The sequence below is a fragment of the Longimicrobiales bacterium genome, from assembly GCA_035764935.1.
Classification (GTDB): Bacteria; Gemmatimonadota; Gemmatimonadetes; order Longimicrobiales; family RSA9; genus DASTYK01.
Genome location: DASTYK010000051.1, coordinates 1 through 56,026, shown reverse-complemented (window position 1 = coordinate 56,026; position 56,026 = coordinate 1). Strand labels below are relative to the sequence as shown.

Annotated in this window: 50 protein-coding genes; 16 read left to right on the top strand and 34 right to left on the bottom strand. The window is 68.9% G+C overall.

The window, feature by feature from the left end; genetic code table 11:
- From VFU06_04035 to VFU06_04025, 3 genes are all read left to right on the top strand, one after another.
- Positions 1 to 1,005: hypothetical protein (locus VFU06_04035; GenBank protein ID HEU5208561.1), on the top strand; the 1,005-nt coding region annotated here is incomplete at its 5' end.
- Positions 1,002 to 1,166 (top strand): hypothetical protein, encoded by a 165-nt coding sequence (locus VFU06_04030; GenBank protein HEU5208560.1) that lies wholly within the window; start codon positions 1,002 to 1,004, stop codon positions 1,164 to 1,166. The genes VFU06_04035 and VFU06_04030, both read left to right, overlap by 4 nt.
- A complete protein-coding gene (locus VFU06_04025; protein ID HEU5208559.1) occupies positions 1,163 to 2,716 on the top strand; it encodes an amino acid permease in 1,554 nt (517 codons plus the stop codon). The genes VFU06_04030 and VFU06_04025 overlap by 4 nt, the downstream gene beginning before the upstream one ends.
- A gap of 31 nt (positions 2,717 to 2,747) precedes the next feature.
- Here VFU06_04025 and VFU06_04020 read toward each other — a convergent pair whose 3' ends face one another.
- From VFU06_04020 to VFU06_03970, 11 genes are all read right to left on the bottom strand, one after another.
- Positions 2,748 to 3,407 carry a hypothetical protein gene (locus tag VFU06_04020; GenBank protein ID HEU5208558.1) on the bottom strand — a complete coding sequence of 220 codons (660 nt, stop codon included), beginning with the start codon at positions 3,405 to 3,407 and terminating at the stop codon, positions 2,748 to 2,750.
- 241 nt (positions 3,408 to 3,648) lie between these two features.
- Entirely contained in the window at positions 3,649 to 5,766 is a 2,118-nt protein-coding gene (locus VFU06_04015; protein ID HEU5208557.1) for an ATP-binding protein, read from the bottom strand.
- Entirely contained in the window at positions 5,766 to 6,086 is a 321-nt protein-coding gene (gvpA, locus tag VFU06_04010; GenBank protein ID HEU5208556.1) for a gas vesicle structural protein GvpA, read from the bottom strand. The genes VFU06_04015 and gvpA overlap by 1 nt, the downstream gene beginning before the upstream one ends.
- Before the next feature lie 31 nt (positions 6,087 to 6,117).
- On the bottom strand, positions 6,118 to 6,432 hold the full coding sequence (locus VFU06_04005) for a gas vesicle protein (GenBank protein ID HEU5208555.1): 315 nt from the start codon (positions 6,430 to 6,432) through the stop codon (positions 6,118 to 6,120).
- 10 nt (positions 6,433 to 6,442) lie between these two features.
- Complete coding sequence (locus VFU06_04000; GenBank protein HEU5208554.1) at positions 6,443 to 6,781, bottom strand: gas vesicle protein K; 339 nt, start codon at positions 6,779 to 6,781, stop codon at positions 6,443 to 6,445.
- Positions 6,778 to 7,455, bottom strand: coding sequence for a GvpL/GvpF family gas vesicle protein (locus VFU06_03995; GenBank protein ID HEU5208553.1), 678 nt, complete (start codon positions 7,453 to 7,455; stop codon positions 6,778 to 6,780). The genes VFU06_04000 and VFU06_03995 overlap by 4 nt, the downstream gene beginning before the upstream one ends.
- Positions 7,456 to 7,668 carry a gas vesicle protein gene (locus tag VFU06_03990; protein HEU5208552.1) on the bottom strand — a complete coding sequence of 71 codons (213 nt, stop codon included), beginning with the start codon at positions 7,666 to 7,668 and terminating at the stop codon, positions 7,456 to 7,458.
- Positions 7,661 to 8,491: a GvpL/GvpF family gas vesicle protein gene (locus VFU06_03985; GenBank protein ID HEU5208551.1), complete on the bottom strand. Its 831-nt coding sequence runs from the start codon at positions 8,489 to 8,491 to the stop codon at positions 7,661 to 7,663. The genes VFU06_03990 and VFU06_03985 overlap by 8 nt, the downstream gene beginning before the upstream one ends.
- A complete protein-coding gene (locus tag VFU06_03980; GenBank protein HEU5208550.1) occupies positions 8,488 to 10,380 on the bottom strand; it encodes an ArsA-related P-loop ATPase in 1,893 nt (630 codons plus the stop codon). Before VFU06_03980 ends, VFU06_03985 begins: the two co-directional genes overlap by 4 nt.
- Before the next feature lie 3 nt (positions 10,381 to 10,383).
- Positions 10,384 to 10,818: a gas vesicle protein GvpG gene (locus tag VFU06_03975; GenBank protein ID HEU5208549.1), complete on the bottom strand. Its 435-nt coding sequence runs from the start codon at positions 10,816 to 10,818 to the stop codon at positions 10,384 to 10,386.
- Between the two features lie 9 nt (positions 10,819 to 10,827).
- Positions 10,828 to 11,637 (bottom strand): GvpL/GvpF family gas vesicle protein, encoded by an 810-nt coding sequence (locus VFU06_03970; GenBank protein ID HEU5208548.1) that lies wholly within the window; start codon positions 11,635 to 11,637, stop codon positions 10,828 to 10,830.
- A gap of 226 nt (positions 11,638 to 11,863) precedes the next feature.
- Here VFU06_03970 and VFU06_03965 point away from each other — a divergent pair, with 226 nt between their 5' ends.
- From VFU06_03965 to VFU06_03950, 4 genes are read left to right on the top strand one after another with little or no spacing between them, the layout of a single operon-like run.
- Positions 11,864 to 12,451, top strand: a complete 588-nt coding sequence (locus VFU06_03965) for a hypothetical protein (protein ID HEU5208547.1) — start codon at positions 11,864 to 11,866, stop codon at positions 12,449 to 12,451.
- A gap of 4 nt (positions 12,452 to 12,455) precedes the next feature.
- Positions 12,456 to 13,946 carry a HAMP domain-containing sensor histidine kinase gene (locus VFU06_03960; protein HEU5208546.1) on the top strand — a complete coding sequence of 497 codons (1,491 nt, stop codon included), beginning with the start codon at positions 12,456 to 12,458 and terminating at the stop codon, positions 13,944 to 13,946.
- The gene (locus VFU06_03955) at positions 13,939 to 14,853 is read left to right on the top strand and encodes an NAD(P)/FAD-dependent oxidoreductase (GenBank protein HEU5208545.1); all 915 of its coding nucleotides are present in this window, start codon (positions 13,939 to 13,941) and stop codon (positions 14,851 to 14,853) included. The genes VFU06_03960 and VFU06_03955 overlap by 8 nt, the downstream gene beginning before the upstream one ends.
- 8 nt (positions 14,854 to 14,861) lie before the next feature.
- Positions 14,862 to 16,466, top strand: a complete 1,605-nt coding sequence (locus tag VFU06_03950) for a capsule assembly Wzi family protein (GenBank protein ID HEU5208544.1) — start codon at positions 14,862 to 14,864, stop codon at positions 16,464 to 16,466.
- A 12-nt stretch (positions 16,467 to 16,478) separates the two neighbouring features.
- On the opposite strand, the gene VFU06_03945 is transcribed toward VFU06_03950, so the two are convergent.
- The 10 genes from VFU06_03945 to VFU06_03900 form a co-directional block, all read right to left on the bottom strand.
- The gene (locus tag VFU06_03945) at positions 16,479 to 17,183 is read right to left on the bottom strand and encodes a lytic transglycosylase domain-containing protein (protein ID HEU5208543.1); all 705 of its coding nucleotides are present in this window, start codon (positions 17,181 to 17,183) and stop codon (positions 16,479 to 16,481) included.
- Positions 17,184 to 17,483: 300 nt separating this feature from the next.
- Positions 17,484 to 18,869, bottom strand: coding sequence for an acyl-CoA reductase (locus VFU06_03940; GenBank protein ID HEU5208542.1), 1,386 nt, complete (start codon positions 18,867 to 18,869; stop codon positions 17,484 to 17,486).
- On the bottom strand, positions 18,866 to 19,987 hold the full coding sequence (locus VFU06_03935; GenBank protein ID HEU5208541.1) for a hypothetical protein: 1,122 nt from the start codon (positions 19,985 to 19,987) through the stop codon (positions 18,866 to 18,868). The genes VFU06_03940 and VFU06_03935 overlap by 4 nt, the downstream gene beginning before the upstream one ends.
- A 3-nt stretch (positions 19,988 to 19,990) precedes the next feature.
- Entirely contained in the window at positions 19,991 to 21,523 is a 1,533-nt protein-coding gene (locus tag VFU06_03930; GenBank protein HEU5208540.1) for a DUF255 domain-containing protein, read from the bottom strand.
- 102 nt (positions 21,524 to 21,625) lie between these two features.
- Entirely contained in the window at positions 21,626 to 23,056 is a 1,431-nt protein-coding gene (locus tag VFU06_03925; protein ID HEU5208539.1) for a HAMP domain-containing sensor histidine kinase, read from the bottom strand.
- Positions 23,057 to 23,125: 69 nt separating this feature from the next.
- Positions 23,126 to 23,746 carry a DUF4390 domain-containing protein gene (locus VFU06_03920; protein HEU5208538.1) on the bottom strand — a complete coding sequence of 207 codons (621 nt, stop codon included), beginning with the start codon at positions 23,744 to 23,746 and terminating at the stop codon, positions 23,126 to 23,128.
- A gap of 2 nt (positions 23,747 to 23,748) precedes the next feature.
- Positions 23,749 to 25,416 (bottom strand): BamA/TamA family outer membrane protein, encoded by a 1,668-nt coding sequence (locus VFU06_03915; protein ID HEU5208537.1) that lies wholly within the window; start codon positions 25,414 to 25,416, stop codon positions 23,749 to 23,751.
- Positions 25,413 to 26,756 (bottom strand): sigma-54 dependent transcriptional regulator, encoded by a 1,344-nt coding sequence (locus tag VFU06_03910; GenBank protein ID HEU5208536.1) that lies wholly within the window; start codon positions 26,754 to 26,756, stop codon positions 25,413 to 25,415. Before VFU06_03910 ends, VFU06_03915 begins: the two co-directional genes overlap by 4 nt.
- A gap of 6 nt (positions 26,757 to 26,762) precedes the next feature.
- Positions 26,763 to 27,473, bottom strand: a complete 711-nt coding sequence (locus VFU06_03905; GenBank protein ID HEU5208535.1) for a hypothetical protein — start codon at positions 27,471 to 27,473, stop codon at positions 26,763 to 26,765.
- 80 nt (positions 27,474 to 27,553) lie between these two features.
- Positions 27,554 to 28,783 carry a HAMP domain-containing sensor histidine kinase gene (locus VFU06_03900; protein HEU5208534.1) on the bottom strand — a complete coding sequence of 410 codons (1,230 nt, stop codon included), beginning with the start codon at positions 28,781 to 28,783 and terminating at the stop codon, positions 27,554 to 27,556.
- Positions 28,784 to 28,956: 173 nt separating this feature from the next.
- Here VFU06_03900 and VFU06_03895 point away from each other — a divergent pair, with 173 nt between their 5' ends.
- From VFU06_03895 to VFU06_03885, 3 genes are all read left to right on the top strand, one after another.
- On the top strand, positions 28,957 to 29,694 hold the full coding sequence (locus VFU06_03895) for a hypothetical protein (protein HEU5208533.1): 738 nt from the start codon (positions 28,957 to 28,959) through the stop codon (positions 29,692 to 29,694).
- A 139-nt stretch (positions 29,695 to 29,833) separates the two neighbouring features.
- Positions 29,834 to 30,052 carry a hypothetical protein gene (locus tag VFU06_03890; GenBank protein HEU5208532.1) on the top strand — a complete coding sequence of 73 codons (219 nt, stop codon included), beginning with the start codon at positions 29,834 to 29,836 and terminating at the stop codon, positions 30,050 to 30,052.
- Positions 30,053 to 30,136: 84 nt separating this feature from the next.
- Complete coding sequence (locus VFU06_03885; protein ID HEU5208531.1) at positions 30,137 to 31,474, top strand: DUF3667 domain-containing protein; 1,338 nt, start codon at positions 30,137 to 30,139, stop codon at positions 31,472 to 31,474.
- Between the two features lie 54 nt (positions 31,475 to 31,528).
- Here VFU06_03885 and VFU06_03880 read toward each other — a convergent pair whose 3' ends face one another.
- A complete protein-coding gene (locus tag VFU06_03880) occupies positions 31,529 to 33,181 on the bottom strand; it encodes an ATPase, T2SS/T4P/T4SS family (GenBank protein ID HEU5208530.1) in 1,653 nt (550 codons plus the stop codon).
- A 164-nt stretch (positions 33,182 to 33,345) separates the two neighbouring features.
- Here VFU06_03880 and VFU06_03875 point away from each other — a divergent pair, with 164 nt between their 5' ends.
- Both VFU06_03875 and VFU06_03870 read left to right on the top strand, forming a co-directional pair.
- Positions 33,346 to 34,236, top strand: coding sequence for an ABC transporter ATP-binding protein (locus tag VFU06_03875; GenBank protein HEU5208529.1), 891 nt, complete (start codon positions 33,346 to 33,348; stop codon positions 34,234 to 34,236).
- Complete coding sequence (locus VFU06_03870) at positions 34,233 to 34,994, top strand: hypothetical protein (GenBank protein ID HEU5208528.1); 762 nt, start codon at positions 34,233 to 34,235, stop codon at positions 34,992 to 34,994. Before VFU06_03875 ends, VFU06_03870 begins: the two co-directional genes overlap by 4 nt.
- A gap of 34 nt (positions 34,995 to 35,028) precedes the next feature.
- Here VFU06_03870 and VFU06_03865 read toward each other — a convergent pair whose 3' ends face one another.
- Complete coding sequence (locus VFU06_03865) at positions 35,029 to 35,949, bottom strand: alkaline phosphatase family protein (GenBank protein ID HEU5208527.1); 921 nt, start codon at positions 35,947 to 35,949, stop codon at positions 35,029 to 35,031.
- Complete coding sequence (locus VFU06_03860) at positions 35,949 to 37,982, bottom strand: TonB-dependent receptor (GenBank protein ID HEU5208526.1); 2,034 nt, start codon at positions 37,980 to 37,982, stop codon at positions 35,949 to 35,951. The genes VFU06_03865 and VFU06_03860 overlap by 1 nt, the downstream gene beginning before the upstream one ends.
- A gap of 171 nt (positions 37,983 to 38,153) precedes the next feature.
- Here VFU06_03860 and VFU06_03855 point away from each other — a divergent pair, with 171 nt between their 5' ends.
- Positions 38,154 to 40,001 (top strand): hypothetical protein, encoded by a 1,848-nt coding sequence (locus VFU06_03855; GenBank protein HEU5208525.1) that lies wholly within the window; start codon positions 38,154 to 38,156, stop codon positions 39,999 to 40,001.
- 3 nt (positions 40,002 to 40,004) lie between these two features.
- Here the strand turns inward: VFU06_03855 and VFU06_03850 are convergent, their stop codons facing one another.
- Entirely contained in the window at positions 40,005 to 41,021 is a 1,017-nt protein-coding gene (locus VFU06_03850) for a lytic transglycosylase domain-containing protein (protein ID HEU5208524.1), read from the bottom strand.
- Between the two features lie 225 nt (positions 41,022 to 41,246).
- Entirely contained in the window at positions 41,247 to 41,645 is a 399-nt protein-coding gene (locus VFU06_03845; GenBank protein HEU5208523.1) for a hypothetical protein, read from the bottom strand.
- Positions 41,646 to 41,776: 131 nt separating this feature from the next.
- On the opposite strand from VFU06_03845, the gene VFU06_03840 reads away from it, so the two are divergent.
- Positions 41,777 to 44,638, top strand: a complete 2,862-nt coding sequence (locus VFU06_03840; protein ID HEU5208522.1) for a M14 family zinc carboxypeptidase — start codon at positions 41,777 to 41,779, stop codon at positions 44,636 to 44,638.
- Positions 44,639 to 44,733: 95 nt separating this feature from the next.
- Here the strand turns inward: VFU06_03840 and VFU06_03835 are convergent, their stop codons facing one another.
- The gene (locus VFU06_03835; protein HEU5208521.1) at positions 44,734 to 45,654 is read right to left on the bottom strand and encodes an undecaprenyl-diphosphate phosphatase; all 921 of its coding nucleotides are present in this window, start codon (positions 45,652 to 45,654) and stop codon (positions 44,734 to 44,736) included.
- A gap of 103 nt (positions 45,655 to 45,757) precedes the next feature.
- Positions 45,758 to 47,041 (bottom strand): VWA domain-containing protein, encoded by a 1,284-nt coding sequence (locus VFU06_03830; protein HEU5208520.1) that lies wholly within the window; start codon positions 47,039 to 47,041, stop codon positions 45,758 to 45,760.
- A 124-nt stretch (positions 47,042 to 47,165) separates the two neighbouring features.
- On the opposite strand from VFU06_03830, the gene mutY reads away from it, so the two are divergent.
- Positions 47,166 to 48,212: an A/G-specific adenine glycosylase gene (mutY, locus tag VFU06_03825; protein ID HEU5208519.1), complete on the top strand. Its 1,047-nt coding sequence runs from the start codon at positions 47,166 to 47,168 to the stop codon at positions 48,210 to 48,212.
- Between the two features lie 124 nt (positions 48,213 to 48,336).
- Here the strand turns inward: mutY and VFU06_03820 are convergent, their stop codons facing one another.
- From VFU06_03820 to hutU, 6 genes are read right to left on the bottom strand one after another with little or no spacing between them, the layout of a single operon-like run.
- On the bottom strand, positions 48,337 to 49,797 hold the full coding sequence (locus VFU06_03820; GenBank protein HEU5208518.1) for a hypothetical protein: 1,461 nt from the start codon (positions 49,795 to 49,797) through the stop codon (positions 48,337 to 48,339).
- A complete protein-coding gene (locus VFU06_03815; protein ID HEU5208517.1) occupies positions 49,794 to 50,612 on the bottom strand; it encodes an NUDIX domain-containing protein in 819 nt (272 codons plus the stop codon). The genes VFU06_03820 and VFU06_03815 overlap by 4 nt, the downstream gene beginning before the upstream one ends.
- Positions 50,605 to 51,741, bottom strand: a complete 1,137-nt coding sequence (locus VFU06_03810) for a site-2 protease family protein (protein HEU5208516.1) — start codon at positions 51,739 to 51,741, stop codon at positions 50,605 to 50,607. Before VFU06_03810 ends, VFU06_03815 begins: the two co-directional genes overlap by 8 nt.
- A 43-nt stretch (positions 51,742 to 51,784) precedes the next feature.
- Positions 51,785 to 53,164 (bottom strand): formimidoylglutamate deiminase, encoded by a 1,380-nt coding sequence (locus tag VFU06_03805; GenBank protein ID HEU5208515.1) that lies wholly within the window; start codon positions 53,162 to 53,164, stop codon positions 51,785 to 51,787.
- Between the two features lie 58 nt (positions 53,165 to 53,222).
- Positions 53,223 to 53,870, bottom strand: coding sequence for an ATP-dependent Clp protease proteolytic subunit (locus VFU06_03800; GenBank protein HEU5208514.1), 648 nt, complete (start codon positions 53,868 to 53,870; stop codon positions 53,223 to 53,225).
- 26 nt (positions 53,871 to 53,896) lie between these two features.
- Positions 53,897 to 55,564 carry a urocanate hydratase gene (gene hutU, locus VFU06_03795; GenBank protein HEU5208513.1) on the bottom strand — a complete coding sequence of 556 codons (1,668 nt, stop codon included), beginning with the start codon at positions 55,562 to 55,564 and terminating at the stop codon, positions 53,897 to 53,899.
- Positions 55,565 to 55,739: 175 nt separating this feature from the next.
- Between hutU and VFU06_03790 the strand changes: the two genes are divergently transcribed.
- On the top strand, positions 55,740 to 56,026 hold a 287-nt coding region (locus tag VFU06_03790; GenBank protein ID HEU5208512.1), incomplete at its 3' end, for a S26 family signal peptidase.

The following is a 56,026-nucleotide window of genomic DNA, read 5'->3' as shown; positions in this document are numbered from 1 at the left end:
GTCGTCGTACTGACGCTGCCGCCGGGGCCCGACGGCGCCAGCGTCTCCGACGGCCTGCAGTTCATCTACAACCCGGACCTGTCACGCATCGGTGATCCGAGCGTGTGGCTCGCATCCGCCGGCCAGATCTTCTTCACGCTGTCCGTCGGCATGGGCAGCCTGCAGGCGTATGCGTCGTACCTCTCCACGAAAGACGACATCGCACTGAACGGCATCGCGACAGCGGCCACGAACGAGACCGCCGAGGTCGTGCTGGGGGGCAGCATCGCCATTCCAGCGGCGGTGGTGTTCTTCGGGGTCACCGGTGCCATGGCGATCGCGCAATCCGGATCGTTCAACCTGGGCTTCGCGACGATGCCGGTCGTTTTTCAGCAGCTGCCTGCCGGCAATGTCCTGGGCGCGATGTGGTTCGGCCTGCTGTTCTTCGCGGGCATCACCTCATCCGTCGCGATGCTGACGCCTGTGCTGGCGTTCTTCCGCGAGGAGTTCGGCCTCAGGCGTGAGCCCGTTGCCTACACCCTGGGCGCGATCGCCTTTCTGTTCGGGCTGATGCATATCGGCTGGCTCGAGCACGGTGTACTCGACGAGTGGGACTACTGGGCGGGCACGTTCGGCCTCGTCGTCCTGGCCATGCTGGAGACCATCGTTTTCGTCTGGATCTTCAAGCCGGAGAATGCCTGGCGCTCCATCCACCAGGGCGCGGACATCCGCATCCCGCGCGTGTTCAAGTTCATCATGACGTTCATCACACCGCTCTACCTGCTCTTCATCCTGAGCTGGTGGGGCTGGCAGGACGCGCTGCCGATCCTGCGAATGGAGCGCGTTGCGCCCGGCAGCGAGCTGTACGTGCTGATCTCCCGGCTCGCCATCGTGCTGTTCGCGGTGGTGTTCGTCGTGCTGGTCCGCGTCGCCTGGAAGCGCAACGGTTACGATGATCGCAAGGGTTTCGTGGAGGTCGAGGCACGGGACGACCAGGTCACGCCGGCTCCGGAGGTGAGCGCATGACGACCGGCGCAATCATCTTCATGGCAATGAGCTGGGTGCTGGTGCTGGGGCTGACTGCCTGGTCGTTCGGCAAGATCCTGCGACACCGGCGACATCACGATCCCGACGGCATCGGGCCGGAACGGCCACCGGAGCCGCCGCTCCGGGACGGCGCGAGGTGAGCAGCGCGCTCTTCCGCCGCAAGCCGATCAGTGAGCAGCAGGACGGGGTCGATCTCACCGGCGGCCCCGTCCTGCGGCGTACGCTCGGAGTCTGGCAGCTCACGGCGCTCGGCATTGGCGCCATCATCGGCGCTGGCATCTTCTCCGGCGCAGGCACCGCCGTGGCCGGTGGGCCACACCATCCGGGCGCGGGCCCCGCACTGGTCCTGTCGTACGTGCTGGTCGCGATTGCGTGCGGCTTTGCCGCGCTCTGCTACGCCGAGTTCGCGGCGCTCATCCCGCGCGCGGGCAGCGCGTATACCTACGCGTACGCCACGCTTGGCGAGCTCGTCGCCTGGATCATCGGCTGGGACCTGATCATCGAGTATGCGGTCGGTAACATTGCGGTCGCCGTGTCCTGGTCCGCGTACTTCCAGACGCTGCTGCGCGGATTCGGACTGGCGCTGCCGGAATGGCTCGCCACCGATGCGCGTACCGCGCTCCAGGCCCACACTGCCCTGGTTGCCGATCCAACGATCACGGCCGCATCCCTGCTCGACGCTGCCCGTGCGTACACGGAGGCGCCGCAGCTCCTGGGCATTCACGTGATCTTCAACCTGCCCGCTGTGCTCATCACGGCGCTGATCACATGGGTGCTGGTGATCGGCATCCGCGAAAGTGCACGCGCAAACACGGTCATGGTTGTGCTCAAGCTCGCGATCCTGGCCTTCTTCGTCGCGGTCGGCGCGTTCTGGGTGCAGCCTGAGTACTGGACCCCGTTCGCCCCCAACGGCTGGCAGGGCATTGCCGCCGGCGCTGCACTGATCTTCTTCGCCTACATCGGGTTCGATGCGGTGTCGACCGCTGCCGAGGAAGCGACCGACCCGCAGCGCGACATGCCACGTGCAATGATCGCGTCGCTGCTGGTCACGTCGGTGATCTACGTGGTGGTCACGCTCGTCATGACGGGACTGGTCCCGTGGGAGCTGCACGGGACCGCGGATCCCCTGGCAAGTGCGTTCGTGAATCGGGGCTTCGAATGGGCAGGCGCGATCATTTCGCTCGGCGCCGTGATCTCCATGGCTTCCGTGCTGCTCGTGTTCCAGCTCGGACAGCCCCGCATCTTCTTCTCGATGGCACGCGACGGGCTGCTGCCGCAGTGGGCGGCGCGACTGCATCCCCGCTACCGCACGCCACACGTGACCACGATCCTGACAGGGGTCTTCGTGGCCGTATTCGCCGCATTCGCCAACATCAACGAAGTCATCGAGCTGACGAACATCGGCACGCTCTTCGCCTTCGTGCTCGTCGCGATCGGCGTGATGGTGCTGCGCCTGCGGGAGCCGGAGCGCCACCGCCCGTTCCGCACACCGTTCGTCTGGGTGGTCGCGCCGGGTGCCGTGATCGCCTGCGGCTATCTCATGATTCAGCTGCCCGCGATCACCTGGATCCGGTTCGGCCTCTGGCTGGGGCTGGGGCTGGTCGTCTACTGGTTGTACGGGTATCGCAACAGCAGACTGCGCGGGAGAAGCGAAGCGGTCGACGCTGTCGGCGTCCGACACGGAATATGACTGCACGCGCCGAGCGCGCGCCAGGACGGCGCTAGTCCATCACGTCTGGCGGATGCTGGTCGTCGCGCCCGTGCGCGTCCAGCTCGCGCGGGCCCATGAGCGCCGCCTGCAGCACCTGCGCCCACACCTGCTCCTGCTCCGCCGCGCTCGGCATGCGCCGCAGGCTCGTTTCCGACATGTCGGAGATGACCCGCTCCGCTTCCTTCACGGCACCCAGCCGGCCGAGCAGCTCTGCGATGATGCGACGCAGGTCCGGGTCCAGCGTCGCCTGCGCCATCAGCGACAATTGCCGCGCCGCGCGCTGCTCCTCCCCGGCACGCAGTGCGGCACGCACGTACTCCTCGATCTCGCGGCGCGCGTTCGCATGCACGCCGCGTCCGAGCGCGATCCACGCGAGCGTCGCACGCGTACGCACCGCACGCGGCGCAATGCGCAGCACACGCCGACACACTGCGGCAGCCGCGTCGTAACGGCTTCCCGACAGGTACGTGTCGATCGCCCGGCCGTAGTACTCGAGCGCACGCTGGCGCTGACCACCGCTCAGGGCGAGATCGCCAGCCTGTGCGAACGGCGCACCGTCGCCCGGCCCGGCAGCAGCAGCCGCGTCGTCCAGCGCCTGCAGCTGCTGCTCCATGGCCTGGCCGCTGTCACCGCCACGGCTATCCTGCTCTTCCAGAGATTTTCCGCTCAACCGTCGCGTTCCGGATACCGGTCCGATCGTGTGCAGCAGCGCTGCACCAGCGGCCTGCGAAGATCCAGCAGCGCCAGAGCCCCTGCCGCGGCCACATCATAGCCCTGTCGGCGTTGACCGGCCATGCGGGTGTGGGGCCAGATCGCGGCAATTTGCCTGTTACGGATTGCCATGCATGGAGAGCACTGTCGAAATCCGGCGCTGCGGAGCTACCGGACTGTCTGCAGACGCGATGCGCGTGTCAGGCCGGCTCCTGCGACGCCTCGACGTCATCGGGCCTGGGCGCGGTGCACGGCAGCTCGATGACGAACTTCGTGCCGCTGCCGTAGGTGCTTTCGACGGCGATGGAGCCGCCCAGGAGCGTGAGCAGCTTGCGCGTGATCGAGAGACCCAAGCCGGTGCCGCCGTACTCGCGCGTGTGCGACTGGTCGATCTGGCGGAAATCCTCGAAGATCGCCTCCAGGTCCTCCGGCTTGATGCCGACGCCGGTGTCTTCCACCGTGATCCGCACGATGCCGCCTACGTGTGCGACCGTCAGTGCCACGTGTCCCTCGTGCGTGAACTTGATCGCATTCGAGATCAGGTTCAGCAGCACCTGCTTGAGCTTGGTGCGATCGGTGTCCAGCACGGGGAGGTCCGGTGCGACGCTGGTGCGGAACTCCAGCTCCTTGGCACGAACCATGGGCTCGATCGTTTCCCCGAGCTCGTCGATCACTTCGGGCAGCAGCACCTGCTCCAGGTGCAGCGGCATCTTGCCCGCCTCGATCTTGGACAGGTCAAGGATGTCGTTGATCAGCTCGAGCAGGTGCTGGCTCGTGTTGTAGACCTTTGCGAGCGCCTCGTCCTGCTGGTCGGTCAGCACACCGTAGATGCGCTCACGCATGAGCGACGTGTAGCCGAGAATCACGTTGATCGGCGTGCGCAGCTCGTGACTCATGTTCGCGAGGAACTCGCTCTTGAGCCGCGACGCCTTCTCCAGCTCACGACTCTGCCATTCGAGCCGTCGGTTGCGCTCCTCGAGCTCTGCGGTCGCCTGGCGGATGCGGTCCTCGAGTCCCTCGTTGAGCTGCCCCAGCTCGTTCGCGAGCCGCTCGTTCTCCTCCGCGTACGTCAGGTCATGGATCACGCTGACGATCGCTGTCGGCTCACCGCGCGCGTTGATGATCTTGTTGGACGCGATCTCGGCCGGGAACTCGCGCTCCCGGTCCGGATCCACGAGCGTGATCCGCTCGACCTGCCGCACTTCCGGACTGAGCAGGAAGTTGCTGATCATCGTGGTCACGCGCGTGTCGTTCGACTGGATCAGCTGTCGCTTGGAGCCGAAGGTCAGCGGGTCCGCGACGAAGAGGCGGTCCGCCTCCGCGTTCATGAGCACGATGTTGGAGTGCTCGTCGGTGACCAGGATCGGATCGCTGACGTTCTCGAGAATGGCGTTCAGCCGGTCACGCTCCAGCCGTGACCTGTGCTCGGCGACGCGGGAGCGGCGGTACTGCACCTCCAGCTCATTGACGGCCCGCTTCAGGTCCGTGATGTCCCGCAGCACGCTCATCAGGGCGCCTTCGCCCAGCACGCCGATCGGCATGGTCAGCACCTCGAAGAGCAGGTCGCTGCCCTCGTGGGTGTCCACCAGGTTCAGCTCGCGGCCACCGGGCGCGGACATGCCACCGGCCATCGCCGTCTGCGTCAGAAACGACGAGAACAGCAGGTTGTTGACCTCGACCGCGCGGCGGCGACCGTCGCTGTCGTCCGCGGACGACGTGAGCAACGCTTCTGCCCGGGCGTTGGTCAACACCACGGCCCCGTTCCCGTTCGTCATCACGACGGGATCGGAGATCGCGTTCAGCATGTCTGTCAGGATGTCGATCTGTCGGCTCAGCCGGCCCGCTCGTCCGGCGGACGACGCAGACTCGATGATGCGATCGACGAGCGGCCCGCAGCGCCGCAGCAGATCGGCCGTGGCGTGGATGCGCGGGGTGAGCTCCGTGGCCTCGAGGAAGACGACGCCGCGCAGGCTGTCGAGCCCCCGGAGCGGGAGTGCGACGGCAGGAAAATCGAGAACGCCGACCCCCGGCGCGTGAACCGGGCGAGCATCCTGGAGGGACTCGAACAGGTCGAGCACCGCCGAGCCCGGCTCCAGCGCCTGCTCCACCGTGTCGGCGGCCTGTGCCGGGCTGACCCCGGGGCCGAGCAGCTCGAGACCTTCATGGGTCCGGTACAACAGCAGGGCGTGCCCGATGCCGGACTCTGCGGATGCACGAGCCAGCAGCAGCGAGCACGCCTCATCGGCAGACGCTACTCGTGCAAGCTGCTCGAGCAGTCCGGCGACGAGTGCATCCGAAGCGCGCACTGCATCTGTCACTAGCTCAGCTCATCGAGCCTGCGCTTCAGTTCAGCGTTCTCGGCCATGACACGGTCCATCTCCCGCTGCGGTGCATAGCCGCCGGCGGTGTAGCCGGTGCCCGAGAGCATCGGACGGGATGCCGAGCTGGTCGCCGCGATGGCATCGGCGAAGCGCAGGTATGTTTCGACCGACGCGACCACGATGCGCGCTTCCACGCTGACCAGGTCGATGCCGACCAGCGAGACGCGAACATAGGCGTCGATGACGATGCCCTTGTCGAGGACCCGGTCCAGAACATCGATCAGACTCGAGCCTGCCGGGGCTCTTTCAACGGCCATTTCGTTTCTCCGGAGACAGGTACGGTCGCGTTTACTTCTCGGTCTTCGATTCGATCCGGTCCAGCTTCGCCTGCAGTGCATCGAGGCGTTCGGCCAGCAGCTGCACCTGGCCGGCGCCGACTTCCCGTTCGGCGTAGTGTGGATCCGTGCGCCACCAGTTCATGCCGATCTCCTCCGCCTTGTCGATGGAACAGACCAGCAGTCGGATCTGGATCGTCAGGAGCTCGACATTCGCCAGGTTGATCTTGATGTCCCCCGCGACGACGAGACCCTTGTCCAGGATCCGGTCGAGAATATCGACCAGCCCCTGTGAACGATGCGGACCCAGCTCGTACGAACTCGCCACGTGACCCCTTTCAGAGAAGTCTGCCCAGCGGCCCGAGATCGATGTTCAGCTCCTCGCCCTCGAGGCCGAACGCAATTTTGATCTCTTCGAGGCGCTCCTGCAACCGCAGCAGCGCGAGCCCGAGCCGCTCGATCTCCTCGTCGCTCAGCCCGCCGCCCTCCATGCGGCGCACCGCCTGGTGCTCCAGCACCTGGCGCACGACCTCGATCAGCGTGAGCACCAGCTTCGCAAGCCCCGCTTCCACGTCCTCGGGGTTCGCATCGATCCGCTCCGGCAATGCGGGTGCAAGCTCCCGCAGGTCGGCGGCGATCAGCTCCAGCTCTTCAGCAGCGTCGCGGTGTCCACTCATGTCGCGAAGGACCACGGAGGCCAGGGCCCGCTCGTCAGGAAATGCAGACCGGGGTGCGCTGCTGTTGCCCGGTCCAGGGCGCTCCGGTATCGGCCGGCGCTGTCGCGGTCAACCAGGAATGCGACAGTCGCGAGTCCGTGTGTCGTGTCGAGTGCGTCCACGCGTGTGCGTACCACGTATCCTGCAAGTGCCGCTTCGATCTCCGCCGCCACTGCACGCCCGCGCGCGAACCGCTGCTCGCGTGCCGCGCGGCGCGCGGCGACCGCCTCGAGGTACGCGCGCCCGCTCCCGGCGGGCTCTGCACGCACATCCCGGGCCGGGCCGTCGACGGCCGGATCGAGGATGCGCACGGTGAACTCGGCCCTGCCGGCCAGAGCCAGCAGCTGTTCCCTCCATTCTGCCGCCCGCGCCGCTGCTCGCGTGCGCACCGCATCCTCGTCGGGGAGCCACTGCCCGAACCGGAGCGGTACCGGGGTCACGCTCTGCATCGCGGCTTCCACCACCGCGTGATGCCGCTGTGCCGACTCGATGGACGCGCGCGCGGGCGCGTCCATGTCGGACACCCAGACGGCCAGCCCATCGACGAGCACTGCCGCTACCGGAACGTCGTCCAGGCCCGTCACCTCGTGCGGCAGGTGCTCGGCGGGCGTCACGCAGTACAGGTGCAGGCCCACCTACTCGTAGGGATCCGCCGTGAGCCGGCGGCCCTTCTCCCGCGCCGTCTCCACGGACGTCAGCACCACCTGCAGTCCCAGGTAGACCAGGTCGATGCCCGCCACGCTGATCATCACGTCGCCACTGATCACCGCGCCTCGGTCGAGCACGTGGCTCACGATCTCCGTGAGACTCAACTGCTCGTGAACCGGGACGTTGCTCCGCTCACTCATCCGCACCATCCACGACGTGCGCCGGGGCGTCGCCGGCATCGGGTGGCGCCCCCATGAACCGGTATGCCGCCCAGGGCCCCGAGAACGACAGCTCGAAGCCGAGCGGCCGCAGCTCGTCACGCTCGGTATCCAGCGTCGCGATGATCTGCGCCTCATCCGGGCGCGGCACCAGCAGCGCCGCGCTCAGCACCACCGGCAGCTCCGCGCCGGTCCTCGGCAGCTCGAGCCGAACCGCCGCGTGTGCCTGCGCCTGCAGCCGCTCGAAGAGCTGTGACGCGACGCGGTGTGCCGCACCCGCGACTTCCGTCTTCAGCAGCTCGCTGCGCTTGCGCGCGAGCAGGAAGCGGCGTCCCGGTGCTGCAGCGGCGATCTCCTGGTCGAGATCGCGCACGGCGTCCGAAACAGCTGCCGCGTTCTGCGCCAGCACGTCCGCCCGATAGGCGAGCTTGACGTCCCACTCGCGCAGCCCGCGAAAGCGCTCCAGCGTCGCCGCAATCTCCGCGGCGCGCTGCTCGGCATCGCTGCGCAGTGCGTCGACCGAGCTGAACAGCGTGAAGAGTGGGGCCGGCACGATCTCGCCATGGTCGACGGCCCATGCAACCACGCGCTCGTGCGCGAGCCCGCGCGCCGCGACCCAGTCGAGATCCTCCAGCCTGCTCTCGAGCAGGTTTGCCGAGTATGTCTCGGCCGGCAGGTGACTCACCAGCGCGAGCACGCCCGCCGCGGCGATGCCCTGGACCGGCCGCTCATCCACACCGGCCGGCAGATCGGCAGTGCCGGTATCGCCAGGCACGAAACCGTACAGGTAGACGATGTCGCTCACACCAGGACCCAGGAGTCGAAGAATCTGCGCAGCGCATCCACACCGGCGGGCGGCGTCCGCCATTCGGGAGCAAGCAGCGTCCGGCCGCTCACCGCCGGAGACCGACTCCGCGCCCGGTTCACGATCACGCCCGCCTCCCGGATCCCTGCCGACTGCAGCGCAGCACGCAGCCGCCCTGTTTCCGCCTGCACCATCGGCTCGTCCAGCGTGACGACGAAAACGGCCGCGTCCTTCGGATCGGTCAGCACGCCGCGCAGTGTTTTCAGGCGTTTCGCGAAGGCTAGCACGCGTGCGGAAAGAGCGTCAAGCGATCCCGCGACACCCGCGCGCAGCAGAATGCGCATCAGTGTGTGCGTCCAGTCCAGCGCAAGCTCCGGCATCTCGAGCAGCCGCAGGAAATGCCCGGTCGGCGCAGTGTCGAGCACGAGCGTTTCCTCGCGCTCCATGGATTCGAGAATGTGCTCCAGCGATACGATCTCGTCGATGCCCGGCGGCGCGAAGTCGAGCAGCGAATCGAGCACCCTGCGGTCGATCGCTGCCGCGCTGTCCAGTCCGAGGCTCTCGAACACGCGCTCCACTTCACCACGGTACTCCGCTGCCCACTCCGCGAACACCGATTCCGCCGCCACCTGCTGAACGCGCAGCGTGGGCCCCAGCGTCACAGCATCCGCGCCGAGAGACCGCTCGAACAGATCGCCGAGCGACCCGGCCGGATCCGTGCTGAAGAGGGACACGGCCCGGTCGTCCGCCAGTCCCACCGCGACGGCCGCGGCGCACGTCGACTTGCCGACACCTCCCTTGCCCGCGAGCCAGATCACACGCCAGCGCGTGGCGCGGATCCAGCCCGCGCCGCTCCCTGCGGCGTGCATTCGATCAGGGCCGGCAGTGTCATGTCCTGTGGCGGCCACCCCCGGGCCCGGCGCTCCGGAGCGCGCGGGCGGCGCAGGCGCGTCTGGCTCTGCTGCGCGCGCGGGCGACGGTGGCGACGCCTGACCGGCCGCTCCACCGTCACCATGCTGGACCATTGCGGCCGCGAACCCGCGCAGCCCCGCACAGCCGGTCGCATCCCGGAGCGGAGGCACGTACCGCTCCAGCCCCGCTTCACCCAGCGGGTGCACGTCGGCGCCGACCCCGACGAACGCCGTCACCTGACAGCCACGCTGGCGCAGCCGCAGCGCCAGCCGTCTCGTTTCCGCGCGCACCACGTCGCCGGCCCGGTGCACGACCACGAACGCCGCCGACATCAGGACTCCCTCCAGGACGAGCAGCTCGTTCTCGATCTCGTCGAGTGCGCGCTCCTCCCGCAGCCGGACGGGGGTGTGCAGCAGGGCCGATGCGACGATGTCCGCCCTGTCCGCCATCGCACGCAGTGCAGCGACCCAGGCCCCGAGCGATCTGCCCGCGTCGAGCAGGCGGAGCGTGTGCCCTGTCGGCGCCGTGTCCACGACGATGCGCTCCACCACGCCGCGCTCCCGGGCCTTTGCAAGCTGCGCGATCCGGAGCGCCCCCATTGTCTCGTCGATGCCCGGCACGCTGCGGGCAAGCAACCCGTCGACGTCCGCCTCGTCCAGGTACGTGCCTCGCTCCATGATCTCGGCGATCGACCGCCGCCTCGGCGCCAGCCACGCCTCACCCCAGCCGCGGGCATCGAACGCTTCCAGCGTCAGCCGATCGGAACAGGGGGATGGCGCCGGGCGCCCCGGCTCGAGGGGCGCGTGGAACAGGTCGCCCAGGGACTCGGCAGGGTCGGTCGTGATGAGGTGGGTCAGCTGCCCCGCGTCGGCAGCGGCGAGGGCGATGGCGCCCGCAGTGGTGGTCTTGCCGACGCCGCCCTTGCCCACGACGAAGATGCACGGGTGTGCAGCCGTCGCCGACAGCAGCGACTCCAAGGTCTACTCCCAGTCCAGATTCAGATCGATGTCGACGCCGCCGCGCGGGTCCGCCACCTGGGGGCCGTCTTCGCCCGGCTCTCCGCCGGCCGCGGTCGCGCCGGTGCCGGGGTCCGTCCGGACGTCGCCCGCCGCGCCCTCTTCCGCGGGGTCGCGCTGGACACGGACGGGGCCGCCGGACACGCCCATCCCCAGCCGTTCGCGCCAGTCCCGGATCTCGCGCAGCCGCTGCATCAGGACGGCCTCGCGGGCGACGTACTCGTCGTCGTCGATGTCGCCCAACTCGAGCTGGAGCTGGAGCTCGAGCAGCTCCGCCTTGACGGCGGAGTCGTCGGTCAGCTCCTCGCGTACCACCCCCTCGACCTGGTTGAGCGCGAACTCCGTCAGGAACCTGGGTCCCGTGTAGGGCCAGAACAGGAGGTGCTTGAGGAGCCCCATGGGCGCCGATCAGGCATCCGCGCGTTCGAGGCGCAGCTTGATGTTGACGAAGTTGTACGGCGGCCAGGGGCCCGTGTACTTGAAGGAGAGCTGGTCCTCGTACTTGCTGCTGAGCGCCTTCACGGCCTCATCGAACTCCTGCTCGCGCGAGCGCTCGACCAGGTAGGCCGCGTTCATGATCATCCGGTCGCCGATCGGCTTGTTGGACCGGCTCGCGACCGCCACCGGCTTCAGCGACTCGTGGATGTCCACCACGTAGCCGTTCGCGCTGTTCTCCAGTGCGCCCTCGATCAGGCGACCGAGCTGCATCCTGGCGAAGTAGGTGGAGCTCTGGGCGTTTCCGGTGATCTCGTCCTTGAGCCGGCGGATCTCCTCGTCGCTCTCCTCCAGCCGGGAGATTACCTTGTCCCGGTCCCAGAGCACCTTCAGGCCGAACTCGATCTTGTCGTTCATCTTCTCGAGCACGTCGTCGAACGCACGGTACGTCGACTTCAGCAGCTCGATGATGTCGTCGCGCGTGCGGAAGATCGTGCCGAACGACATCGGGATGACCGTATGCTCGCGCATGACCGTCTCATTGACGAGCTCGTGCGCGAGGACGTTCTCCCGGGTCGGATCGTAGATGCGGATCGGTGTGTCGCTGACGATCGCGGCCAGGTCGCGGTGGTGCACGGTATAGACGCGATTCCCGCCTTCACCGATCCCGATCGGGCCGAAATCGCGCTCTTCCGCGGACTTGATGATACAATAGACGTACTTGCCCTCGTCATTGGAGGAAGGGGCAGCGTAGTCCTGGCTCTGTTCAGCCTGGTTTTCCATGGCTCACGGCGCGCGCGGCGCGACAAGGGCCCGCGCGTGGGTAGCTCGATGTGACGAACGTTGACCGATTGCGGTCTGGCGGATTGACAGCCGCAAGCTATTTGTACCTGTCGGTTATGCAAGTTGCGGGCACAGCATGCGCATCGATGCTGGTGCCCGGCCCGCGGATTGCATCCGCGCGAACCAAACGCTGGAGGCGGCTGCGGCTGTCGGTGGAGGAGCTAACATGAAGCCATCGCGATGGATTGCGGCGGCTGTACTCATCGGATCCGGCGCGTGTGCTTCCATGCGCTCCGCCCTGCCGGGCAGAACTCCCGAGGATGAGGTACGGTCAGCGCTTGCACTGGCGGAGGCGGGCGATTACGCCCCCGCCATGGCCGTGCTGGACTCGGTCTATACCGCACACTGGAACACCGACGCCGGCGTGCACGCGCTGCTCGGCCTGGCCGCGCTCACGCTCGACCCGCGCAATCCGGATCGGTCGCTGTGGCAGAGCTCGGACTACTCGGCCCGCCTGATCGGGCTGCCGAATGCGCCCGGGTACCTGCTGCCGGCCGCGCGCACGATGTATCTCGTCTCCATCGAGCTGGGGGCACTCGAGGAGCAGCGCCAGGCCGCGGAAGCGGCGCGTGACACGGCGGAAGCCATCGTCGCGCGGACCCTGCCGCGCTACTCGGGGCAGACAGTGCCCGCCCAGCTGTCCGCGCTCGCGCGCGAGCGCGATCAGCTCATGCAGCGCATCGCCGGGCTGGAACAGGCGCTTGCCGACACCACGGCGGAGCTGGAACGCGTTCGTCGCACACTGAAGCCATAGGCGAATGAGCCTCCGAACACGGCTGCTGCTGACCCTCGCCGGCATTGCCGTGCTGCTGACGTTGCCCGCTGTCTACGGCATCACGCAGCACCGGCGGCTCGAAGAGATCGTGGTGATCACGCGCGATCGGCACGCGAGCGCGAGCCTCGCGCTCGGTCAGCTGCAGGCCAGCCTGGCCGAGCTCGACCGCGCCGAGCGCTCCTACATCGCGACCTTCGATCCCGACGCGCGCGCACAGATCGACAGCGCGTCCGCCGCTGCCGCCACGCTTCTCGACAGCCTCGCGGTGTCGGGCTATGCCGAGGCGACCGAGCAGGTGCCGCTCGATTCCATCCGGAGCGAGACCGCCCGCATCCTCGCCCTGATCGACGCCGACAGCGCGCAGATGGCGACCGCCCGCTTCGAGCGGGTGAAGCCGCTCTTCGTCACTGCCGCCGCGGCGCTGGACGGCATCTCGGGGGAGATCTATGCCCGCAGTGCCGCGGACCTCGACCGGGCCCGCGACATCAGCGAGGCGGCCTCGGCCACCACGCTGCTGGCGCTGCTGGTCGCGCTGGTGTTCACGATCCTGCTTGGCGGCTGGCTGACCCGGACGGTGTTCACGCCGATGCACCGCCTGGGTGAGGCGCTGACCAGGGTGGCCGATGGGGCCCACCCGGCGCCGCCGGACCTCCCCTACAATCGACCGGACGAGATCGGCGACCTCGCCCGCTCCTTCCTCTGGATGAGCCAGCGGCTGCAGGAGCTCGACCGCATGAAGGCCGAGTTCATGAGCATCGCGACGCACGAGCTGAAGACCCCGATCAACGTGATCTCCGGGTATGCGGAGCTGCTCGACGAACGGCTGCTCGGCGAGATCACCGACAAGCAGGAAGTGGCCGTGGCGTCGATTCGCGAGCAGACGCGGGCACTGGCCCAGCTGGTCAACGAGCTGCTCGACGTCAGCCGACTGGAGGCGGGCGGGCTGCGCCTGGAGATCCAGTCGGTGCCGCTCCGCGAGATGATCGAGAGCGTGCAGCGGGCCTTCGACGTCCTGTGCCGTCAGAAGGGCATCGAGTTCGACGTGGACGTCGGGATCAACGTCCCGGAATCCATCCCGGCGGATGCGACCCGGTTGCGTGACCAGGTGCTCGGCAACCTGATGTCGAACGCGATCAAGTTCACGCCTGAAGGCGGCAGCATCCAGCTCAGCGTGCGTCGCGCGCCGGACAACTTCGTCGTCATCGAGGTGTCGGACACCGGCAGCGGCATTCCCGACGACCAGCGGCCACACATCTTCGACAAGTATTACCAGGTCGGAGAAGCCGCGCGAAGCACCGGCGCCGGCCTCGGACTCGCGATTGCCAACGACGTCGTCGAGGCGCACGGCGGGCGCATCGAGGTGGAGAGCGAGGTCGGCAAGGGCGCACTGTTCCGGGTCTGGCTGCCCGCGCGCGCCGAGCAGATCCCCGCGACGGCCACGGCGGGCCACGGCGCATCCGGAGTGAATGGCTGACGCCGCCACGTGGGACGCCGTCGTCGTGGGCGGCGGCATGGCAGGCCTGTCCGCCGCCCTCTGGCTCGCCCGCTACCGCCGCCGCGTCCTTGTCTACGACAGTGCCGAGCCGCGCAACGAGGAGGCGTGGGCCGTGCACGGCTACCCGGGGCTCGTCGACCCCACGCCCACCGAGCTCCGGCGCCGACTCTACGAGCAGGCGATCGGTGCCGGCGCGACCCGGGTCTCGCAGAAGGTTACGCGCGTCAGCGGCGCGCGCGACGCCTTTCACGTCCAGACGGAGAACGGCGACCGCTGCGAGGCGCGCCGGATCGTTCTCGCCTACGGGCTCATCGATGAGCTGCCCGCCGTGCCCGGGCTGGACGCCTATTACGGCACCTCCGTCTTTCACTGCCCTGACTGCGATGGCCCCTCCGTGAGCGGCTGCCGCGTGGGCGTGATCGGCGCGCAGCGCGCGGCCGCAAACCTCGCACTCTACCTGCAGACCTGGGCGGACGAGGTGATGCTGCTGACGAACGGCACACGGCCGGACCTGACCGACAGTGCGCTCAGCGTGCTGACAACCGAGCACGTGCAACTGCGCACGGAACGCCTGACCATGGTGCACGGCACGGGCCCCCGGGTCTCGCACGTCGACACGGACGGCGGCGAACCGATCATGCTCGACGCGATCTTCTTCGATGTCGGGACCCGCCCCCGCAGCGACATCGCCGACCAGCTCGCATGCGCATACGACGACCACGGCTACCTCCAGGTCGACCGCGGCCAGGAAACGACCGTTCGGGGCGTGCACGCTGCCGGTGACATCACGGGGCATCCTCACCTCGCGGTCACGGCCGCCGCCGACGGCGTGCGCGCCGCGCTCAGCATTCATCGCAGTCTCCTGCCCGACTCCAGGCGCGTGTGACGGCAGCCATGGGCAGTCTTCCGTCGAGTGCCGCCGCATCCGCACGGATCGCCGCCGCGGTCGTCATCACCGCGCTCATGGCCGTGCCCGCCGCCGCACAGGAGAGCGCACCGGCTCAGCCCGAGCTCCAGCAGCCCGAGCTCCAGCAGCCCGCGCTCCAGCAGCCCGCGCCGTACCTGCCCCACTCCCACTGGGCCGTCGGCGCACTGCGGAGACTCACGGCCGCCGGCCTCGGACTGCCGGGCCACGACGTCGGTCGGCGGACACCCCGGCTCGTCGAGGTCGCCGAGGTCTTCCAGCGCGCCGCTGACCATGCCGAGGACCCGGCGCTGCGCGAGCTCGCATCCAGCTGGCTGCGGCTGCTGCAGGACGAGTACGGCACGACACCGCTCACCTTGGCCGGCGAACGTGCCGGCACGGGGCAGTCACCATTCATCGTTCCTGGCGCAACGGCCGCCGCCGCCCACGCGGAGGGGCTCGTCGGCACCGGCATCGGCTACGACGAGCCGCCGATCGCATGGAGCGGCACCAGCCCACTGGATGACGACACCTGGGCGGGTGCGGGCGTGCGCGCCCACGGCGCGCTGGCGCGCTTCGGCTTCGAGGCACAGGTGGTGACGCGCTCCGACGACGTCGAAGTACCGGCCGCCTACGCCGTCGTCGCGGCCGGACCGGTCACCCTGTGGGGCGGGCGGCGCACACTCGGCTTCGGCGCACCCGAGAGCGGGGCGATCACCCTGGCGGATGGGCACACCTTCGATGGCGGCGGTATTCACCTGTCCCGGCCCATCACTCTGCCCTGGATCTTCCGCCATCTCGGCCCATTCGACGCCGAACTGTTCCTGAGCCGCGCCGAGAACGGCGACTCCACCGGCGTCAGCGATCCGTGGCTCGGCGCGATGCGCATCTCCATTGCACCGCACGAGCGGCTCAGCATGGGCGCCACGCGCGCCGTCATGTTCGGTGGCGACAACGCCGCTCCCGTGACGGCATCTCGACTCTGGCAGATGGTGCTCGGCGACCCGTCCGTCGATGGTGAAGGCGAGTGGAGCAACGAGGTGTTCGGCTGGAACGTGAGCTGGCGTCCGCCCCTCGGCGCGCTGCCGCTCGCGCTCTACTTCGAGCACGGCTTCGACGACGCATCCGGCGCGTACTGGCGCGCACCCGCGATCATCGCCGGCGTGCGACTGCCGTTCGTGCCGGGGCTGCCGGCGCTCGGCATCGGAGCGGAGTACGTCTACTTCTCCGGGGCGAGCGACAAGAACCCCATCTGGTACCGCAACTACGCCCTGAGCGGCGGCTGGACGCACCGGCGTCGCGCCCTCGGGCATCCCATCGGGGGACACGGCCAGGGTGCCTACGGCCACGCATCCCTGGACCTCCTCGATGCCCGACTGCGCCTGCGCGCTGCGACCTGGCTTTTCGACCGGGGTCCGGAAAACCTCTACGCGCCCGAGCACGAGGGCCTCGCCGCGGGCTCAGCGCTGGACGTCGCATGGCGGCTCGCCGACCGGCTGGAAATGAGCGCCGGCGCCGCCCATGAGGACGGCGCCGGCTGGCAGGAAACCACGGCCCGGCTTCAGCTCCGCTATACCTTCGGCGTGCTGCGCTGAGCTTGCGCTGAGCTACGGAGCCGCCGCTCGACCTGCACCGCGCCACGCCATGATGCTCGCCCGACCCGCACGCGCAAATACGTGGTTCGGGTACGTGTGGCAGTTCGGCGTGTTCGTGCCGCGCACACACCCGTTGTAGCGCAGCAGGGCCCGCTCCACGTTGCCCTTTTCCGAGCTCAGGTACGAGGCAAAGATCTTCGCGCCGTGACAGATGTTCGACTCCACGTCCTCCAGTGAGTCGCCACACCCCCACTGACCACGATGCAGCGGCATCACCTGCATCAGGCCACGCGCACCGACGAAGCTTTCCGCCGTCGGGTTCAGCCACGGGTTCTCGACCAGCAGCACCGCAAGCAGCAGACGCGGCTCGATACCCGTCCTGCGACCCTCTCGCACCAGCGAAACGGCAATGCGCCGCACCAGCTCGGGCTCGTTCCGGTACTGCAGCAGCACCCGCTCGATCGGGGCAACGTCCCGCTCGTACGAACGCTCCACTCGGTCGTAGGCCGCACCGACATCCGCGACCCGCTCCTTCAGAATCGTCACGGCCGGCACGTCGGCCCTGATCGTGTCGGCGCCCAGCCAGCCGGCGAACACCAGCACGATCGCGCCCAGCAGCAGCATGCCGAACACCGGTCGGACTCGCCGCGGCCCACGCGCCTGCTCCGGCCGGTGCGGCCTCAGAACATCCAGCACCAGCTTCGCCAGGTATCGCATCTCACTCCACATCCGGGACCTCCTTCAGCTCCGGACCCGCCGCCGCCCGGGGAACGCACGACGCGGATCGCCGGGTGACTCGGGATGGCAAGCGCTGTACCTGCACGGGCCAGAAACTGTGGATAACCCCGCAACTGGTGTTGAAAGTGCAGCTTGGGAGGAGCGAAAAATTTGTCAAGTCCGAAAAGTTTTTGCGCCCTCGACGCAACACTGCCGGCCAGGGCCGCAACATGCCCTGCTCGTGTGACAGTCCTGTCCTCACGGCAGGCCAAAGACGATAAATTACGGTCCGACAGTTGGTTACGGAGCTTCGACGGCGACCAGCCGCACGAGCTCGCAGAGCGGGCCGCGGCCATCATGGTGGCCGGCAGGATCGGGCCATGCCATGTGCGCAAAAGACGTGATCCGGGTGAAGCCGGATTGTGCAATACGGCACAGCAGCGCGTCGTCACCGCCGGCAACGGCAGCCGACTGCAGCAGCGCGCGGTGGGGGGCGAGCACTGCCAGTGCGTCGTCAATGGCGGGGACGGCGTACAGGTGAATCGTACGCTGCAGGCAGGACGGCTCGAAGCCGGTGGCCTGGTGGAGGACCAGGGTGAACGGGGCGTCGGGTGGCGACAGCAGCTCGGTCGTTCCGCCTGCAAAGGCTGCGAACTCCGCGCGTGTGCGTGTCTCACGAACTGCTGCGGCCTCATCGGCCGTGAGAGCGCCGCGGGGCAGGTCTGCTTCCAGCTCGGCCAGGGCCTCGACGACCAGCCTGCCGAACCGCACGGCGTCGGCAATCGACGACTCGACGTACACGGCGTGCGGGGAGACGCAGCCCTGCTGATCGAAGGTTGCCACGGCTCGTGCGACATCGCGGGCGACGCGGTCGGCGGGGATGCCGTCGGCGAACGCGTCTCGCGCGATGAAGCCGACGGAGAGGCGTGGGCCGTGGTCGAGGATGGGCACGTGCGCCGGGGCGCGCCGGCGGATGTCCCCGAGAGCCTGGGCACCGCCGTACACGACGATCGCGTCCGCCTCCCGGAACGCGACGTCCTCGATCGCCTGGTCACCACCGCTCCAGTACGTGACTGCCAGCGCGTCCCCGATGGTGCTGTCCTGCTGGGCGAGCGCCTGCGCGAACAGGGCGGGCAGCAGCGGCTCGCCCTCCGCTGTTTTGCCGAGGCTGGCGGCTCGCACGAGCAGGGCACGCACGAGCGAGGTCACCGCGACGCCGGGGATGTTTCCTGCGAAGACGTGCAGCAGCAACGGATGCGGCATGGCGATCACCCGCCGGCCGCGCCGCTCGACCGGCCGGTCGAGGATGTCGATTCCGTCCAGCTCGGCCTCCAGGAGCCGCTCCAGGGCCGGGCGCCTCCAGTCCGCGGCCATGCCGTCCAGGATGTGCTCGATCATGGCGGGGGAGTAGCCGGTCAGCGGAGGCAGTGCGGCGTCGGCAGCAGTGCGAAGCGGATCGCCGCGATCGAGCAGCCGGTGGGCGACCCGGTCGATTGCATCGACGATGGAGTCGACGCTGCGCTCTCGCAGGCGGGCCTGTGCCTCGCGCAGTCGCGCTGCGACTTGCTGCACGTCCCCGGGTTGGAGATGCGGGATCAGCAGGCGCGCGCCGCCTGCCGGCCGCTCATCCCACTTCGCGACATCCGCGTCGGCGAATCCCGGCAGGTGATACGCCCGGATGATCATCTGTCGTGCCGGTTCGCGCTGAGCAGGTCGTCCAGTGCGATCGAGCAGCCGCGCGGCATTGCACCCTGTGCACGGCCCAGCACGACGACCCCGTCCTCCACCTCGCGCCCGAGGTCCTCTGTCAGGATTGCGAGGACGCTGTCGACGTTTGCCAGGTCGTAGTGCGCGAGAATCCCGACATCGCCGGGCGGCAGCGGTTCGAGCGTGTCGGGATCGAGCACGCGCGCACGCAGCCAGGGGGGACCCTGCTTCCGACGTGGTCGCCCTGTCTCGCCGCGCACTGCGTCCCGCAGCGTGGCGTCGTAGTACTGTGAGCACAGCTCGGTCATGCCGTACTCGTTGATGCAGTATGCGGACTCGATTCCCAGGTACTCGCCGTACAGCCTGTGCAGCTCTTCGGCGGGCACGTCCCTGCTGCGCCCCTTGTAGCCGCCCGTGTCCATCAGCCGGGAGCCTGCCGGCAGATGGAAGCGATCGCCCTTGCCGGCCAGCTCGTCCAGCAGATGCACGAAGGAAAACGACGTCCCCAGCAACGCGACCGGGCGATCCCGCTCCGACGCCGCCTCGAGCCATGCTGCTGCAGCGGGATAGTCGATCCCCGTCGCGGCATCGACCGCGTACGTGCTGTGTTCTCCCCCGAGCCGCCGGATCACCACGTCGATCATGTATGCGAGGGAGGAGTCGGGCATCTGCGGCCGCGGGGGGATCAGCGCCAGCATGTCGGGGCGCGCGCCGTCAGGCAGCAGGTATGCCGTGAAGGTTGGCACCAGCGATGCCTGATAAATCGACGGATCGATCAGGTAATGCGTCCCCCGGCGTTCAGCGCCTGCCGTGGTACCGCTCGTTCGGAACACGACGCGTGCGTCGCGCGCGTCACCCGCCACCAGCGGCACCTCACGGAAGGCGGCGACCGGGACGGGCGGGATCGCTGTCCAGTGCGAGACATCCGCAGGCGTGCGGCCGCGCCGCTCGCAGTATGCGCGGTAGGGCGCGTTGTGCTCGAACTGGTGGCGGAAGATGCGGAGTGCGAGTGCGTCGAATTCCTGCTCGACGGGTGCTGCGTCAGCCGGTGCGCGCAGCGCGGCGCGCACCGTGGCGTGCAGGTCTGCGGTCGGCATCCGTCACCGCATGCGTGCGCCGTCGAAGAACTCTTCGACGGCGAGTGCGAAGATGGCGCCCGCGACACCATAGCGGGCGGCGCCGTGAGAGAGCACCGCGAGGACGCGTTCGGCGCGGGCACGCGGCCCGCGCTCGCCCGTGGCATTCGCGAGACGCACGAGCAGCCGGGCGGCCACTGCGTTCGGCTCGAACGGTCGCTCGCGGTAGCGCAGTGCGCCCACGTCGTGGGGCGAGCGCCGCCGTTCCCAGAAACCGCCGTCGTCCATCCAGAAGCAGCGTTCGAGAGTGCGCGTGAGCTCGCGCGCACGTTCCGTCCACTCACTTCCGGCCTCGGCCTCCGCGAGCGCCATTGCCGCATCGGCTGCAGCCAGCGTGTCGATCAGCAGAAAGTCGATTTCCGGCTCGCCACCCTCGGTCCGGTAATGCGCGAGCACACCCTCGGGCGTCTGCATCAGCCCGATCAGCCTGTCGAGCGCCTGCGCCGCGCGCACGACCCACTCCTCGCGTTGCAGGTTCCGTCCGGCATTTGCCAGGGCCGCGATCCAGCGCGCGTTGACGTTGGTGTAGAGCGTGTTGTCGATGCAGGGCGCCGCAGTGCGCGCGCGTGCGGCGGAATCCAGCGCGTACCACGTTTCGTGATCGGCCTGGCTGACGTTCCACAGGCCGTCGGACCGCAGCATGACGGTGTCCGCCCACTGGACGGTGCGCTCCACCACGACACGCCAGTCCGCGCGATCCTGCTGCACCGCGCCACGTGCGTACACCTCGATCAGGCCTGCATTGACGGCGAGCAGTTTCTCACGTCGGGGCTGCGTCCAGTCGGCCGCAAGGGTGTAGCGGAAGAAACCGCCGTCGACGGCGTCAAGCAACTCGCCGGCCAGCATGCCGTCCAGCGTGTGCGTCGCCATGCGTAACGCGTCCGCATCGCCACCGGCACCGAGCACCTGCAGCAGCTCGACCGCTTCGGCCTCCACGAACTTGGGTGCATCGCCGAAGCCGCCGTTGCGCGCGTCGAACGCCTGCGTGATCGCGTTCAGCACGTCGTCGGCAGGCTCGCGACGCACCAGTCCGACCGGCGTATGCCGCGTTCGGGCAGTTTCCAGTGCGCGCCGCCGCCGTTCGATTTCGGTGGTCAGCTCGTCACGCCGGCGGTTCCAGGTCGTGAGCACGTTGGTGCACGCCTGGAGCAGCTCGTCGGCGTCCAGGTACGTGGCCGCCCACAGCACCTCGCCTGTGGGTGTCAGCAGCGCGTTGGTCGGCCAGCCACCGGCGATGTAGCGGTCCTGTACGTGCGGCAGCCGGTCCGCATCCACACGCACGGGGACGACCGATCCGTTCAACAGCGCAACGACGTCGGGATTCGAGAACGCCTCCTCGTCCATCCGTTGACACTGCCGGGACCAGACGGCGGTCAGGTGCAGGAACACGAGGCGGTCGGCGCCCGCTGCATCAAAGGCAGCGTCGCCCCACTCGTGCCAGTGAATCTCGTTGGCGCGGTTTGCGTGCGGTGAGTAGCGGAACGTCTGAACGGGCATCGCTCGTGTGCGGTGGACCAGGTGCGCGACAGCGCGTCACCGCAAGCTATCGGGTGGGACGAACCGGCGCCAACGTCCTGTTCGCCGGTAGCGCGTGGCGTGCTAGCCAGAGGTTTCCCCGGCCGCGGCGCCGTCGCCATGCGGACGAGCCCCGCGCACGGCGGCGAACCGCAGCTCGGCCTCCCCGTCGGCCATGCCGGCCTCCCGGGCGGCCTCCCCGCAGTCCGCCTCGAACCGGACGGGCAGCGTCAGCGTGAAGCAGGATCCCCTGCCCGGGGTGCTCGCCACGGTGATCTCCCCGCCCAGCAGCCTCGCATAGCGCTGGGACACGCTCAGTCCCAGTCCTGTACCGCCGACGCGCCTCGTGTTCGGGCGCTCGACCTGCCAGAACGGGTCGAAAATACGACGCAACTTGTCCGGCTCGATGCCGACACCGGTATCACACACGGCGATTGCCGCGTGATCATTCTCCACGCTCGCCCGCAGGGTGACGGATCCGCTGGACGTGAATTTCACGGCGTTGGACAGCAGGTTCACCAGGATCTGGCGGGTCTTGCCGGGGTCGGTCTCGATGCGGCAGTCGCCGTCACGAATCTCCACCTGGAACGCGAGGTCCTTGGACTGCGCGAACGGCTCCGCGAGCGAGGCCGCGTCGCGAACCAGTGCACCGAGCGACAGCCGCTGCAGGTGCACCTCCTCGGTACCCGCTTCCAGGCGCGCAAAGCCGAGCACCTCCTCGATGAGCTGGAGGAGCTGACGCGCGCTCGCGCGGATGCGGGACAGCTGGCGCCGCTGCCTCGGGTGCAGCGGTCCGTCGATCTCGGCATCGAGCAGGTCCGTGTATCCCATGATCGCGTTGAGCGGCGTGCGCAGCTCGTGGGACATGACAGCCAGGAAGTCGGATTTTGCGCGGTTCGCCTGCTGCGCTTCGTAGAAGAGCCGCGCATTGTCGACCGCGATCGCAGCCCGTCGCGCCAGCTCCTCCACCAGCGAGATGTCCTCCGCCGTGTACTTCTCGCTCGAGGAGGCCAGCAGCACTGCCCCGAGCGTCCGCCCCCGACCCATGAGTGGCGCGACCAGGACCGACGCTCTCTCGGTATCGATCGCCGCTTCGCCCCCTGCAGCCTTCAGCGCCTGGACCAGCTCGGCGGGAAGCTCGTCCAGGATGCTGACCTCACCGCCGGCGATGATCGACTGCAGTATGCCGGGGTCGGCAGGAGCGCCCTCCAGGGCGCGCAGCATTGCTTCACGGCGGGGATCCCGGTGCGCGACTGTCGCATGGTAGACACGACCGGAAGCGTCAGTCATGTACACGACGCACCAGTCGGCGAGGCGCGATACCGTCAGCCGCGCAACGGTGCGGATCGTGGACTCGACGTTGAGTGACGCCGCGGCCAGAACACTGCTGGCCTCCGACAGAAACGCGGCGCGTCGCTCCACTGCCTGGAGCTCCTCCCGCAGTGTGCGCTCGGTTTCGGTGCGGCTGTCGCTGTCCTGGTTGTCGGCAGGTCCGGAACCGGGTTGCTCGGTCATTCACGCCCTCCGCGGGGCGCGATGGCTTGCGGCACCCCCCCGGTGCGAACCGCGCATCCTTCGTGCCGCTCAGGGTACGCGAAATCGTGCGGAGCGGGCGTCGAGTCCGCGCGCTGGAAGGTTGAGCAGCCGGATGACCAGACGCTTGGCACCGTCGCCCAGTGCACCGGTCACCGAACGGTCGCCACGCACCGCAGGCTGCAGCTCCCCCTGGAGCCACCGTTCGAGCTCTTCGATGTCGGAGAGTGACAGCGTCTCGATCTCGAGCCTGCCCAGGTAGTAGTAGCGCCCCGACCGGTTCGGTCGGATCTGGAGCGGGTAGTTGCCCTCGATCGCCGCGCGTGCGTCCGCATAGGTAGCAAAGCGCCTGACCGGTGCGTCCGCGGAGCGGCCCCGGACGAGGAACTCCTGGGTCAGCGGATCGTAGGCGAGCACCGCCGCGAACCGCTCGGTCGCGACCAGGTCGTCGGTCCAGCCGTCGCGCCACAGCTCCACGCGTACGCGCATGCGGATGGGCACCCCGGAGCGGGCGGCCTCCTCCAGGTCAGCATCGTCGAGGACGGGTCCCACGCGAACCAGTGGCCGGTGCGCGAGATCCGGCAGGTACGTCAGCGCGAACTCCGGCGACTGCGCCATGGCGGGCGCGGCCACGGCGGCCACGAGCAGGGCGAAGACGGTGGCGCGCAGCACGATCAGAATCGCTGCCCGATGCGGACGAAGAAATTGAAGTCGTGGCCGCGCCCCGAGATCGGGATCGCGCCGTAGAGGCCGAGCGGGCCGATACGGATGCCGAGGCCGGTGTCGGCGAAGAAGTCGTCGGCGCCGCGTGAGCGGCCGGCGCGCGCGTCGCCCTCGATCCAGGCGCGACCGGCATCGAAGAACAGCGACCAGCGCACTGCGCGGGCGAGGTCGAGGTCGAGCCCGAGCTGGTCGCCCAGGCGACCGGCGAAGGGGAAGCTCGCCTGGTACTCCAGCTGCACCAGCGCGAGCCGGTCACAGCCGTAGAACGGGTACGCGCCGTCGCCATTGCGCTCGATCGTCTGCGTGCGCGCGCCGCAGTCCTGTGCGAAGAGCGGGAATCCCGGCAGCGACCCTTCGCCGCCCAGGGCGTGCTGCCGCTGCGCGGGCAGCGCGTCGCCGTCCAGCGAGCCGGCGGTAAACACCCGCAGTGCGAGTCGGGCCCACGGGCTGAAGCGCAGGTACCTGCGCGCGTCCACCTCCAGGTGCGTGAAGTGGTTGTCGGTGCTGTCCGCCCCCAGCACGGCGCCCGCCTCCGGCGTCAGCGAGAGGTCGCCGTTGATCGCCTGCTCCACGGCGCCACGCACGTACCAGCCAGCCGACGGATCGTTCTCGTCGTTCCTGGTATCGTATGCGAGCGACAGCGTCAGGGAACGCAGCGTTCCTTCCTCGATGACCGGCTCGTGCCGCCAGTCCTTGCCGTTGTCGATCAGGGACAGCGGCGAGGCCGCGCGCACGGAGCGGTGCCGCTCGTCCCGGTATTCCAGCATGGCATCGATCGGCCGCTGCGGGTGGTGCGCGCGCAGGTAGATGCTCCACCCCTGGCGACGGTAGTGGTCGCGATAGTCCTGGTGCAGCAGGAACGTGGCGAGCGAGTTCTCGAGGTCCGACAGCATCCAGCTCTCGATCGCTACGATCTCCGAGCGCGCACGCACCCCGAAGCTGACCGCGCGCCGCCCGCCCAGGTACTGCTCCGCGCGCAACGACCACCCGTAGCGCTCGTAGTCGAGCGGCTTCTCCGTGCGGATGATCGCCTGCGCCTCGAGCACGGTCGGATTGCTGTGCCCGAGACGTGCACGCGGGCCCAGCACGATCGGCAGTCCCTCCACCCGGTTGTAGCCGCCGTGCACCGCGGCGAGGAAATCGGTGCGGCCGAATGCGAAGTCGCGCCCCGCGGAGATGACTGCGCGCACGGGCCGGCGCGCGCGCGCGATCCCGGGCCCTTCGAAGCGGTAGCGCAGCGGCTCCGGGTATGCCACGACGCCGCCCTGCACTGCCGCCGTGTCACCGCTCACGGTCCCGCCCACGACCAGCGCGCTGCCGGTGATCAGTGCGCCGGAGAGCAGCTCGAGATCGCCGTTGATGACCGTCACGCTGCCCTGCACCGTTCCGCTCACGCGCAGCGGTCCGTCCAGCACGGCGATGCTGCCCTCGAGGGTCGTGCCGATCGCAATGTCGGATGCACCGACCATGCGGATGTCGGCGGCGTTGTACGCGCTGATCGCGCGCTCGGCGGCGGAGTCGGGCAGCTCGGGCGACGGCTCCTGCGCCCGCACCACGGCTGCCGGTCCCAGGAGTGACAGCAGCGCTGCAGCCAGACAGGGCGTGCGATACCAGCTCATCGATCCAGTCCGAGGCGGCGCATGCGCCGGTAAAGGTTTGCTCGATCCGTCTGCAGCCGTCGCGCGGCTTCCGCGATGCTGCCCCCGGCGGCCTCGATCTCGCGCGTGATGACCCGCCGCTCGAACGCGTCGAGCCTGTCTGCGAGCGAGCGCGACGCATCCTCCTCGCGCGGCGCGTCCGCCGCGCCCAGCAGTGCGCTCACGTCCGCGGCGTCGATCGAACGGCCCGGGTACAGGATCGCGAGGCGCTCGCACAGGTTGGCAAGCTCGCGCACGTTGCCCGGCCAGTGATAGCGCTGCATCACCTCGATCGCGTCGCTGCCGAGCACCGGTGATTCCAGCCCGTGCCGGACGTGCAGCTGCGCGAGGAAGTGCTGCGTCAGCTCGGGCACGTCACTCAGCCGGTCCCTCAGCGGCGGCAGGCGCACGGGTATGACGTTCAGTCGGTAGTACAGGTCCTCGCGAAACGTTCCCTCTGTGATCGCCCCGGGCAGGTCACGGTTCGTTGCGGCGATCACGCGCACGTCCACACGTACCGGCTGCCGGCCACCCACACGCTCGATCATGCCCGTCTCGAGCGCACGCAGCAGCTTGGCCTGCGCGCCGGCCCCCAGGTCGCCGACCTCGTCCAGGAAAAGGGTCCCGCCGTCAGCCAGCTCGAAGCGACCGCGCCGCCGCTCATGGGCACCGGTGAATGCGCCCTTCTCGTGGCCGAACATTTCGGACTCGACCAGCTCGCGCGGGATGGCCGCGCTGTTCACTCGCACGAACGGGGCGCCGCGCCGTGGCGACGCGTCGTGGATCGCCGCGGCAACCAGCTCCTTGCCCGTGCCGCTCTCGCCCGTGATCAGCACGCGTGCGTCCGTGCGTGCGACCTGTTCGATCAGGCGACGCACCTCGTCGAGCGCGGCACTCGAGCCGACCAGCCGCCCGCGCGCCCCCAGCTCCGCAGCCAGCGCGCGCGACAGCTCGCGTGCACGGCGCAGCTCGAGCGCACCGGCCAGTGTGAGGAGCACGGCCTCGGGGGTGAGTGGCTTCTCGATGAAGTGGAACGCGCCGAGCTTGGTGGCGCTCACCGCGTCCGCGAGCGTCGCGCGACCGCTCATCATGACCACCGGCAGGTGCGGCCAGCGCTCGCGCAGCCGCTCCAGCACCTGCAGGCCGTTCATGAGCGGCAACGCCAGGTCCAGCAGCACGACGTCCGGCTCATCACTGGTCACCGCCGCGATCGCCGCCTGCCCGTCCTCCGCATGACGGACGTCGTAACCCTCCGTCTCCAGCAGGCTGCCGAGCATCCGGCGGATGTTCGGCTCATCGTCGACGATCAGGACGGATGCCACGCCCGCTCAGTACTGCAGCCCGACGCTCACGCGCGCCGTGATCGCATCCGCCGGGCCCGCGAGTGGCTGCGCCGCGGTGCAGCGCGTGCGTGCCGACGGTCCGAAGAACATGCGGTAGTTGCGGTCGACTCCCTCCATGCCGCCGCACTCGATCGCGTTCATGAAAGCGGCGCGCAGCATGCTCTCCGCGATCGCCGCGTCGGCTGCGTTCGCGGCCCGTATGCCGAGAACGACGGACGCATTCGCCATCACGTCCGTCGCCATGTACTGGAGCAGCGCCCGGATCGCAGCATCGACGTTGGTGCCGTGCGGCAGATTCACCAGCATGAGGTCGAGGAACCGCTCGTCGGATGCCTGGTAGAGCGCGTCCTGCACCGTGAAGGCGGCATCACCACTGCCCAGCACGATCGCCGTGTCGCCGAGCAGCTCGAGGCGTGAGAGAAACGCGAGCCCCAGGCTGTCGGCGATCGCGGGACCGCTCAGCTCCAGGTTCGTCGCCTGTGCAAGCTGTGTGAACCACGCGGCGTCGCGCGCTGCGACGACAAGCGCAAAATCCGCATTCGCCGGCGCGATCTGTGCCGCGACCTGATCGGCTCCAACGGTGCCCGCATCCACCCCGACCATCGTGTAGGTGACCGGATCCGGCCCACCACCGAGGCCGCCCGCACAGCCGCCCATGATCACGGCTGCCATCACTGTCGTCCAGGCGAGCTTCATTCTGTCTCCATGAAAGGGCGCGCACGCGCGCGCGTTCGTGTGTACCGCAGCTGTACATGCGGGTTCGTATCCGCGACGCCTCAGCGCTCGGCGCGCAGCGGGAGCCGGACGACGAACTCCGCGCCGCCACCCGCCCGTTCGCGTGCGCGCACATGCCCATCATGCGCGGCCACCGCCTGGCGGACGACGGCAAGTCCGAGACCCGTGCCCCCCGCTTTCAGGGTGTAATCGGCCTCGAAGATGCGTTCGATCGCGTCCGCAGGGATGCCACGCCCGTTGTCACCGACCACGATCTCGATCTCGTCGCCGGCAGTGCGCGCCTGCAGCAGGATCATGCCGCCGCCCGCTTCGTGTCTCGACTGCACTGCTTCCACTGCGTTGCGCAGAAGGTTGCGCAGCGCACGGAGCAGCGGGTCGTAGTGCCCGAGCAGGGCGGGCAGCTCTGGCTCGACGTCCAGGCGTGCCTCGATTCCCTGCGGGACGTCGCTGGTCGCGAGCGAGCGCAGCAGCTCGCCCACGTCGATCTCGCTCGGCGGGCCTTCGGGAGGTCGGCCGAGCACTGCAAAGCTGCGGGCGAGATCCTCGAGCCGGGCGGTCTCCTCCTCGATGACCTCGACCGGGTCGGCGAGTGCGGGGTCCGTGCCTGCCGCGCGCCGCAGCCGGTGCGCCGCCAGGCGCATCGGCGTGAGCGGGTTCTTCATCTCGTGTGCGACCCGGCGCGCCATCTCCCCCCACGCCCGCACGCGCTCCGTTTCCAGCGCGCGGAGCTGCGCCTCCTCGATGCGCGCCGCGGCCGAGCGCAGCGCCTCTCGCAGGACGCGCATCTCGCGCACGTCTCGCCTGCGTGGCGGCGCGCCCTCGGGCAGCGGCTTGCCCGCTGCGAGCAGCTCCGTCATCTGCACCAGGTCGCGCACGGGGCGGGCGAGCTGGCGCGCCATGCGCCTGCTCACCCAGAGCGCAATGAGTGCAATGATGACGATCGAGACACCCACCGCGACCGGCAGCACGGTCGCGATGCGCGAGCCGAGGAAGCTCCAGCGGGATGCCTGCACCAGCGACTCGCCCAGCTGCTGCCGGTGCCGGTCGAGCGCCGCGGCCAGCGCGGAGTCCTGCGCTGCTGCGGGCGCCGCCGCCTCGAACAGTTCCCTCCCCGACTCACCCACGCGGTCCCAGGGCCCCAGCGTGCCCATCCAGCCGAGCGACCCCGCGCCGATCGTCAATGCGACCACGAGCACGACCAGCGGCGGCACGAGCGCCAGCGCGAGCAGCCACCCGAACAGGCGGCGCTCCAGGCTGTGTCGTCGCAGCATGCCGTGCTCCTCCGCCGCAGGGTGGTCATGGACCTTTCGGCCCGGTCCGTCGTAATCTTGGAGAAGCAGCCCGCATCTCGATAGTCGCGGCATCCGCCGCGCTCCCCGTCCGACCGACCCGCGTGCAGCGGCATGGCCCGTGCGAAATGGTGCATCGCAAGGAGGGATTCGTCATGATCGTTCCGAATGTCCGCACGAAGTTCGATCGTTCCGATGCAGCCTTCGTCGTATGGCTGCTGGCCCGGGGTGATGAGGGCGAGCGTGAGCGCGTGCAGGATCGGCTGGACGAGCAGGGCCTGGATGCCATCCTGGATGATCCGCGCACCTTCAATGCGCTGATGGCGACCCGTGAGTTCAGCACGGCACACCCCGGCCTCGTGTTCTACCTGCTCGTTCGCCACGCACTGCTGGAGAGCGACGTCTCCGACCGCCTGCTCGCCGATTACCTTGCCGCGCTGCTCGTTGCATTCGGCAACACGCGTCGGGCGTTCCGTCCCGATGAGCAGACGCGCGAGTTTTCCCACCTGGTCGACATCGTCGCGGCCGGCGACGACGCGAGCGGCGAGCGCGCATTCATGCTGCGCGCGCACCTGGGCGAGTTCGCGCTGTGGCTGAGCGGGCTGTTTCCCGATCACATCACCGCGCGCGTGCAGCGGCGCGGCGCGCCCGGGCTCGCCTACTACGAGCAGCTCGGGGCGACTGGCTACCGCATGGCCGCGGACCACACGATCGCCCGTGCGCACGGCCTCGATCTCGTGTACCGCGAATGTGCGGAAACCTTTCCGCTGCTGCGGACGGCCTTGAACCGCATCGCCGATCGCCACCTGTTCCCCGCGACCGGCAACCGGATCGAGCGGCTGCTCCGGCAGGTCGCCGACGGCTTCCAGGAGAATGGTGGCCATGTGGCGTAGCCACGGCATTCGACGGCCACAGGCGCATGGCGGGGCGCAACTCCCCTTTGCGCCGACCTCGACTCGTTTCGCGGTCTGCCCCCACTGCTGGGGCGTCAATCCCCATGCGGACCGGCTCTGCGTACGCTGTGGCGCGGACATGCACACGCTGCTGCAGGAGTCCGGCGGGCTGCGCGCGACAGCGCCCGTGCAAAGTCCCGTGCCGGTCCGGGTGCGCGCCCGGTTGAGCCCGCTGCAGCGTGCGCTGGTGCTGGCCTTCGTTCTGACTCTCTTCGCGGCACAGGTGCTCGCCGCGGTGTTTGCGGACAGGCGAGCGGGGACGAGACTGCCGGGCCCGCTGCCGGCGGCAGCGCCATAGCAGCCCGTTCGCTAGAATACGAGCCGGCCTTCGCGGGCCGCGAACCCTGTCGACAGCTCCGCTCCCACGACGAACCGACACCGCATGTCTTCCAACGACGCCGCGGACGGCGCGCCCGCCGACAGGGGCACAACGAACAGTGGCGAGCGAGCGAAGCGCTGGCGTTCGCCCGAGGAGCCGTGCCTCAACTGCGGCGATCCGACCTACGGTCGGTACTGCCCGACCTGCGGGCAGCGCAAGCTCGAGGTGCAGGTCTCCGTCCGGACCATGCTGCGCGACGTCCTCGAGGATCAGCTCGCGCTCAGCGGGGCGCTGCCCCGCACGCTGGTCGCACTGCTGTTCCGCCCCGGACACCTCACAAACGAGTACATCCGCGGCCGCATCGTCAGCTACATCGCGCCGTTCCGGCTGTACCTCGTGGCGAGCGTGCTCTTCTTCCTGCTCTTCTCGTTCATCGGACTCGCCGTACTCGAGCGCTCGCAGGTCAACATCACGGAGCTGGAGGCCGTCGCAGACGCGCGCAGCGCCGTGGAGGAGTTCGAGCGCGAGCTGGCGGACATGGACACGGCCGCGATGCCGGAGGCGGCGCGCAGCTCGTTGCGCGGGGCGTACACGAACCTGCAGGTCGCACTCGCCCAGGCAATCGCAGACAGCACCGCTGCTGCGCAGGCGATCGCGGAGCTGACCGGCGAAGCGCCGCCGGCGCCGCTGGCACCGCCTTCGCCCCTCGACCCGGAACGCGAAACGGCTTCGAGCACCGCCGCCGCAGCGGACTCCCAGGCGGCTCGACCCGCTGCCGCGACATCGCAGGCCGCGACACCGGGTGAAGGCGCCGTTGCTGATCCCGCTGCTCCTGACTCCGCCGTCGCCGACACCGCCATAGCAGCAGATGGCTCGGTGCCGGAACCACCGGCGGCGCTCGCACCGGGCGGAGATCGGCTGCAGCCATGGGCGCGAAGAATACGGTCAGAGACTCGCTTCCCGGCGCTCGACCGGGCAGTGCAGCGCAAGATCGAGCAGGTCGGGCACCTGACGCCGCGCGAGGCCTTCGGGCAGGTCGCGCGCGACTACATCGAGTTCGCGCCTCACATGATCTTCCTGCTGCTGCCCGTCTACGCACTGCTGCTCAAGCTGCTGTACGTCCGCCGCGGCCGCTACTACGCGGAACATTTCGTATTCGCCCTGCACATTCACGCGTTCGCCTTCGTCACGTTCACGCTCGTGCTGCTCGTGCCGTGGGACTGGATCGACCGGGCTCTGCTGCTGTGGATGATCGTGTACATGTGGATTGCGATGCGGAAGGTGTATGGGCAGGGCGTAGTGCGTACCACGGTCAAGTGGTGGGTGCTCGGCTGGAGCTACCTGTGGGTCTTCGTGTTCGGCATGGTGGCTCTCGCGGTCGTGATGCTGCTGGCAACGTAGGCCGCACGCGGTGGGAGCTGCCGCGTCCGGATCATCCCACGCAGTGTCGGTCGATCATGGCAGCGTGAGCAGGCCCGCGACTTCGTCTTCACGCGTGATGCCTGCGTCCACGAGTCGGCGTGCGTCCTCACCCAGCGTTCTCATCCCGCCCGCCCGCGCGGCGGCGCGGATCACGTGCGCCGGTGCGCGCCGCAGGATGCGGGCGCGGATTGCATCATCGGTGACCAGCACCTCGTAGACACCGGTGCGGCCGTGCAGCCCCGCGTCGCAGTTCTGGCAACCGCTGCCGGCGCACTGTCTGCACACGCGACGCGCGAGGCGCTGCGCCACGACACCGAGCAGTGTGCCCGCAACGAGGTACGGCGGCATGCCCAGCTCGCACAGGCGAGTCGCAGCAGTCGGTGCGTCGTTGGTGTGCAGCGTCGCGAGCACGAGGTGGCCGGTAAGCGCCGCGGAAAGCGCGATGCCCGCGCTTTCACGGTCCCGCAGCTCCCCCACCATGATGATGTCAGGGTCCTGCCGGAGCACCGCGCGCAGTGCATCGGCGAAACCGAGCCCCGCGCGCGTGTGCACCTGGACCTGCGTGATGCCGGGCAGCCGGTACTCCACCGGGTCCTCGAGAGTGATGATGTTGCGACGCCGGCGATCGAGCGACGCGAGCATGCCGTAGAGCGTCGTCGTCTTGCCGCTGCCGGTCGGGCCCGTCACGAGCAGCACGCCGTGCGGTTGCGCCAGCATGCGATCCACGCGCACACGCGTGTCCGCATCCATGCCCAGGTCATCCAGGCTCGGCGCAGCGGCGCCTCCGCGCAGCAGGCGGATCACCACCTTTTCCCCGCCCAGCGCGGGCAGTGTGGACACCCGCAGTGCGACGGTCCCGTTCGTTCCCGCCGCACTGGCGCGCCCGTCCTGCGGACGCAGCCGAACGGCGATGTCGAGCCCCGCCATGATCTTGATCCTGCTGATCACCGCGCCCGCCGCTTCGCTCGGGATCTCGAAGAGGGGGGTCAGCACGCCATCGATGCGGGCACGGACGTGCAGCCCATCGTCGACCGGCTCGACGTGCACATCACTCGCGCGCCGCGCGATCGCCCGCTCGACCAGCAGGTTGACCAGCTCGACTACAGGCGCGGCCTCGGAGGCCCGGCGCAGCGCAGTCAGCTCCTCCGCGCTGGGCGCCTGCGCCACGCCCCGCACCCTCGCGCCGCCATTGAAGCGGCGGGCGAGGTCGCGGACGGCTCCGTCGTCGTAGGCGTGCTGGATCGCGTGCTCCAGCGTGGCCGCTGACACGACGACCGGCTCGATGCGGCGGCCGAGGCGAAAGCGGAGGTCGTCGAGCGCAGCGACGTCAAGGGGATCGCTGATCGCCACGGTCACGGTGCGCTCGTCGCAGCGGATGGGCAGCGCCTGCAACCTCCTGGCGAGAGAGGCCGTGACCAGGCCGGCAGCAGGAGGGTCCGCACGCACCGGCGGCGACAGGTACCGCATCCGAACCTGCAGTGCGAGCATGCGGGCGACGTCCTCGGGGTCCACGCCGGCACGGACGAGAACCGTGCCGATCCGCTCTCCCGTGACCCGCTGCTCGGCCAGGGCGCTGGCGAGCAGATCGGCAGAAACGCAGCCGGCCGACTGCAGCATGGCACCGAGCGCACCGCGGCGGACGATGTCAGCGGACTGCGTGATATGCTCCAGCAGTGCCTCGGTCATGATCGGAGGATGGTGCGCCCGCCCGGGCGGGAGAATGTCGGAATGAGCAGTGCACGGATGGCCGCCGCAGCATAGGTTGACGGCGGTTCGCCTGCGAGCTGCGGCGAAGTACTCGGCGATAATGTCCGCCCTCGTGGCGCACGGGATGCATTGACGCACCGCCAATGATCCGTTTCGACTTCGTGAGCAAGCGCTACGGCACGCGCCGCAGCGGCACGGTGGCCCTGCGCGACGTATCGCTGGAGGTGCCGCGCGGGAGCGCGTTCGCCGTCGTCGGGCCGAACGGCGCAGGGAAGAGCACGCTGTTCGGCCTCGCCCTGGGCTTTCTGCGCCCGACCGACGGCGACATCACCATCGAAGATTCCGACCCGCGTGACTACGTCCGGCGCACCGGCGTCAGCTACCTCCCGGAACGATTCAACCCCCCGTCCGCCTGGCATGTGGGCGACATGCTGCGCGCGTTCGCGAAGCTCGATGGGGTGCCGGCTGCGGCCGACGCGGCGATCGAGCGCTGGGGGCTGGCGCGGCACGCCGGCAAGGAGGTGCACGAGCTGTCGCACGGGCTGCGACAGCGACTCGGTCTCGCGCAGGCGCTGCTCGTCCCCCGCGAGCTGGTCGTGCTGGACGAGCCGCACGAGGGGCTCGACCCGCTCTGGCGCGTGCGGCTGAGGGACGTCGTGCTCGAGCTGCGCGCGGCGGGGCACACCGTGCTGATCGCCAGCCACGATCTCGTCGAGGTGGAGCGCATGGCCGGACACGCCGTGCTGCTCGAGGCGGGCCGCGTTCACAGCGTCCTCGAAACGGCAGCACCTGCAACACCGACTCATTACCGTGTGCGTCTCGCCTCTCCGAGCGACGGCTTCGATGCCGCGTTCGCGGGCGCGACTCCCGCTGACGCGGGCGAAGCCGTTTACGATGTCGAGGTGCGCGACGCCGATGAGCTCAGCACGCGGCTGGCCGCCGCGATTGCCGGTGGCGCGCGCGTCGTTGCAGTCACGCCCCGGCACGAAGCGCTCGAGGAGCGCGTCCGCCGTGCGCTCGCGGAGGAACAGTGAAAGGCACGGCGCTCGTGCTCCTGGATCTGCAGGCGCGACGTCGCCGCATCGCGCTGCTGGTCGCCTTTGCGTTCGTGTTCTTCGCCGCCGCCGTCGTGGCGAGAGTGGCCGCGGGCCAGGAGGGGCACGTCGAGTTCGACCGGCTCTTCCAGATCGGTGGCTATCCGTTGATCTCGGGCATGCTGCTCATCGGCTGGATGCTCGGCCGCTTCGGGATGATCGCTGCGTTCGTCATGCTGGCCGGCGTGTGCAGCAGTGATCGGGCGGATGGCACGGCCCGGCTGCTGCACGCGCGACCGGGCTCGGCGGTGGGCGTCTACCTCGCGCGCTTCGCTGCACGCGCTCTCGTAGCGTTCGCCGTGGCAGCGCTGCTGATGCCGCTGTTCGATCTCGTGATGCTCGGCCGCTGGGCCGGCCCTTCCACGTTCGTCCTGATCGGCACATACGTGCTGCTGTTCGGCGCGCTGACGTTCCTGCTCTCCGTCTGGACGCGCGCGGATGCGTGGATCGCCCTGCTGCTCAGCATGGTCGCGATGGTCTGGTACTCGCTGCGCCGCGGTGACCTGCTCGCCGGGACTGCCCCCGGATTGCGGGAGATCATCACGGTCCTGCTTCCACCCCATGGCGCCATCCTGGAGATCGAGCAGGCATACGCGCAGGAGCTGGTCCTGCCGTGGAATGCGGTCTCGATCGTCCTGATCTACGCCGCGCTGGCGCTGGTCCTCGGGTGTGTGGGACTGACCAGGCGGGAAGTGTGACGACGCACCGGTCGCCGGGCCGCACGAACTGACTTCAGGTTCCTCGCAGGACCCGCTGTATGAACGGCGCAACGTCCGTGATCGCGCCCAGCTCCGCACGTCCTGCCACCGGCCCGATCACCATGCCGAGGGCGGGATTGCGTGTGTGCTGCATGCGGACATCCTCGATGTTCCCGTGATCGCTGGCGATCACGACGATCGCGTTCTCCGGCAGTGCATCCAGCAACCCACCGATGAACGCGTCCACCTTCTCGAGAGCGGCGATGGCGGGCCCCAGCTCGCGTGTATGCCCGACCGTGTCCGTCTGGTAATGCGCAAACATCGTCAGGTCGTGCGCACGGACGATCCCGGCCAGGTTGTGACCCGCCTGCGCCGGCGTGATGTCCGGTACATCGCGCTGCAGCTTCTCGCGCCACCCGGTGTTCGTGATCTCGCTCGCCACGGCGGCGCCCTGTGCGAGCTCGCGCGTGTGCAGCGTCAGCAGCCCGGCAGCGTGCGCGGCGATCGGCGGCCCGGCACGCAGGAACGAGGGAAGCCTGCGTGCACCGTCACGCAGCATTGCCACCGCTTCCTCCGGATAGGCGTTCGCGAACGCGACGTCGCGGCCCTCCGCCTGTGATCGGACGAGCAGGTTCTGCTCGGCGAGCATCGGCCGCAGCGCCGTGGGGACCCACGGGCCGAAGTGCCGGCCATGCAGTGCGATCGCGTCGACACCCGTGAAGAGCGCCGCCTGTCCGGTACCGCTCTGCGGCAGCCCCGCCATGCCGAGCACCGCATCGAGTGCATGGAGCGATGCATGCGACGTCTGCAGGCCGGCATGTTCCGCCAGCGGCGGCGCGCCGCCCAGCAGAGAGCGCAGCACGGGCAGTCGCGCGTGTGCGAACGGGTTGTGCTCGTCTTCCGACGCAAGACCGACCCCGTCGAGGAACAGCAGCAGAACGGGGCCGCGCATCATCAGAACAACCGCAGCTGCAACCGCAGCGTGCGCCCGGGCTGCGGGAGCCCGCACTGGTCGTACAGCGCCGAGTCGGTAGCGTTGTCGAGCGCGAGCGTGACCTGACCGCGCGAGAGCAGCCCGCCCTGCCGCACGCCGAAGCCGCGGGACAGCTGCGCATCCACGCGTGTCCACGCGGCGAGCTCCTCGTTGCCTCCCACATCGGGGTTCACGCAGTACTGCCTGCCCGTGTGGCGGAGCTGCACGGCACCCCCGATGCCGGCGAGCAGCGGAGCACTGACGTTGAGCCCGGCGACAAAGGCAGGCTGGTACTCCGGCTCGGCCTCGTCTTCCGGTGTCGTGGGGTCGCGCAGCTCGACATCCTGGAAGGTCGCGTCCGCTGCGATCTGCAGCGGTCCGAACGGGATCAGCGCGAGCAGCTCGACGCCGTAGCTGCGCATCTCGTCCCGGTTCACCCGCTGGAAGTTGCCGGCGGAAGTGCTGACCCGTACGACAGCGTCGCTCAACCGGTGCGTGAAGCCGACCGCCTGCACCTCTGCTCTACCGAGGCGCATCGTCGCTCCGAGCTCACCGACGACCAGCCGCTCCGGCTCGAGCTCCGGGTTCGGCTCGAAGCGGCCGAGCGCGCCGGAGTACAGCTCGCGCAGCGCCGGAAAGCGCGCCCGCCGGCTGGCTGCAGCGTGCAGCAGCAGCCCCCCGTCCGCCGCCACGGCCGTCGCACCGACGCGCGCGCCCCACGCGCGCAGTGCCTCCTGTTCGGGCCGGCCACCTGTTTCCGGCGTATCGGCTCCGTCGACTACCCCGCCGACGGTGAGTCGGGCGTCGCGCAGGCCGACCACGTCACCGATCCTGATGGTGCTCTCCAGCGCGGCGCTCCAGAGGCGCTGACGGTAGCGCACCTCCGGTCCCGCATCGATGCGCTCGTCGTGCCTGATCTCCGCCCAAGTCAGCGCGCCACTCAGATTGCCGCTGTCACCCAGCGTGTGATCACCGAGCAGGCGCAGTGTCAGCGTGCGGTCGTCACCCTGCTCCTGCCCATCGAGAGCGTCATACGCCAGTGTGCGGTAGCTGTCGATGTCGGTGCTGCCCACGTCGACCCCGACAGCCGCCTCCAGGTCGCCCGTTCCGCCGGCGATTGCGTTCCGTATGCCGGTCCCGCCGGACAGCCCGGTAACGACGCGCGACACGTTCGGGTAGCGCCACAGCCGCGGCTCGCTCGAATGCAGCTCCGGCAGAACGCCGCGGACCGCATCGAAGCCGAACGTGGACAGCGACATCCAGGCGCCGCCATCGGCGGTGTAGCGTGCGCCGAGGAACCCATCGACCTGCCGCACGTCGCTGTTCGGCAGCTCGTCGGCATCGCCGCTCCAGGTGACCGGCACATCCTCCGCGCGCAGCAGCGCATCACGCTCCCGGTACCCGGCGCCACCGCGCACCACGAGTGTGCCGCCGCTGATGTCCAGCGGCGCCGTGCCGGTCGCAGAAAGCGCATGCCCTCCGGTGTGATCGATCCCGCTGCCGAGCTCGAGCGATGGCCGTTCGTCCGGGCCGAGCGTGGAGACGACGCCGATCGTCACGACACCACCGAGCGCGTTCGGACCGTACAGCACGGAGGGAGCTCCGCGCGTCAGCGTGAGTGTGCGCGCGGCCGTGGTCGGAATCACGGACAGGTCTGTGCGCGCGTCCCACCCCAGCGTGAGCGGGATGCCGTCGACGAGCACTGCCGCCTGCCGCGTATCGGTTCCCGAGCCGCGCAGCGCGAACTGCACCTCGCCGCGCGAGTTGGTGCGCACCTGCACCAGCGGCAGCCCGCGCAGCACATCCGCGACCGTCGACACCGGCGCCACGTGGAGTGAGTCGAGGTTCACCTCGACCGCGGCCGCACCGCCTGCCGTCGTCGCCGGCCGCGCCGTCTCGACGCGGATCATCTCGATCCGGAAAACGCTGTCCCCCCTCGTCGTTTCGGATGGCTCCTGCGCGGAGGCGGGACCTGCACCTGTCACCAGCAGTATCGCTACGACGGCTCGCTTCACCAGTTCGCTTCCTCTCGACTTCGTTCCAGTTGGCGTGGCAGCCGCATAATACCCCTGATGGCCACCCCTCGCACGGTCGGGTTGCACTGCCCCCGCGGCATGGACATTCTTGGCGCAGGACGGCACCGGCACGTGCGCAGGCGCCGCGATACCCGATCTCAGCAGGCACACATGACGGTTTCCAGGCCGATGACGCTGTTCGGCGCGCTCTGCGCGCTTCTGCTGGCGGCGATACCCGCAGCGGCGCAGGACACGACGGTGTACCGCATCTCCTTCCCGAATGCGCTGCATCACGAGGCGCAGGTGTTGATCGAGTACCGTAACCTGCCGCCACAGCCGCTGGAGCTGCGCATGAGCCGGTCATCGCCGGGACGCTACGCGCTGCACGAGTTCGCGAAGAACGTGTACGACGTCGTCGCTACCAGTGCAGCCGGCGACACGCTCGAGGTCAGCCGGCCGAATGTGCACCAGTGGAACGTGGCCGGGCACGACGGCACGGTCCGGGTGCGCTACACCCTGTTCGCGGACCGCGCCGACGGGACGTACGCGGCAGTGGACAACACGCATGCGCACCTGAACATGCCGGCAACGTTCATGTGGGCGCGCAACACCGGGGAGCGCCCGATCCGCGTGACGTTCGACATCCCTGACGGCTCCGGCTGGCGCGTCGCCACGCAGCTGGTGCCCACCGCGGAGGCGACCACGTTCACCGCGCCCGACCTGGCGTACTTCCTCGACAGCCCGACCGAGCTGAGCGACCACACCGTGCTCGAGCACGAAGTCAGGCAGGACGGCCGCACGCAGACGCTGCGCATCGCGCTGCATCACCTCGGCACGGAGGCGGAAGCCCGCTCCTACGCCGAACAGACGTGGGCCATCGCGGCGGAGCAGGCGGCAGTCTTCGGCGAGTACCCCCGGTTCGATTACGGCGAGTACACCTTTATCGCCTGCTACCTGCCCTGGGCCGCCGGCGACGGGATGGAGCACCGGAACTCGACGATCCTGACCTCGTCCTCGTCGCTCGCCGACAACATGACCGGCCTGCTCGGCACCGTGGCACACGAGTTCTTCCACGCCTGGAACATGGAGCGGCTGCGCAGCGCTGCACTCGAGCCGTTCGACTTCGAGGAGGCGAACATGTCGGGCGAGCTGTGGTTCGGTGAGGGGTTCACCAGCTACTACGACGACCTCACGATGCGACGCGCGGGCGTGCTAGACGACGAGCAGTACCTGGGCGGCCTGAGCGGCACCATCAACGCCGTGGTGAACGGCAGGGGCCGCCGCTTCTTTTCTCCCGTCGAGATGAGTATGCAGGCCCCGTTCGTCGACGCGGCAGTGTCCATCGATCCGAACAACCGCGGCAACACGTTCATCTCGTACTACACGTGGGGCGCCGGCATCGGGCTCGCGCTCGACCTCGAGCTGCGCACGCGCTTCGACGGGATCACGCTGGACGACTACATGCGCGAGCTGTGGCAGCGTCACGGCCGGTCCTTCGACAATTACACGATCGCCGACCTGCGGACCGCGCTCGCGGACGTGACCGGAAACCGGCGGTTCGCGAACGAGTTCTTCCAGCGCTACATCGAGGGACGTGAAGCGCCCGACTACGCGCGGCTCCTGCAGCCGGCCGGCGCGGAGGTCCGGCTGGCGCGCCCGGGCGTGCCGTGGCTGGGACCGACCCGCCTGGAAGACGCACCGGGGGGCGGGGTGCTGGTCGCAACGGCGACGCGCATCGATACGCCGCTCTACGATGCCGGCGTGGACCAGGGAGCGATCATTCGAGCACTCGGGGAGACGACTGTCGCCAGCGCCGACCAGCTGCAGCAGCTCGTCGCCGCGATGGCGCCTGGCACGCGCACGACGGTGACCTACGAGATCCGGGGTGAGGTGCTGACGCGGCCGATCACGATCCAGGAGGACGAGACGCTGGTTGTCGTGCCGGTCGACAACCCGGCCGCCGATGCGATCGCCTTCCGCGAGGCATGGCTCGGCAGCCGGGCAACCGTGCTGCGCTAGTCGTCAGTCGGCCAGGTCGCGTTCCGCAACGCCGGTCGGCTGCTCGAAGGCGGCCGCGACCTGCTGCTGCATTCCAACGGGAACGCGCACAGCCATCTCACGTCCCGGCGGCGTCATCTTCTTGACGAAGTGCGGGTTCAGGTCCTCGACCACCGCCTGGTTCACGCCCGCGGCGGCGGCCACATCCGAGAGGGGCGTGCCGCCGGGAACGAGGACCTCGTCGAAGGCGAGCGGCTCCTGCAGCTCGACACTGGTGAAACCGTACTTTTCGGGCTGTGAAGCGATCTCGCGAGCGGCCAGCATGAGCGGCACGTAGTCGCGCGTCTCGCGCGGCAGTCGCGGCCAGATCTTCCAGTAATCGTCCTCGGAGCCCTGCTCCGAGCCGGTGATCTCGCGCATCAGCCGGCCCACGCGGTTCTCGCCGGTGTTGTAGCCAGCCGCCGAGAGGAACCAGCTGTCGAAACGGTCGTGCATCTCCTGCAGGTACGTGAGTGCAGCGCCGGTCGCCTTGACCGGGTCACGCCGCTCGTCGACGTACTCGGAAACTTCCAGCCCGTAGCGCTCGCCGGTCTCCTCGATGAACTGCCAGAGGCCGGCCGCGTGCGCCGACGAGTACGCGTTCGGATCGAAGCCGCTCTCGATCATCGTGAGGTACAGCAGGTCCTGCGGCATGCCCCGCGCGCGCAGCTCTTCCTGGATCATCGGCCCGTACTTGCCGATCCGCTCGAGCCATTCACCCGTCCGCTCGTGCTTGTCGCCGGCCAGGAACTCGACGAAGAAGTCGATGTTCTCGTGTTCGTGCTTCGGCAGGTCGAACGCGGCCGAGGCGGGCACCACCTCGCGCCGGACCGTCTCCGACGCGTCTGCCAGCCCTTCCAGTGCCGCCTGCGCAGGAGCCTCGGCGGCGGGGTTCATGCCCCCCGCGATCATGGCTATGGAGCTCGCGGCGAGTCCCGCAGCGGCGACGGTGCCCTTGTTCCTGTGCACGGCCGACGAGACGCCGCGAGCGGCCCGCCGCACGCGGTCATCGCCATTATCCTGGCCTGGCTGCGTCCGTTGCTCCGTGCCTGCCGTGGCGTGATGTTCCCCCCGGCGCCCGTTCCGTTCGCCTGCGTCCCTGTGCTCCATCGGACCTCCAGTGGTTGCAACTACTTGCTCCAGTGGAGGTTGCAAGCATCGTTCCGGTCGGGCCGAAGGGGTGCAGGGGGCCGAACGAGCAGTGCCGGAGCGACGGCCGGTGTTCCCCTAGCTGCCGGGGATTTCGACCTCCACCAGCACGGTCTCGCCGCAGTTGCCGCACGTGATCGACTCCGGGTCCTTCAGGCGCCGGGCGGGCGTCATCTTGATGGCACCACTGCAGCGTGGGCAGGTCCCCTCGATCCGGGCGAGCGTGTAGCGCTCGATCCAGCGGCCGCGTGCGATCACGCCGCCGCCAATGAGTGCGGCGCCGGCCCACGGGATATGGGGCGGTACAATGGCGGCGACCGGCGCGAGCCCGAGGCCGATACCGGCGGCCAGCAGGGCACGCGTCATCCGCCAGGAAAAGGGTCGCTCGAGCAGCTCGACCGTGGCCGGCGTCGAATCTGCGCCGAAACAGGCGAGCCGCGCGGGCGGTGTGAGGTGGATCGATTCCGATGAGCTCATGACAGCATTCCCGTAAAACTCCGAACGTATGGATGGTCCCCCGGCGGATCAACTTGCGCAGGACAGCCGCCGCGCCCTATCAATCCCTCCTACCCTCGACGTCAAACGACCCCATCGCACCAGGAGCCGCCATGCGACGCGCCGTCCTGCGTCCGTCGTCCGTTCTCCTCGCGCTGCTCGTGGCCGCCCTGCCCGCGGCTGCACAGCAGCGACTGCCACTCGACGAGGAATACGGCCGTCTCATCCGTGAGTACACGACGGACACGCTCTTCCTGTCGACCACGGTCTCGACCCTGCCGGACCATCCGACGGTCCCGTCGCCCAGGGACCATTTCGGCGTGATCTCCGGCGCGCCGGGCGTCATGCATTCGACGGACGAGCTGTACGCCTACTATCGCGCCCTTGCCGCGGCCACACCGCGCGTGCGCGTGGAGACGATCGGCACCAGCGAGGAAGGTCGTGAGATCCTGCTCGTCATCGTCACCGACGAGCAGACCATGCAGCGACTCGACCACTACCGCTCGCAGCTCGCGCGGCTCGCCGATCCGCGCACGCTGGCAGCCACGGAAGTGGACGCCGTGATCGCCGATGCGAAGCCGATCTACATGCTGAACGGCGGACTGCACTCCCCGGAGATGGGGCCGCCGGAGATGTTGCCGGAGCTCGCATACCGGCTCGCCGTGAGCGACGACCCCGACGTCGCACGCATCCGCAACGAGGTCATCACCATCATCAACCCCGTCGCGGAGCCGGACGGTCGCGACCGCCAGGTCGACTGGTACAACCGCTACACCAGGGGACGCGAGACGTTCGACGACGGGTTCCCACGCTCGACACCGTACTGGGGCAAGTACGTCGTCCACGACAACAACCGGGATGGCATCCAGGTTTCGCAGGAGCTGACCAGGGCACTCTTCCGCGCGTACTACGACTGGCACCCGCTCGTCATCCACGATCTGCACGAGTCGGTGCCGCTGCTCTACATCTCGACCGGCACCGGTCCCTACAACCACGAAAACGACCCGATCGTGGTCGGCGAGTGGCAGCTGTTCGCGAACAACGACATCACGCGCCTGTCCGCGCAGAACATGCCGGGTGTCTGGCACTGGGGCTTCTTCGACGGCTGGTGGCCGGGCTACGCGGCCTGGGTGGCCAACAACCACAACAGCATCGCACGCTTCTACGAGACGTTCGGCAACGCCGGCGCAGAGACCTACGTGCGCGACCTGTCGAACCAGCGGTATGCAGGTGATCCGGTGACCAGCCGCCAGTGGTACCGTCACTGGCCGCCCACGGCGAAGGTGCGCTGGTCTCTGCGCAACAACACCAACTACATGCAGGCCGGCGTGCTCGCGTCGCTGCTGTTCACCGCGGAGAACGGCGACCTGCTGCTGCGCAACTTCTGGCAGAAGGGAAGCAACAGCATCACGCGCGGGCAGACCAAGGCACCGCACGGCTTCGTCATCCCCGGCTTCGACGAGCAGCGCGACCCGCGGCGCACGGCGTACCTCGTGAACCAGCTCCAGAGGCAGGCAATCGAAGTGCACCAGCGTCGCGACGGCGACTTCGTCGTGCGCCTCGATCAGCCGTATCGCGACCTGGCCGTGACCCTGCTCACGAAGCAGGACTTCCCGGAGGACGCCGAGCACCCGCCCTACGACGACATCGCCTGGACGCTCGGCTACCTGTATGGCGTCGACGTCGAGCCGGTCGACGATCCCGGCATCTTCGAGTGGGACGACCTGGCGCTGCTGACCGACACGGTTGCGTACGCCGGCGGCGTGCGCGGCAACGGCAGCATCCACGTGGCCGCGCACACCGGCCAGGGCGAGCTGCTGCCCGCGCTGTACTGGCTCGCGGAGAACGGACAGGGCGCGACGGCCGAGGTCGCACGCTCTGCGTTCACGGTCGGACGCGACTCCTTCCCCGCCGGCAGCCTCGTGATCAGCGGTGCGTCGCGTGACGTCGCACAGCAGCTCGCGCAGCGCTTCGGCGTCGATCTCGTTGCAACGAACCGCGCGCCCAACGTGCCGCGCCACGCGGCTGACGTCCCGCGCGTCGCCGTCTACCACACCTGGTACAACACCCAGGACGAAGGCTGGGCGCGCTTCACCCTCGAGCAGTACGGCGTGCCGTACACCTCGATCGACAAGGACGACCTGCGCGCCGGCAACCTGCGCAGCCGCTTCGATGTCATACTGGTCCCCCAGGTGCGCGGTGAGCTGGAGCAGCTCGTGCACGGCATCGACCGGAAGTGGGGACCGATGCCATTCACCAGGACAGCCGAGTTCCCGTCGCACGGCACGCCCGACTCCACCGCTGACATGACGGGCGGCATGGGCTTCGAGGGGCTGGCCGGCCTGCAGCGCTTCATCGAGGGCGGTGGCATGCTCGTCACGCTCGGCAATCCTACCCGGCTGGCGTCCGACGGCGGCCTCGCCCGGCAGCTGAGCGAGCGGCCGACCGGCAACCTGTTCCACCCGGGGTCCGTGGTGACCGCGAAAGCGCGTCGGCCGGAGCACCCGGTCATGTACGGCTATCCCGAGACGTTCCACCTCTTCCGCGGCAACGGCCCCCTGTTCGCCGTGGACCGCCGCGACCGCGACCTGGTCGTCGCACAGTACGGCACCAGGCCGGCTGCCGATGAACGGCCCGAGCCTGCGGGCGAGATGATGGGGATGCCCGAGACACGGGCCGCCGCGGACGAACGGCCGGAATCCACAGGCCCGGCTCGCGCTGAACGCTCCGGCGACGACAGCCGCTACGTGTTGTCCGGCATGGTCCGCAACGAGAACGTGATCGTCGGCCAGGGCGCGATCTTCGACGTCCCGGTCGGTCAGGGCCGCGTGGTCGCGTTCTCGTTCAACCCGCTCCACCGGTTCCTCAACCATCACGAGATCCCGCTTGTCTGGAACTCGCTGATGAGCTGGAACGACATGCCGGTCAGCACACCGGCGAGTGCGGTCACGACGGAGGCGCAGCAACGACAGTAGCCGCCGCGGCCTGATCGGCGCTGGCAGAACGGAATGCACGACGGCCCCGCAGCGACTGGCTGCGGGGCCGCTTCGTTATCCCGCTGCGCTGCCTGCTAGAGGGTCAGCAGAAAGAGCGTACCCGCCAGCCAGCAGTAGTATGAGAACACGTAGAAGTTCTGCTTCGCCAGGAGCGCGACGAACCAGCGTATCGCGAGCACCCCCGCGATGCCGGATGCGAGGAACCCCGCGACGAGGGGCACAGTCGCTACCTGTGCACCACCCTCGGCCATCTCGGGCAGCGACAGAACGGCCGCACCGATGATCGCCGGGATCGACATCAGGAAGGAGAACTCCGCCGCGGCGACAGGATCGATCCGCCGCCACAGCCCTGTGACCACCGTCGACCCGGAGCGTGTTATGCCGGGCAGGATGGCGCACGCCTGCGCGATACCCATCATCAGCGCGCCGCCCCACGTCGGCTCCTGCTTCCACTCGTGACGGGCTGTCGCCCGGGACAGTGCAAAGATCACCAGCAGGATTGCGCTCACCACCAGGAACGCGGCGAACGAGCCAAGCAGCAGCGCCACGATCGTCGCAAGAACGAGCGGGATGAATTCCTTCCACGACGGTGCACGCTCCGCGCGCGTCCAGCGGCTCGACCATACCAGCATGCCCGTCACGAGCAGCATGGTGCCCGCGAACACGGGATCGTCGAACCGCTCCTCGAACCAGTCCTTGAATGCCAGGCCGACGATTGCTGCCGGCACGGAGGCCAGCACCAGCTTCAGCAGGTACGGCCAGGCGGACTCCTCCTCCATGCCGATGGCCCCGCGCAGCAGCCTGAACACCTTGTGGCGGTAAACGATCAGCACCGAGATCAGCGTGGCGACGTGCACGGCGACCTCGAAGCCGATCCCCGGCACGGAGAGGCCGAGAAGGTGCTGTGACATGACGAGGTGTCCGGAGCTGGACACGGGGAAGAACTCTGTGATTCCCTGTACCACGCCCAGAAGGATCGCTTCCCACCACGTCATGCAAGAGCCCGTTGTCGCTGGTTGCCGTCAGGGTTCGCGCTGCAGAATGCGACGCCGCCGCGCGCCGGGCCAGTGGCAAGGGCGAAAATCAGGCCAGCCCCGCTCAGCCCCGGGACGTCCGGCGGCGCAGGAAGTCGCGCATCACATACTCGCCCAGCGTCACCGTATTCGTGAAGTACGCCTTGCCACGCGCCATCTCGCAGACCTTGCTGACGAACTGCACGAGTGCGCGCTCGCGCGCGAGCATGAACGTGTTGATCAGGATGCCCGCCTTTCTGCACGCGGCGACCTCGTGCAGCGTCTCCTTGATCACCCGCGGATCGAGGCCGGCCGGGTTCTTGTACACGCGGTCCTGCCCCACCGTGATCGCGCTCGGCTTGCCGTCGGTGATCATCACGATCTGGCGCATGTCCTTCTTCTGGGAGAGAAGGATGCGACGCGCCAGCTTCAGCCCCTCCGCCGTGTTGGTGTGGAACGGGCCCACCTTCGCGTGCGGCAGCTCCCCGATCGGGATCTCCTGCGCCCGGTCGCCGAACGTCACCACGCGCAGCGTGTCGCCGGGATACTGCGTGCGGATCAGGTGCGACAGCGCCAGTGCCACCTTCTTCGCCGGCGTAAAGCGATCCTCCCCGTACAGGATCATGGAGTGCGAGATGTCCAGCATCAGCACCGTCGCGCAGGAGCTCCGGTACTCCGCCTGGTGCACCATCAGGTCGTCGTACTCCAGGTTCAGCGGGACACGCATCCCTTCACGTGCAAGCGCGTTGGACAGCGTTGCGGGGATGTCGAGGTTGAGCGTGTCGCCGAACTCGTACGTCTTCGGTGCCGCCTCCGCTTCCACTCCCGTTGCGAGGTGAGGCGTGTCGTGCGAGCCCAGGCTGCTGCGGCCCAGGGCTCCGAGCAGGTTCTTCAGCGTGCGGTAGCCGAGAAAGTCGATGCCTTTCTGCGTGAGGTTGAACTCGACCTGCTGCGCGGCCTTGCGGGCATCGTCCACCGTGCCGGTCATCTCCGTGTGACCGGTCGGCATCTGGGGTGCCTGGCTGGTGTTCAGGTAGCCTTCTTCCACCAGGCGCCGCACCAGCTCGTCCAGCAGCTCCGCGATCGCGCGCCGCGTCTCCTCGTCACCGTCACCTTCACCACGCAGCTCGGCGAGCATCTCCGGTGTGAGCTGGCCGCTCTCGATCAGCGCCTGCAGCAGCGCCTCCTTGAGCGCGTCCAGCGATCTGTCCTCCCCCTCCTCCCCGCTCCACCCCCACCACGGGTGGTAGTGCGGCCCGCCCTCGAACCCGCTCTGCAGCAGGAAATCCGCGAGCCGCTCCAGCAGGTCCTGGATGTTCAGGGCATCCAGGACGGAGCCGGTATACTTGGAATAGGTGGTGTAGCGCATGACCGGGCCTCCGCCGGAGGGTCGATCTCCTAGTATAGCAGAAATCCGCGGGGGCATGGCGGGTGGGCAGTGAAAGGCTGCTGGCTTCCCCTGCGCCGCCGGGCCCGTTACGATCCGCGCCACCATGCAGACGCACCGCTTCCAGCAGTCACTCCTCGCCTGGTTCGACCAGCACGGCCGTTCCCTGCCCTGGCGCGAAACACGGGATCCGTACCGTGTCTGGGTCAGCGAGATCATGCTCCAGCAGACACGTGTCGCAGCCGCGATCCCGTACTATCAGCGCTGGCTCGCCCGCTTCCCCACGCTGGAACACCTCGCCGACGCCGACATCGATGACGTGCTCAAGATGTGGGAAGGCCTCGGCTACTACTCCCGCGCTCGGAACCTGCACGCGGCAGCGCGGGTGGTGCGTGAGCGTCATGCGGGTGAGATGCCGGACAGCGCAGAAGGTCTGCGTACGCTGCCCGGCATCGGCGACTACACGGCCGGCGCGATCGCGAGCATCGTATACGGCCACGCCGAGCCCGCCGTCGACGGCAACGTGCGACGGGTGATGTCACGGCTGCTGGATCGTGACCTGGAGGGTCGGGCACTGCGCACGGAAACTGCCGCCCTCGTTTCGCGGGATCGACCGGGCGAATTCAACCAGGCACTGATGGAGCTCGGCGCCACGGTCTGCACACCGCGCTCGCCGGAATGCACCACCTGCCCGGTGACGGCGCACTGCGCCGCTTACCGGAAGGGGACACAGAAGCAACGCCCCGCTCCGAAGAAGAAGCCGGATGTGCCGGTGGTCAGTGTCGGGGTCGCCGTGCTGCGCGACCCGAAGGGCCGCATCCTGCTCACACGACGACCTGATACCGGCCTGCTCGCCGGCATGTGGGAGCTGCCTGCGCGAACTGCGGAGAACGGAACCGCACCCGAGGATGCCGCGCTCGGCGTGGCGCGGACGGTGACACGGCGCAACGACGTCACACTGCACAGCGACGAGCCGGTGGCCACCGTCCGGCACGTCTTCTCACACCGCATCGAGGAGTACCAGGCGTTCCAGGTCGCCGGCACCTTCGCCTTGCGACCCACTCCCCGGCGCGCATGGTACGAGCCGCAGGCGCGCGCGAATTTCACGCTGCCGCGCGGTCAGCAGCGGCTGCTGCACGCAGTGCTCGGATAGCGGACGCGCCGTACGGCGCAGACGTCCCGCCATTCCCGCCGTTCCCGCCGGTCCCGCCGTTCCCGCCGTTCCCGCCGTCCACCCCGGGCCCCGGCCCAGGCCCCGGGCCCAGGGCCCCTTCCGTTCAGATCTCGATCGGCCCCGCCGGCCCCTGCTGCGGCGGCGGTCGCCGTGCCGCTCGCGAGTAGCTGCCCGTCTCACTGCGTGACAGCCGGCGCTCCGCGACCAGTGCTTCCAAGATCAGCTCACACGCGGCCACCGTCGCGCCATCGCTCGCCGGCAGCTGCACCAGCGCGAGCTTCTCGACCGCTTCGACCAGCCCCGTCACCGTGCGGAACCCCTCCAGCGAGGCAGACGCGCCCGCCGTGTCACCGAGCTGCAGCACACCACCGCGATCGAAGTAGTCGACGACGTCCTCGAGATCGTTTTCGACCATCTGGCCGCCGCGCTCCTCGAGGATGTCGGCACATGCGCGCGAGATCAGCTCGCGGGCGATCCGGTCGGCGCCGACCAGCTCACCCTCGTACTCCAGCTCCATCTTTCCGGTGATCGCGGGCAGCGCGGCGTACACGTCGCTCGGCCTGGCCGCGATCACCTCCTCGTCGACCATCAGCGCCCGCCGCTCCGCATTGGAGACGGCCGATTCCAGTACACTGATCGGCATGCGCTGGCTGACGCCGCTGCGCTGGTCGATGCGGCGGTCCGCACGCGCCAGGAACGCGACGCGCTCGATCAGCTCCGCGACGATCTGCGGTACGTCGACGGGCAGCTCACCCCGCTCGAGCCACGCCTCCTGCGCCGTGATCTGCATCCCGGCGTCCACGCTCTCCGGATAATGCGTCATGATCTCGGCGCCGATGCGGTCCTTGAGCGGCGTGATGATCTTGCCGCGCGCGGTGTAGTCCTCGGGGTTCGCCGTGAACACGAGCTGCACGTCGAGCGGAAGACGGACCGGGTAGCCTTTGATCTGGACGTCGCCTTCCTGCATGATGTTGAAGAGCCCGACCTGGATGCGCCCGGCGAGGTCGGGCAGCTCGTTGACGGCGAAGATGCCACGGTTGGCGCGCGGCAGCAGCCCGTAGTGGATGGTCAGCTCGTCGGAGAGCAGGTGCCCGCCACGCGCGGCCTTGATCGGATCGACGTCGCCGATGATGTCCGCGATGGTGACGTCGGGCGTCGCCAGCTTTTCGACGAAGCGGGCGTCACGCCCCACCCACGCGATCGGCGCACTGTCGCCGTCCTCCTCGATCATCTGCCGGGCGAACTTGGAGATCGGCTCGAGCGGGTCGTCGTTCACTTCGCTGCCGGCGATGATCGGGATCTCCTCGTCCAGCAGGTTGACCAGCTGGCGGATGATCCGGCTTTTCGCCTGCCCTCGCAGCCCGAGCAGGATGAAGTTCTGCCGGGCGAGCAGCGCGTTCACGATGTGCGGCACGACGGTGTCCTCGTACCCGACGATGCCGGGGAACAGCGTTTCGCCGCTGCGCAGCTTGCGCAGCAGGTTCGTGCGCATCTCGTCCTTCACGGTGCGCGAACGGTAGCCGCTCGCCTTCAGCTCACCGAGTGTCGCGGGCCGCGACTTCATACGTCCTCCTCCAGGTCGTCCAGCTCCATGCCGATCCCGCCATCGCGGCGAACCAGGCGTGGCTGGATCGCACGTATCGTCGCAGAGCGGTAGTGAGCCAGCGCATCGTCGATCGTGGTGAAGCGTGACAGCTCGTGGAGTGTGCGGGCGGTTGGAAACACCATGGGCAGCTCACCGCGGTGGAACCGCTCGAGTGCGTCGGCAGGCCGCAGCCAGACGCTCGCGCTCATCTCGCGTGCATCGATGACCGCCAGGCACTCGCGCGGGACCTCCGCAAGAAAGAAGCGAGTGTCGTAGCGCCGTGGCTCGGCGACCGGCGTGATCCAGTGCGCGCAGTATGCAGTGCGGCGGAAGTCGAGCCTGACATCCTCGGTCCTCAGCACGTCTATCAGCGTTGCCTGGTCGGCGAGCAGCTTCTCGCGCCAGCGTTCGAGCCCTCCGTCGCCCCGGGCACACGACGTCCCGTCCGTACGCACGCCGAGCAGGAGCCCGGTCTCTTCGAACGCCTCGCGCGCCGCTGCCATCCAGTAGGCAGGCTCGGGCTCGGCCGTCATGCCGACGGTCCGCGCGATCAGGTCGACACTGGAATCCGCGGCGTCCACGCGCCCGCCCGGAAAGACGAACGCGCCGGGCACGAAGCCACTCGTGCGCAGCCGCTTGAGCAACAGGACTTCCGGCCCGCCGTGACCGGGGCGCGCGAGCACCACCGTGGCCGAGGGTGCGGGTACGGCCGGCTCGGCCGGTGGGTTGTCGATCCGCTCGGCGAACCCCGGCGGCAGCCGGTCCTCCGGTATCACGTCACGCGTGTCAGCCACGCTTCCGCTCCCCCTTGAGAATGCCGCTCTTCTCGATCCAGCCGGCGACGTCGTGCGCGGTGATGTATCCGGCTAGCGTGTCGCGCTCGACCACGAGAAGCCGCCTGACAGGCGACGCCTGCAACCGCTGCATCACCGTGAGCAGCGAGTCCGTTCCGGACACGACGATGCCCTCGTCGAGTTTCGTCATCGTATCCGCAACCGTGCGGTGCGGCCAGTCGTCACGCGGCACCGCCTTCACCTGGTTCAGGGTGATGATGCCCAGCGGGCGCTCGCCGTCAACGACCGGGAACGAGAGGTAACGCGTGTGCATGAAGTACTCGCCCACCAGCCGCTCCAGGGTGAGGTGCGACTCGATCGTGCGTGGCGCCGGTGTCATGGTGTCGCGGGCGAGCACACTGCCCAGCGTCGAGCGCAGCATGTGCTGCTGGTAGCCGGCGTCCGCGGCATTGCGGATGAACCAGCCGATCAGGATCAGCCACACACCGCCCAGCAGTGCACCGCCGAAGATCTCGAACGCGCCGAGCGCGAACAGGATCCACGCCATCGCACGCCCGGACATCGCCGCCACGCGCGTCGCCCTGGTCGCATCACCCGTGAAGTGCCACACCGCCGCGCGCAGAACGCGGCCGCCGTCGAGCGGGAACCCCGGCAGCAGGTTGAACACCGCCAGCACGAAGTTGAGCACTGCGATGTACTGCAGCACGACGACGACGGCGGGGTGCCAGCCGGCGCCGCGAGAAACCAGCGCGAGGCCGAACAGCACCGTTCCGATCAGCAGGCTCATCAGCGGGCCCACCGCGGCGATCCGGAACTCGTCGCCCGGGGTGCTCGCCTCGCCGCGCGTACGGGCGACACCGCCCAGCAGGAACAGCGTGATGCTCTCGACTTCGACGCCGCGCCTGCGTGCGATCACGGCATGCGCCAGCTCGTGCAGCACGAGTGAGGCGAAGAAGAGCAGCGTGCCGATCACGCCCATCGCGATGTATACGCCATCACCCAGGCCGGGCACCTGGGCCGGGAACACGCCTGCCGTGAACGACCAGAGGATCAGGAAGAAGATGATGAACCAGGAGTAGTCGACGCCGAAGCGGAAGCCGGCGATACGGCCGAGCTGGATGCTCGCCATCAGTCGACCACCCGGCGGTGGGGAGCGGCTGCAACGCATCTCATCACGACCTCACCGCGACCCCGAATGCAGCGCGCAGCCGCTCTTCGTCCGCATGGCTGCGATCGGCGACCCGCTGTATGCCGCCGGTCCACACGTCACTCACGCATTCTGCGCGCCCGCCCAGCGTGAGGTGCGCCGCGAGGGAATCCGCGTCGCAGCCCGCGAGAGCGATATGGTCCAGGTCCACGGCAATGAAATCCGCGAGTGCGCCCGCTTCGAGCCGGCCCGCATCGAGGCGCAATGCCTTCGCACCCGCGCGCGTGCCGATGTCGAGCAGCAGGGAGCCGGGGTCCGCGGCGCCGTCCGCGCCCGGCGGCAGCAGCACGATCCGCCGCAGGCGCTGCAGCCGCTCGTGGTATTCGATCAGGCGCACTTCCTCGAACGGGTCGATGATGCTCTGGCTGTCCGTTCCGATTGCAATGCGCGCGCCCGCGGTCAGAAGGTTGTCTGCCTGCAGGAACCCGTCGCCGAGATCCCGTTCAGTGGTAGGGCAGGCGCACACCGTTACGGCGGTGTTGCCGAGCAGGTTCACCTCGTGGGCCGCCAGGTGCGTCGCGTGGACCGCGGTGAAACGGTCGTCGAGCAGCCCGTCCTGTTCCAGCAGCTCCACAGGGCGCAGGCCGAACGCCGCGAGCGCGGCATCGACTTCCGCGGGCTGCTCGCTGACGTGCATGTGCAACGGCAGGCCGTACTGCTCCGCATACGCATGGACGGCCGGCAGCCACTCGCGCGGCACCGCGCGGATGCTGTGCGGCGCAACGCCGACACTGACCAGCGGGTCGCCTGCGGCCGACTCGCGCAATGCGTCCACCACACGGAGGAACCCGTCCAGCGTCGGCGTGGCGAAGCGGCGCTGCTCGGGGCGCAGCGGCTGGCCGATGCCGCTCGTCGCGTAGGCCACGTGCAGCAGCGCGATGCGGATGCCGACACTGCGCGCGGCGGCCAGGATGCGCCGGGCGAGCTCGGCGGGATCGTCGTACGGCGCCCCACTCCTGTCGTTGTGCAGGTAGTGGAACTCGCCCACGGACGTGTAACCGGCCTTGAGCATCTCCAGGAAACAGAACGCGGAGACCGCCTCCACCTGCTCGGGCGAGAGCAGCAGTGCGGCGCGGTACATCTCCTCGCGCCAGCTCCAGAAGTCCGCTCTTCGGTCATTGGCGGGCCGCCATTGCGTGCGACCACGGATCAGCCGCTGGAACGCGTGCGAGTGCGCATTGACGAAACCCGGCATCAGTGCCCGTCGCGGCAGCCGGCGCGCCTCATGCCCGGCCCGCTCCGCCGGAACGATCGCCGCTATGCGGTCACCCTCCACCACGAGGGCGCGGTCACGCACGAAGCGGCCATGCTGCCAGAGCAGCTCGGGAACGAGAATCGTCGACATCAGGAGGGGAGAGGAAGAATGCGACGCTGCAATCCGCCGGTGCAGCGTCGCACGCCCTTTACTTCAACTCGGAACGGCTGCGGATGATCGTGCCGACCAGGCCGTAATCGACTGCCGCTTCTGCCGAGAGCCAGAAGTTGCGGCGCGTGTCGTCCACGATCTTCTCCAGCGGCTGCCCCGTCTGCTCCGCGAATACGCGGTTCAGCCTCTCGCGCATCTTCACGATCTCGCGCGCTTCGATCTCGATGTCCGCGGCACTGCCGCGCGCACCGCCCCACGGCTGATGCAGCAGGTAACGCGTATTCGGCAGCGAAAAGCGCTGCTCCTTCGGCACGGCGACATAGATCAGGGCACCAGCGCTCGCAACCCAGCCGGTGCCGACCATGCGAACCGGCGCAGTGATGAAGCGGATCATGTCGTGGATCGTGTCACCCGACTCGACGTGGCCTCCCTGCGAGTTCACGAAGATCGTGATCGGGTCCTCCGACTCCGCCGACATCGCGAGGAGCTGACCCATCACCTGCGCGGCCAGCTTCTGGTTGATCTCGCCACTGATGATCAGCGTGCGCGACTTGAACAGCCGGTCGCGCACGGTTTCCGTCAGCATTGCGGGGTTGGCGCGCTCCGGCGACTCCTGCTTCTCCGCCTCCTCGTCGCCGTTCTCGTCCAGCCGTGCGCCCGCACGGCGCAGTAGATCTTCGGTCATCTCACTCCTGGATGTTGTTCGCTGTATCAGCCCTGCTCGCGCATCGGCAGACGAATTCCATGCCGCTGCGCGGTCTCGATTGCAATCTCGTACCCCGCATCCGCATGGCGCGCCACGCCGATGCCCGGATCGTTCGTCAGCACACGCTCGAGCCGCTCGCGCATGTCCGCCGTGCCGTCCGCGACGATCACCTGTCCCGCGTGCAGCGACCGGCCGATGCCGACGCCGCCGCCATGGTGGAACGACACCCAGCTCGCCCCGCTCGCCACGTTCAGGAGGGCGTTGAGAATCGCCCAGTCGGCGATCGCATCGCTGCCGTCCTTCATCGCCTCGGTCTCGCGGTACGGCGAGGCGACGGAACCGGTGTCGAGATGGTCGCGACCGATCACGATCGGCGCGGACAGTTCACCGCTCGCCACCAGGTCGTTCAGCGCGACGCCGAACTTCGCGCGCGCGCCCTGGCCCAGCCAGCAGATGCGCGCCGGCAGCCCCTGGAACGCGACGCGCTCCTGCGCCATCCGGATCCAGCGCTTCAGGTGCTCGTCCTCGGGGAACAGCTCCAGCACCAGCTCATCCGTGCGACGGATATCCGCCGGGTCACCTGACAGCGCCGCCCAGCGGAACGGCCCCTTCCCCTCGCAGAACAGCGGCCGGACATACGCAGGCACGAAGCCCGGAAACGCGAACGCATCCTGGTAGCCGGCCTGCTTCGCCTGGCCGCGCAGGTTGTTGCCGTAGTCGAACGTTACGGCCCCCAGGCGCATCAGCTCGACCATCGCGCGACAGTGCACGGCCATCGACTCCATCGAGCGATGCACGTATGTCGCGGGATCGCGCGTGCGGAGATCGTCCGCCTCCTCGAGCGAGAGTCCTGCGGGGACATACCCGTTCAGCTCGTCGTGGGCGGACGTCTGGTCCGTGAGCACATCCGGGACCACGCGCCGGCGCACCAGCTCCGGCAGTACCTCGGCACAGTTGCCGACCAGCCCGACCGACAGTGCCTCGCCCCGGGATGCCGCGCCCCGCACCCACTCCAGCGCCTCGTCGAGGTCGTGGGTCATCCGGTCGCAGTAGCGCTGCTGGATCCGGCGCTGGATGCGGGCCGGGTCGACCTCCACGCAGAGGACCGCCCCCTCGTTCATGGTCGCGGCCAGCGGCTGGGCACCGCCCATGCCGCCCATCCCCCCGGTCAGCACCCACCTGCCCTTCAGCGATCCGCCGAACTGCTGACGCGCCACTGCGCCGAACGTCTCGTACGTCCCCTGCAGGATCCCCTGCGTGCCGATGTAGATCCAGGAGCCCGCCGTCATCTGGCCGTACATCGTCAGGCCGGCCCGCTCCAGCTCGCGGAACTGCTCCCAAGTCGCCCAGTCACCGACCAGGTTGGCGTTGGCGATCAGCACCCGCGGCGCGTGCGCGTGTGTGCGGAACACGCCCACCGGCCGGCCGCTCTGGACCAGCAGTGTCTCGTCGTCGCCCAGCGTCTCCAGCGTGCGGACGATCGCCTCGAAGCTGGCCCAGTCCCGCGCAGCCTTGCCCGTACCGCCATACACGACGAGGTCCTGCGGCCGCTCCGCCACCTCCGGGTCCAGGTTGTTCATCAGCATCCGCAGCGCCGCCTCCTGCTGCCATCCGCGGCAGCGGAGCGTCGAACCACGGGGTGCACGAATTACGGGGGCTTCGGTCGTCGACATGCGAATTCCGGGAGCACTGGTTCCGTCCGGATCATGACACAAGGGGGCGCGGAATGCCAGCGGATACCCTGCGCCACTTGCCACGGCGGGATGAAAGGCGAAACATCAGGTGTTCAGGAGCGTATCTCTGAGAGTGGCGGCCGCTGACCGGCCGTACCCCCGAACCGCTGGACCCATGGCCACCTCGAACCGCAACCGGTCGCAGACAAAGCAGTCCCGGCCCCCCACGGCGCAGCAGCAGGAGCGCACCCTCGGCCGCTCCGCCTGGGAATGGACCAAGTCGCTGTTCATCGGGTTCCTGCTCTTCCTCGTCATCCGCACCTTCGTCATCCAGACCTGGACGGTGATCTCCGGCTCGATGGAGGACACCCTGCTGGTCGGCGACTTCCTCGTGCTGAGCAAGTCCGCGTACGGTGCGACCGTGCCCGGAACCGAGATGACACTGCCCGGCTACACGACGCC

Coding starts and splice junctions, on each gene's coding strand:
- VFU06_03800 (HEU5208514.1), bottom strand. CDS start 53,870: ATGACCGAAGATCTACTGCGCCGTGCGGGCGCACGGCTGGACGAGAAC.
- VFU06_03975 (HEU5208549.1), bottom strand. CDS start 10,818: ATGGGGCTCCTCAAGCACCTCCTGTTCTGGCCCTACACGGGACCCAGG.
- VFU06_03880 (HEU5208530.1), bottom strand. CDS start 33,181: ATGACCGAGGCACTGCTGGAGCATATCACGCAGTCCGCTGACATCGTC.
- VFU06_03960 (HEU5208546.1), top strand. CDS start 12,456: ATGAGCCTCCGAACACGGCTGCTGCTGACCCTCGCCGGCATTGCCGTG.
- VFU06_03810 (HEU5208516.1), bottom strand. CDS start 51,741: ATGGCGAGCATCCAGCTCGGCCGTATCGCCGGCTTCCGCTTCGGCGTC.
- VFU06_03890 (HEU5208532.1), top strand. CDS start 29,834: ATGCACACGCTGCTGCAGGAGTCCGGCGGGCTGCGCGCGACAGCGCCC.
- hutU (HEU5208513.1), bottom strand. CDS start 55,564: ATGTCGACGACCGAAGCCCCCGTAATTCGTGCACCCCGTGGTTCGACG.
- VFU06_03855 (HEU5208525.1), top strand. CDS start 38,154: ATGACGGTTTCCAGGCCGATGACGCTGTTCGGCGCGCTCTGCGCGCTT.
- VFU06_04030 (HEU5208560.1), top strand. CDS start 1,002: ATGACGACCGGCGCAATCATCTTCATGGCAATGAGCTGGGTGCTGGTG.
- VFU06_03845 (HEU5208523.1), bottom strand. CDS start 41,645: ATGAGCTCATCGGAATCGATCCACCTCACACCGCCCGCGCGGCTCGCC.
- mutY (HEU5208519.1), top strand. CDS start 47,166: ATGCAGACGCACCGCTTCCAGCAGTCACTCCTCGCCTGGTTCGACCAG.
- VFU06_03865 (HEU5208527.1), bottom strand. CDS start 35,949: ATGATGCGCGGCCCCGTTCTGCTGCTGTTCCTCGACGGGGTCGGTCTT.
- VFU06_03930 (HEU5208540.1), bottom strand. CDS start 21,523: ATGCCCGTTCAGACGTTCCGCTACTCACCGCACGCAAACCGCGCCAAC.
- VFU06_03875 (HEU5208529.1), top strand. CDS start 33,346: ATGATCCGTTTCGACTTCGTGAGCAAGCGCTACGGCACGCGCCGCAGC.
- VFU06_03965 (HEU5208547.1), top strand. CDS start 11,864: ATGAAGCCATCGCGATGGATTGCGGCGGCTGTACTCATCGGATCCGGC.
- VFU06_03970 (HEU5208548.1), bottom strand. CDS start 11,637: ATGGAAAACCAGGCTGAACAGAGCCAGGACTACGCTGCCCCTTCCTCC.
- VFU06_03955 (HEU5208545.1), top strand. CDS start 13,939: ATGGCTGACGCCGCCACGTGGGACGCCGTCGTCGTGGGCGGCGGCATG.
- VFU06_03820 (HEU5208518.1), bottom strand. CDS start 49,797: ATGAAGTCGCGGCCCGCGACACTCGGTGAGCTGAAGGCGAGCGGCTAC.
- VFU06_03900 (HEU5208534.1), bottom strand. CDS start 28,783: ATGCTGCGACGACACAGCCTGGAGCGCCGCCTGTTCGGGTGGCTGCTC.
- VFU06_03885 (HEU5208531.1), top strand. CDS start 30,137: ATGTCTTCCAACGACGCCGCGGACGGCGCGCCCGCCGACAGGGGCACA.
- VFU06_03990 (HEU5208552.1), bottom strand. CDS start 7,668: ATGAGTGAGCGGAGCAACGTCCCGGTTCACGAGCAGTTGAGTCTCACG.
- gvpA (HEU5208556.1), bottom strand. CDS start 6,086: ATGGCCGTTGAAAGAGCCCCGGCAGGCTCGAGTCTGATCGATGTTCTG.
- VFU06_03830 (HEU5208520.1), bottom strand. CDS start 47,041: ATGCGCTACACCACCTATTCCAAGTATACCGGCTCCGTCCTGGATGCC.
- VFU06_03835 (HEU5208521.1), bottom strand. CDS start 45,654: ATGACGTGGTGGGAAGCGATCCTTCTGGGCGTGGTACAGGGAATCACA.
- VFU06_03915 (HEU5208537.1), bottom strand. CDS start 25,416: ATGAGCTGGTATCGCACGCCCTGTCTGGCTGCAGCGCTGCTGTCACTC.
- VFU06_04000 (HEU5208554.1), bottom strand. CDS start 6,781: ATGAGTGGACACCGCGACGCTGCTGAAGAGCTGGAGCTGATCGCCGCC.
- VFU06_03925 (HEU5208539.1), bottom strand. CDS start 23,056: ATGACCGAGCAACCCGGTTCCGGACCTGCCGACAACCAGGACAGCGAC.
- VFU06_03905 (HEU5208535.1), bottom strand. CDS start 27,473: ATGAAGCTCGCCTGGACGACAGTGATGGCAGCCGTGATCATGGGCGGC.
- VFU06_03840 (HEU5208522.1), top strand. CDS start 41,777: ATGCGACGCGCCGTCCTGCGTCCGTCGTCCGTTCTCCTCGCGCTGCTC.
- VFU06_03945 (HEU5208543.1), bottom strand. CDS start 17,183: ATGCGATACCTGGCGAAGCTGGTGCTGGATGTTCTGAGGCCGCACCGG.
- VFU06_03935 (HEU5208541.1), bottom strand. CDS start 19,987: ATGCCGACCGCAGACCTGCACGCCACGGTGCGCGCCGCGCTGCGCGCA.
- VFU06_03895 (HEU5208533.1), top strand. CDS start 28,957: ATGATCGTTCCGAATGTCCGCACGAAGTTCGATCGTTCCGATGCAGCC.
- VFU06_03805 (HEU5208515.1), bottom strand. CDS start 53,164: ATGTCGACGATTCTCGTTCCCGAGCTGCTCTGGCAGCATGGCCGCTTC.
- VFU06_03950 (HEU5208544.1), top strand. CDS start 14,862: ATGGGCAGTCTTCCGTCGAGTGCCGCCGCATCCGCACGGATCGCCGCC.
- VFU06_03940 (HEU5208542.1), bottom strand. CDS start 18,869: ATGATCATCCGGGCGTATCACCTGCCGGGATTCGCCGACGCGGATGTC.